This window comes from Streptomyces sp. NPDC047028 (assembly GCF_040644095.1).
Lineage (GTDB): Bacteria > Actinomycetota > Actinomycetes > Streptomycetales > Streptomycetaceae > Streptomyces.
This window is the reverse complement of record NZ_JBEYVS010000037.1, coordinates 1-57,671: the sequence shown is the minus strand read 5'-3', so window position 1 is coordinate 57,671 and position 57,671 is coordinate 1. Positions and strand designations below refer to the sequence as shown.

45 protein-coding genes, 1 other RNA gene and 1 pseudogene (1 of these 47 running past the window's edge) are annotated in these 57,671 nt (G+C 71.2%); 32 read left to right on the top strand and 15 right to left on the bottom strand.

Annotation, left to right across the window (positions count from 1 at the left end; translation table 11 throughout):
* From ABZ854_RS28275 to ABZ854_RS28265, 3 genes are all read right to left on the bottom strand, one after another.
* A protein-coding gene (locus ABZ854_RS28275; RefSeq protein ID WP_361215951.1) for a sugar ABC transporter permease crosses the window boundary here: on the bottom strand, window positions 1–1,240 show its 5' portion. 104 nt of this gene lie to the left of the window's left edge; only the first 1,240 of its 1,344 coding nucleotides appear in the window; the start codon lies at window positions 1,238–1,240; its stop codon lies off the left edge, out of view.
* Between the two features lie 7 nt (window positions 1,241–1,247).
* The gene (locus ABZ854_RS28270; protein WP_361215948.1) at window positions 1,248–2,630 is read right to left on the bottom strand and encodes an ABC transporter substrate-binding protein; all 1,383 of its coding nucleotides are present in this window, start codon (window positions 2,628–2,630) and stop codon (window positions 1,248–1,250) included.
* 215 nt (window positions 2,631–2,845) lie between these two features.
* A complete protein-coding gene (locus tag ABZ854_RS28265; protein ID WP_361215945.1) occupies window positions 2,846–7,225 on the bottom strand; it encodes an FtsK/SpoIIIE domain-containing protein in 4,380 nt (1,459 codons plus the stop codon).
* A 432-nt stretch (window positions 7,226–7,657) separates the two neighbouring features.
* On the opposite strand from ABZ854_RS28265, the gene ABZ854_RS28260 reads away from it, so the two are divergent.
* The 4 genes from ABZ854_RS28260 to ABZ854_RS28245 all read left to right on the top strand — a co-directional run bounded on the left by ABZ854_RS28260 (window position 7,658) and on the right by ABZ854_RS28245 (window position 13,227).
* On the top strand, window positions 7,658–9,370 hold the full coding sequence (locus ABZ854_RS28260) for a protein kinase (RefSeq protein ID WP_361215942.1): 1,713 nt from the start codon (window positions 7,658–7,660) through the stop codon (window positions 9,368–9,370).
* A gap of 196 nt (window positions 9,371–9,566) precedes the next feature.
* Window positions 9,567–10,808, top strand: coding sequence for a serine/threonine-protein kinase (locus tag ABZ854_RS28255; RefSeq protein ID WP_361215940.1), 1,242 nt, complete (start codon window positions 9,567–9,569; stop codon window positions 10,806–10,808).
* Window positions 10,809–10,896: 88 nt separating this feature from the next.
* Entirely contained in the window at window positions 10,897–12,003 is a 1,107-nt protein-coding gene (gene prfB / locus ABZ854_RS28250) for a peptide chain release factor 2 (protein WP_129308853.1), read from the top strand.
* A gap of 318 nt (window positions 12,004–12,321) precedes the next feature.
* Complete coding sequence (locus ABZ854_RS28245) at window positions 12,322–13,227, top strand: hypothetical protein (protein ID WP_361215936.1); 906 nt, start codon at window positions 12,322–12,324, stop codon at window positions 13,225–13,227.
* Between the two features lie 96 nt (window positions 13,228–13,323).
* Here the strand turns inward: ABZ854_RS28245 and ABZ854_RS28240 are convergent, their stop codons facing one another.
* Window positions 13,324–13,515: a hypothetical protein gene (locus ABZ854_RS28240; RefSeq protein ID WP_129308855.1), complete on the bottom strand. Its 192-nt coding sequence runs from the start codon at window positions 13,513–13,515 to the stop codon at window positions 13,324–13,326.
* A gap of 238 nt (window positions 13,516–13,753) precedes the next feature.
* On the opposite strand from ABZ854_RS28240, the gene ftsE reads away from it, so the two are divergent.
* The 5 genes from ftsE (at window position 13,754) to ssrA (ending at window position 17,801) form a co-directional block, all read left to right on the top strand.
* On the top strand, window positions 13,754–14,443 hold the full coding sequence (gene ftsE / locus ABZ854_RS28235) for a cell division ATP-binding protein FtsE (protein WP_129308856.1): 690 nt from the start codon (window positions 13,754–13,756) through the stop codon (window positions 14,441–14,443).
* 59 nt (window positions 14,444–14,502) lie between these two features.
* On the top strand, window positions 14,503–15,420 hold the full coding sequence (gene ftsX / locus ABZ854_RS28230) for a permease-like cell division protein FtsX (protein WP_129308857.1): 918 nt from the start codon (window positions 14,503–14,505) through the stop codon (window positions 15,418–15,420).
* A 67-nt stretch (window positions 15,421–15,487) separates the two neighbouring features.
* Window positions 15,488–16,702 (top strand): S41 family peptidase, encoded by a 1,215-nt coding sequence (locus ABZ854_RS28225; RefSeq protein WP_361215932.1) that lies wholly within the window; start codon window positions 15,488–15,490, stop codon window positions 16,700–16,702.
* 104 nt (window positions 16,703–16,806) lie between these two features.
* On the top strand, window positions 16,807–17,286 hold the full coding sequence (gene smpB, locus ABZ854_RS28220; RefSeq protein WP_129308859.1) for an SsrA-binding protein SmpB: 480 nt from the start codon (window positions 16,807–16,809) through the stop codon (window positions 17,284–17,286).
* A gap of 127 nt (window positions 17,287–17,413) precedes the next feature.
* Window positions 17,414–17,801, top strand: a transfer-messenger RNA (tmRNA) gene (gene ssrA / locus ABZ854_RS28215).
* A gap of 77 nt (window positions 17,802–17,878) precedes the next feature.
* On the opposite strand, the gene ABZ854_RS28210 is transcribed toward ssrA, so the two are convergent.
* Window positions 17,879–19,138 carry an MFS transporter gene (locus ABZ854_RS28210; RefSeq protein ID WP_361215928.1) on the bottom strand — a complete coding sequence of 420 codons (1,260 nt, stop codon included), beginning with the start codon at window positions 19,136–19,138 and terminating at the stop codon, window positions 17,879–17,881.
* A gap of 83 nt (window positions 19,139–19,221) precedes the next feature.
* Between ABZ854_RS28210 and ABZ854_RS28205 the strand changes: the two genes are divergently transcribed.
* The 6 genes from ABZ854_RS28205 to ABZ854_RS28180 all read left to right on the top strand — a co-directional run bounded on the left by ABZ854_RS28205 (window position 19,222) and on the right by ABZ854_RS28180 (window position 25,448).
* Complete coding sequence (locus ABZ854_RS28205) at window positions 19,222–20,202, top strand: LysR family transcriptional regulator (RefSeq protein WP_361215925.1); 981 nt, start codon at window positions 19,222–19,224, stop codon at window positions 20,200–20,202.
* A 195-nt stretch (window positions 20,203–20,397) separates the two neighbouring features.
* Entirely contained in the window at window positions 20,398–21,057 is a 660-nt protein-coding gene (locus tag ABZ854_RS28200; RefSeq protein ID WP_361215922.1) for a hypothetical protein, read from the top strand.
* An 83-nt stretch (window positions 21,058–21,140) separates the two neighbouring features.
* The gene (locus ABZ854_RS28195; RefSeq protein WP_361216001.1) at window positions 21,141–22,091 is read left to right on the top strand and encodes a hypothetical protein; all 951 of its coding nucleotides are present in this window, start codon (window positions 21,141–21,143) and stop codon (window positions 22,089–22,091) included.
* 341 nt (window positions 22,092–22,432) lie between these two features.
* Window positions 22,433–22,933: a hypothetical protein gene (locus tag ABZ854_RS28190; RefSeq protein ID WP_361215998.1), complete on the top strand. Its 501-nt coding sequence runs from the start codon at window positions 22,433–22,435 to the stop codon at window positions 22,931–22,933.
* A 92-nt stretch (window positions 22,934–23,025) separates the two neighbouring features.
* On the top strand, window positions 23,026–24,537 hold the full coding sequence (locus ABZ854_RS28185) for a DUF4246 domain-containing protein (RefSeq protein WP_361215919.1): 1,512 nt from the start codon (window positions 23,026–23,028) through the stop codon (window positions 24,535–24,537).
* 440 nt (window positions 24,538–24,977) lie between these two features.
* Window positions 24,978–25,448, top strand: coding sequence for a hypothetical protein (locus ABZ854_RS28180; protein WP_361215916.1), 471 nt, complete (start codon window positions 24,978–24,980; stop codon window positions 25,446–25,448).
* A gap of 46 nt (window positions 25,449–25,494) precedes the next feature.
* Here ABZ854_RS28180 and ABZ854_RS28175 read toward each other — a convergent pair whose 3' ends face one another.
* Both ABZ854_RS28175 and ABZ854_RS28170 read right to left on the bottom strand, forming a co-directional pair.
* Window positions 25,495–26,151, bottom strand: a complete 657-nt coding sequence (locus ABZ854_RS28175; protein WP_361215913.1) for an HAD family hydrolase — start codon at window positions 26,149–26,151, stop codon at window positions 25,495–25,497.
* A 9-nt stretch (window positions 26,152–26,160) separates the two neighbouring features.
* Complete coding sequence (locus ABZ854_RS28170; protein ID WP_361215910.1) at window positions 26,161–26,340, bottom strand: DUF397 domain-containing protein; 180 nt, start codon at window positions 26,338–26,340, stop codon at window positions 26,161–26,163.
* Here ABZ854_RS28170 and ABZ854_RS28165 point away from each other — a divergent pair.
* Window positions 26,261–26,536 (top strand): ATP-binding protein, encoded by a 276-nt coding sequence (locus tag ABZ854_RS28165; RefSeq protein WP_361215907.1) that lies wholly within the window; start codon window positions 26,261–26,263, stop codon window positions 26,534–26,536. The genes ABZ854_RS28170 and ABZ854_RS28165 overlap by 80 nt on opposite strands.
* Before the next feature lie 114 nt (window positions 26,537–26,650).
* Window positions 26,651–27,007, top strand: coding sequence for a VOC family protein (locus ABZ854_RS28160; RefSeq protein ID WP_361215904.1), 357 nt, complete (start codon window positions 26,651–26,653; stop codon window positions 27,005–27,007).
* Window positions 27,008–27,020: 13 nt separating this feature from the next.
* On the opposite strand, the gene ABZ854_RS28155 is transcribed toward ABZ854_RS28160, so the two are convergent.
* Complete coding sequence (locus ABZ854_RS28155) at window positions 27,021–28,208, bottom strand: uroporphyrinogen-III synthase (protein WP_361215901.1); 1,188 nt, start codon at window positions 28,206–28,208, stop codon at window positions 27,021–27,023.
* An 88-nt stretch (window positions 28,209–28,296) separates the two neighbouring features.
* Entirely contained in the window at window positions 28,297–29,649 is a 1,353-nt protein-coding gene (locus tag ABZ854_RS28150) for a nitrate/nitrite transporter (protein WP_361215898.1), read from the bottom strand.
* 590 nt (window positions 29,650–30,239) lie between these two features.
* Here ABZ854_RS28150 and ABZ854_RS28145 point away from each other — a divergent pair.
* Window positions 30,240–31,133 carry a DUF1963 domain-containing protein gene (locus ABZ854_RS28145; RefSeq protein ID WP_361215896.1) on the top strand — a complete coding sequence of 298 codons (894 nt, stop codon included), beginning with the start codon at window positions 30,240–30,242 and terminating at the stop codon, window positions 31,131–31,133.
* Window positions 31,134–31,581: 448 nt separating this feature from the next.
* Here the strand turns inward: ABZ854_RS28145 and ABZ854_RS28140 are convergent, their stop codons facing one another.
* The 5 genes and pseudogenes from ABZ854_RS28140 to ABZ854_RS28120 form a co-directional block, all read right to left on the bottom strand.
* Window positions 31,582–32,073: a hypothetical protein gene (locus tag ABZ854_RS28140; RefSeq protein WP_361215893.1), complete on the bottom strand. Its 492-nt coding sequence runs from the start codon at window positions 32,071–32,073 to the stop codon at window positions 31,582–31,584.
* Window positions 32,074–32,080: 7 nt separating this feature from the next.
* Window positions 32,081–36,532 (bottom strand): DUF6531 domain-containing protein, encoded by a 4,452-nt coding sequence (locus ABZ854_RS28135; RefSeq protein WP_361215890.1) that lies wholly within the window; start codon window positions 36,530–36,532, stop codon window positions 32,081–32,083.
* Between the two features lie 248 nt (window positions 36,533–36,780).
* Complete coding sequence (locus ABZ854_RS28130; RefSeq protein WP_361216009.1) at window positions 36,781–37,275, bottom strand: hypothetical protein; 495 nt, start codon at window positions 37,273–37,275, stop codon at window positions 36,781–36,783.
* Window positions 37,276–37,545: 270 nt separating this feature from the next.
* Window positions 37,546–37,791, bottom strand: a pseudogene (locus ABZ854_RS28125) (SUKH-3 domain-containing protein); the annotation flags it as partial.
* A 5-nt stretch (window positions 37,792–37,796) separates the two neighbouring features.
* On the bottom strand, window positions 37,797–38,444 hold the full coding sequence (locus ABZ854_RS28120; protein ID WP_361215995.1) for a hypothetical protein: 648 nt from the start codon (window positions 38,442–38,444) through the stop codon (window positions 37,797–37,799).
* Between the two features lie 96 nt (window positions 38,445–38,540).
* Here ABZ854_RS28120 and ABZ854_RS28115 point away from each other — a divergent pair, with 96 nt between their 5' ends.
* The 7 genes from ABZ854_RS28115 to ABZ854_RS28085 all read left to right on the top strand — a co-directional run bounded on the left by ABZ854_RS28115 (window position 38,541) and on the right by ABZ854_RS28085 (window position 46,351).
* The gene (locus tag ABZ854_RS28115) at window positions 38,541–38,897 is read left to right on the top strand and encodes a hypothetical protein (protein ID WP_361215886.1); all 357 of its coding nucleotides are present in this window, start codon (window positions 38,541–38,543) and stop codon (window positions 38,895–38,897) included.
* A gap of 113 nt (window positions 38,898–39,010) precedes the next feature.
* Window positions 39,011–39,607, top strand: a complete 597-nt coding sequence (locus ABZ854_RS28110) for an ABATE domain-containing protein (RefSeq protein WP_361215883.1) — start codon at window positions 39,011–39,013, stop codon at window positions 39,605–39,607.
* 304 nt (window positions 39,608–39,911) lie between these two features.
* Window positions 39,912–40,496 (top strand): sigma-70 family RNA polymerase sigma factor, encoded by a 585-nt coding sequence (locus ABZ854_RS28105; RefSeq protein ID WP_030167252.1) that lies wholly within the window; start codon window positions 39,912–39,914, stop codon window positions 40,494–40,496.
* Window positions 40,497–40,573: 77 nt separating this feature from the next.
* The gene (locus tag ABZ854_RS28100; protein WP_361215880.1) at window positions 40,574–41,347 is read left to right on the top strand and encodes a zf-HC2 domain-containing protein; all 774 of its coding nucleotides are present in this window, start codon (window positions 40,574–40,576) and stop codon (window positions 41,345–41,347) included.
* Window positions 41,348–41,527: 180 nt separating this feature from the next.
* Window positions 41,528–43,783, top strand: coding sequence for a UvrD-helicase domain-containing protein (locus tag ABZ854_RS28095; protein ID WP_361215992.1), 2,256 nt, complete (start codon window positions 41,528–41,530; stop codon window positions 43,781–43,783).
* 550 nt (window positions 43,784–44,333) lie between these two features.
* Window positions 44,334–45,752 (top strand): NAD-dependent malic enzyme, encoded by a 1,419-nt coding sequence (locus ABZ854_RS28090; RefSeq protein ID WP_361215877.1) that lies wholly within the window; start codon window positions 44,334–44,336, stop codon window positions 45,750–45,752.
* Between the two features lie 317 nt (window positions 45,753–46,069).
* Window positions 46,070–46,351: an HU family DNA-binding protein gene (locus tag ABZ854_RS28085; RefSeq protein ID WP_361215874.1), complete on the top strand. Its 282-nt coding sequence runs from the start codon at window positions 46,070–46,072 to the stop codon at window positions 46,349–46,351.
* 161 nt (window positions 46,352–46,512) lie between these two features.
* Here the strand turns inward: ABZ854_RS28085 and murA are convergent, their stop codons facing one another.
* Entirely contained in the window at window positions 46,513–47,853 is a 1,341-nt protein-coding gene (gene murA, locus ABZ854_RS28080) for a UDP-N-acetylglucosamine 1-carboxyvinyltransferase (RefSeq protein WP_129308881.1), read from the bottom strand.
* Window positions 47,854–48,119: 266 nt separating this feature from the next.
* On the opposite strand from murA, the gene ABZ854_RS28075 reads away from it, so the two are divergent.
* The 7 genes from ABZ854_RS28075 (at window position 48,120) to ABZ854_RS28045 (ending at window position 57,608) form a co-directional block, all read left to right on the top strand.
* Window positions 48,120–48,692: a YqgE/AlgH family protein gene (locus ABZ854_RS28075; RefSeq protein ID WP_361215990.1), complete on the top strand. Its 573-nt coding sequence runs from the start codon at window positions 48,120–48,122 to the stop codon at window positions 48,690–48,692.
* 29 nt (window positions 48,693–48,721) lie between these two features.
* Entirely contained in the window at window positions 48,722–49,003 is a 282-nt protein-coding gene (locus tag ABZ854_RS28070) for a DUF3039 domain-containing protein (RefSeq protein WP_030651613.1), read from the top strand.
* A gap of 133 nt (window positions 49,004–49,136) precedes the next feature.
* Complete coding sequence (locus tag ABZ854_RS28065) at window positions 49,137–50,747, top strand: beta-N-acetylhexosaminidase (RefSeq protein WP_361215870.1); 1,611 nt, start codon at window positions 49,137–49,139, stop codon at window positions 50,745–50,747.
* 237 nt (window positions 50,748–50,984) lie between these two features.
* Window positions 50,985–51,878, top strand: a complete 894-nt coding sequence (locus ABZ854_RS28060; RefSeq protein ID WP_361215867.1) for an FAD binding domain-containing protein — start codon at window positions 50,985–50,987, stop codon at window positions 51,876–51,878.
* A complete protein-coding gene (locus ABZ854_RS28055; RefSeq protein WP_361215864.1) occupies window positions 51,875–53,869 on the top strand; it encodes a 2Fe-2S iron-sulfur cluster-binding protein in 1,995 nt (664 codons plus the stop codon). The genes ABZ854_RS28060 and ABZ854_RS28055 overlap by 4 nt, the downstream gene beginning before the upstream one ends.
* Window positions 53,866–56,187 (top strand): molybdopterin cofactor-binding domain-containing protein, encoded by a 2,322-nt coding sequence (locus ABZ854_RS28050; protein WP_361215861.1) that lies wholly within the window; start codon window positions 53,866–53,868, stop codon window positions 56,185–56,187. The genes ABZ854_RS28055 and ABZ854_RS28050 overlap by 4 nt, the downstream gene beginning before the upstream one ends.
* 263 nt (window positions 56,188–56,450) lie before the next feature.
* Window positions 56,451–57,608: an SUKH-4 family immunity protein gene (locus ABZ854_RS28045; RefSeq protein ID WP_361215858.1), complete on the top strand. Its 1,158-nt coding sequence runs from the start codon at window positions 56,451–56,453 to the stop codon at window positions 57,606–57,608.
* Window positions 57,609–57,671 lie beyond the last annotated feature (63 nt).

Here is a 57,671-nt window from a genome sequence, read left to right as displayed (position 1 = left end):
CCTCCGAGAAGCCCTTGCGGTACAGCTCCAGCGCGAGCACGTTCGCGTCGTCCTGGGAGGAGCCCGGCGCGATGATGTAGACGAGGTCGAACACCTTCAGCACGTTGATCATCAGCGTGACCACGACCACCGCCAGCACCGGTGCCAGCAGCGGCACCGTGACCTTCCGGAACACCTGCCACTCGTTGGCCCCGTCCACGCGCGCCGCCTCCAGCAGCTCCCGCGGCACGCCCGCCAGCCCGGCCGCGATCAGCACCATCGCGAAGCCCGCCCACATCCACACGTACGACCCGATGATCGCCGGCGTGACCAGCGTCGGCCCCAGCCAGTCGACCCCGTTGTACGGCTCCCTGAAGTTGCTCGCCGGGAGCCTCAGGCGTGCCCCGTCCGCCGCGCCGGGCAGTGTGAACGTGCCGTCGGACGCGGCCGTCGTGGACGCCACGACCTTGCCGTCCCTCACCGCCTCGATCCGCATCCCGGCGTAGCCCAGCTCGGACGGGTCGGGCGCGCCCAGCCGGCCCACGCCCTTGCCGCGCGTGAAGTCCTGCCAGGTCGTGCCGGTGACCTTCCCCGGCTCCGCCTTCGCCGCGGCCGCCTTCTTCGCGTCGCCCGGCATCTGGTCCGGGGCGACACCGACCAGCGGCAGCCGCACCACCTGCCCGGTGTGCACCGGTGAGGAGGTGAGGAAACCGCCCGCGTCCGGCTTCAGCGGCGACTGGCGGCCCGGGTGCGCCTTGGGGAACGCCGACGACTGCGCGAACGTGTCGTGCACGCCCACCCACACCGCGTTGGCGACCCCATTGTCCGGGCTCTGGTCGTACACCAGCCGGAAGATGATCCCGGCCGCCAGCATCGAGATCGCCATCGGCATGAAGACGACCAGCTTGAACGCCGTACCCCAGCGCACCCGTTCAGTCAGCACCGCGAAGACCAGACCCAGCGCGGTGGACACCGTCGGCGCGAACACCACCCAGATGACGTTGTTCTTCAGCGCCGTACGGATGCCGTCGTCCGTGAAGATCGCCTTGTAGTTGTCGAAGCCCGCGAACCCGCCGCCGGAGTCGGCGGAGAAGCTGCGGACGAGCGAGTACCCGATCGGGTAGACCACGAGCGCGCCCAGCAGCACCAGCGCGGGCAGCAAAAACAGCGCTGCCACCGTCTTGCGGGTGCCGGTCACGCTCTTGCGACCGCGGGGCGCGGCGGGGCCCGGTGGGGCCCCGGCCGCCGCTGCCGACGCCATGGCCGGACTACCGCCCGGTCCCGTACGCGGCCGCCGCGTCCTTCTCCAGCTTCGCCTGCGTCCCCGCCACGTCCTTCGGGTTCTTCAGGAAGTCCTGAAGGTCCTTCCACTCACCCTTGCCCGGGGTGCCGCCGAACGCCTGCGGGGCCTGGTCGGACATGTCGAACCGGAAGTCGTCGCCGGACGCGATCAGCGCCTTCGCGATCGTCTGCTGGACCGTGTTCGGGTACGCCGAGACCGGCACGTTCTTGTTCGGCGAGAGATAGCCGCCGAGCTTCGCCTGGATCGTCGCCGCGTCCGGGGAGGCCAGGAACGTGGCCAGCGCCTGCGCCGCCTTGGAGTCCTTCAGGATGACGGCCGCGTCACCACCGGAGACCACCGGCGCGGTCGAACCGACCGCCGGGAACGGGAACACCTTCGCGTCCGTGCCCACCTTCGCCTTGGTGTCACCGATGTTGACCTGCGCGAAGTCACCCTCGTAGACCATCGCCGCCTTCGGCTGGTCGCCACCGGTGAACGTCTGCGTGACCGAAGCGGGGAACTCCGTCTGCAGCGCGCCGTCCGCGCCGCCCGCCACATAGTCCTTCTTGCCCCAGACCTGGGCGAGCGTCGTCAGGGCCTGCTTCACCGACGGATCGGTCCACTTGATCTTGTGCTGGGCGAGCTGGTCGTACTTCTCCGGACCCGCCTGGGACAGATAGACGTTCTCGAACCAGTCCGTCAGCGTCCAGCCGTCGGCGCCGCCCACCGAGAATGGCGTCACCCCGGAGTCGTACACGGCCTGCGCCGTCTTCATCAGGTCCTGCCAGGTCTTGGGCTCCTTGGCGCCCGCGTTCCCGAAGACCTTGGCGTTGTACCAGATCAGCGACTTGTTGGCCGCCTTGTAGTACACGCCGTACTGCTTGCCGCCGACCTTGCCGATGTCCTGCCAGCCCTGCGAGTAGTTCTTCCGCAGCTCCTTCAGGGCCGCCGGGCCGAGCGGCTTGGCCCAGTTCTTCTGCACCGCCTGCTTGATGGCGCCCGGCTGCGGCAGCATCGCCACGTCCGGCGGCTGACCGCCGGCGATCTTCGAGCCGAGGAAGTTGATGATCGGGTCCTGCGCCGGCACGAAGGTCACCTTCGCCCCGGTGCGTTTCTCGAACTCCGTTAGGACCTTCTTGAAGTTGGCCTGCTCGGTGCCGGTCCAGACGGCGGCGACCTCCAGGTGCGCGCCGTCCAGCTTCGGCAGCGAGACCGTCGAACCGCCGCCGCCCGGCCCGCTGCTCTTCCCGCCGTCGTCCTTCTTGTCACTGCTGCCCGAGCAGGCGGTGAGCGCGAGGGCTCCCGCGAGGAGGGCGGCGAGTGCCGTGGCGGCCCTGTGTGTCCGGATGGTGTCGCTCTTGCTGCGCATCACTGCCCCGTTCTTCGTTCGCCGTTGAACGTCCGAGCGCTTCCGTGCGGTCCGGTCTACGCCGGGCCCCTTAAGGGCGGCAAGAGCGCCTGCGGCACCGACCGGGTGATCGTGACCGGCTCGTGACCGGGGGCGCATGCGCGCTGTTTCGGACGCGTCCGACGGCGGTCGGCGCGGGGGCTCTCCGTGTACGGCAGCGGGCCCGCGCCTCCCGGTCAGAGGAGCGAGGCCGCTGTCGTCGCCGAGACCTCGCGGGCCGCCCGTTCCACGGCGCTGGCCAGCAGGGCCAGGTCGGTGGGGCCGTTGCCCAGTTCCCGCACCGGCCGGCGGGTCGGCGGGTCGCCCATGCGCTGCCACTCCAGCGGGACCACCGTGGGCCGTTGGGTCGCGGTGCGTGGGATACGGCCCGTCACCCGGCCGGACTGGAACCCGCTCTGCCGTCCGTCGGCGTGGGCGAGCCGGCCCCGCCCGGGCGCGGGCTCGTCCGGCCCGGAGGCCGGCGCGTCCAGGACGACGCGCAGGGTGGCCCTCCGCGCCGGCTCCGTCTCGGCCGTACGACCGCCCACACCGGCCGCCGCCACCAGGTGCACGCCCAGTCGCGCGCCGTCCCGGGCCACCGCTTCCAGCGCCCGCAGCACCGATCCGGCGGCGGGCCGGCCCGGCGAGCCGAGCGCGGGGGAGACCAGCGCGTCCAGGTCGTCGGCGACCACCACGAGCCGGGGCAGCGGCGGCACCACGGCCGCGCTCCGCCGGGCCGCGGCGCCGGGCCGCAGCCGCATCGTGGAACTGGGCGCCGCCTCAAGGTCACCGGCCCCGGCCACGCCACCGTCCAGCGCGCCGGTCCCGTCCGCCCCACCCACAGCCCCGGCGCCGTCACCGGCCGCCGTGCCCGGGCGTCCCACCGGCCGGCGCTGGGCGACGATCCGGCCCGACACCTCGCGCCCCGCATGCCACTGGGCGAAGTCGGAACGGCCCAGCAGCTCCGCGCGCCGCTTCAGCTCCGCGCTCAGCGACTGCGCGAACTCTCGCATCCGCACGGGGTCGTTGGCGATCAGATGGGTCGTCACATGCGGTATGTCCGTACAGACCCGCAGCCCCTCGCCGCCGCGTCCGGCACCGGCACCGATGCCGTCCCGGCCGTCTATGAGCACCATGCCCAGCCGGTCCGGCCGCTCGGCGGCGGCCAGCGAGGCCACCACGGCCCGCAGCAGCTCCGTACGGCCGCTGCCGGGCGGCCCCTCGATCAGCAGGTGCGGTCCCTCGGCCACCAGGTCGGCGACCAGCGGACCGTGCGCCCCGGCGCCGAGCACCGCCCAGGCCCGGCCGCCCAGCGACTCCGTGTCGTCGCCCGCGTCCGCCCAACGGGCCATCAGCGAGGCCGGGGTGGCCCGCGCGAGCCCCAACTCGTCCAGCAGCCGCGCCGACTGCGGCAACGGCGCCGCCACGCGCGCGTGCCGCTCCCCGGGGGCGCCGTCCGGCCGCAGCGGCGCCAGCGCCCGCGCGACCCGCTCGGCCCAGGCACCGGACACGGCGTCCACGGAGGCGAGCGTCCCCGGACCCAAAAGACCGCTCGGGGCGACGCGCATCAGATGCAGCGCGGTGGCGACGTCGCCGCCCAGCAGCGCGACGGCACCGCAGTGCCGGAACGTGGGCACGACGGCGCAGGCCGCCTCGTACGTCTGCGCCACCGGCGAGTCGGGGGACGAGGGCGCCGTCTCGGCGAGACACAGCACGTGCACCCCGGCCCGGGGCCCGGCCACGGCCAGCCGCCCGAGGACGTCCCGCAGCGCGCCCCCACCGGGATCCCCGTCCACGACGACCACCGTGTACGGCCCCGAAAACCCGCCACCCCCGTCCACCCCGGCATCGGCACGCGCCCACGAAGGCCGACGGCCGCCGTCGTCCGGCACCGCGAACCCGGCACCACCGCGTCCCGCCGGCCCCGCGCCGGGGCCCGGAGCCGCCCAGGCGTCCCCGCCCGCCTGATCCGGCACGGCGGACGCACCAGCACCGGTGGCGCTACGGGCATGCTCGACCGAGCCACCGGACGGCGAGCCACCCGGGGCGGAAGCGCCCGCCCTCGAAGGGCCCTCAGCACCCCCTGCCACGCCCGTGGGCCCGGCCCAGTCCACCGCCGCGCCACCGGGGCCGCCCGGCACCGAGGGCCCGCCCCGGTCGGCGGCGCTATGGCCGGCGGCGCCGTGGCCGGTGGTCCCGCGAGGCGGTGCGCCGCCCTCGGCGCCCATGTGGCCGGACCGCCCGGCCCCGCCCGGCTCGCCGGTCCCCGGCCCGGTCCGCCGGACCGACTCGGCGCCCCGGCCCGGCCGGGCCGTGTCCTCCGCTCCCGGTGCGCCCTCCGCACCGGCATGGTCCTCGCGCCCGGCGTAGCCCTCGTGCCCCGGGCCGGCCCAAGGTCCGGGAACACCCGGAGCCGGCGGGGCAGCGTCAGCGGTTCGGCCGGCGCTGGGGTTGCCGCGTCCGCCCGGCGGCGTCGAGTGGTCCGCGGGGCCGTGGTCCTGGTGGCGAAGGCCGGCCGGGGCGCCGGTGGCCGGGGAGGCAGGGCCCGTGGACCATGCCGCGCCGGTGCGGCCGTCCTGCGGTGCGGAGCCCTCCGCGGCGCCGTGGCCCGGCCGGCCGGTGCCGGAGAGGGTATGCGGCGGAGGGGTGGGGTGGACGCTTCGCGGAGCGGCGTCCGCCGGTGTGATGTGGCCCGCCGGACTCTGCCCGTCGTCGGAGGGCCGGCCGCCGGACCGGCCCGCCGGGCTCGACGGCGCGGGGAGCCGGGAGGGGCCCGGGTGGGCCGCGGTCCGGCCCGTCGCCGCGTGGGCCTCGACCCGGCGCAGCAGTTCCTCCGCGCGGGCCGCCGCCTGTTCGCGGTCGTAGGCCAGCAGCAGCCGACAGTCCTGGCCGTGGGCCGGACGGACGTGCGGCAGCCAGCCCAGCCACGACCACTCGGCCGTGCGCTCCGCCACCGGCCGCGCCCGGTCCGCGCTGATCAGCACGATCTCCAGCTGGTCGGGGGAGTGCAGCGCGGCCAGCTGGGCCAGCACCGCGCGGGCCAGCCCGGACAGCCGGGGACGCGGACCGGCCAGACCTAGCGCGCCCGCCTCACGGAGGCCGGCGGTGACCGGCACGGCCGGCAGCAGCCCCGACCCGTCCGGCGCGCTCCGGTCCGCCGTACCGAGCCGCACGGTCAGCGTCTCCGGATGACCCGGCGTCCGCTCCCACAGCCGGGGACCGGGACCCAGCGCCGTCAGCAGCACCGCGGCCGGGTCGGGCCAGGCCTCCGGCTGCTGCGGTACGCCCGCGACTGGGGCGCCGGCCGCACCGCCGCCCTCCTCGCCGAATGCCTCCGGAACGGCCGCCGGCTGCTCCCCTCGACCGCCGGCCAGCCGCCGCGCCCACGCTCCGAGTCCGCCCCTGCGCCGCACTCCGGGCGGCACGTCGGTTCCCCTGAGCGGGGTGCCCTTGCGGCCGTCCGGCGCGCGTCCGCCTTCCTCCGCCGCCGTACGGGCCGGGCCACCCGCCACTCCGAACCGGCCGCCGTGCGTGTCCCCGCCCTCGGGATCCACGCCTTCCGCCGCCCCCCGGGGCCCCCGGTTCTCGATCCCCGGCGCCCCGGCCTGCTCCGGCACCACCGGCCGCGCCGTACGCCGGTGCTCCTGGCCGCCCGATGCGGCGGCCGCCTCCCGGCCCCCACGGCCCCCGTCACCGCCGTACGCGTGGTGCCCGCCGCCGGCACCGGCCGCCCCGGAACCCTCACGGTCGTATCCGTACGGCACGCCACCGGCACCGGCCGCCCCGGCACCGGCGCCCCGCTCCACGCGCGCGTGCCCGCCACCGGCACTCCCCGCCGGGCCCGGCCCGCCGATCGCCTCGGCCGCCCGCGCGTCCATGTCCCCGCCGGGAGCCTCTGCCGTCTCGGCCCCGACGCGCACGCACCCCTCTCCGTCCGGTACCCCCAGGATCCGTGCCCCCGGACCCCCGGACGGCGTAAGCCTCAAGGTCGACTCTCCGACCCTCAGGAGGGCCCCCGCGGGGAAGCGGACCGGGTGGTCGCCGACGCGCGCGCCCGCGAGGACCGTGCCGTTCGTGGAGTTCAGGTCGGCGACCGCGACACGGCCGTCGGTCGAGACGGTGACCGCGCAGTGCAGGCGGGAGACGTCGGGGTCGTCCAGCGGGACGTCGGCCTCGGCGGAGCGGCCCACCGTGACCCGGCCGCCGTGCAGCAGATGGACCCCGCCCGCGTCCGGCCCCGCGACCACGTGCAGCTGGGTCGGCGCGTCGTCCAGCTCGGGATGCGGCTCGGGGGCGGCCGGGGCGCCCAGGGCCAGCACGGCCCCGTCGACCAGCGGCGGCTCGCCCAGCACACACCGGCGGGCGTCCAGCCGCTCCGCGCCCGCGTACAGCACGACCGCCGCGCCCGAGGACTCCCGGCCCGCGCCCGCGTCCCCGGTGACCGCCGAGGCCAGCGCCGACGCCACCGCGGCCAGGTCCGTGCCCGTGGGCGCCGTGACCAGCACGTCGCGGCTCGCGGCACGCCCCCGCTGCGGAGACGGGCCCAGCGGGTCTACGACGGTCAGCCGGATCTGCATCGCCGTCAGCGGTCCCTTCTGCGCGAACCCGCCCCGCGGGGACGAAGCCGCCCAGCGGTCCCCGCCGCAGGCTTCCCCCACCGCCGCACGAGCACGTCGGCCAGTACTCCCCGCATCCTCGCACCTGTCACTGACAACACGCCCGCGCCCCCGGAACAAGTGATCTTGTTTGGTCAGCTCTGCCCCCAAAAATGCCTGACGAGGACCGTCCCGGCGATCACTTGAGATCGGTCACGTCCACTCCTCGGCAACCACGGGACCGGGGTACGCGTCTTTCCTTCGAAACTTTCCTTCGTCCCGCCCCCGATCGTTCGGCCGGACTTCGGTCGAACGGGGACCGGAACGCTTACGTAGTGCCTTTTGTAGCGGCACTACAGTGGGGCGGAACACCCGGGAACACTCGGAACACCAGCAAGCGAGCAGGGAGCGCACGTGCGGCCGGTAGGCAGCAAGTACCTCCTGGAGGAGCCGCTCGGACGCGGCGCCACCGGGACCGTCTGGCGAGCCCGCCAGCGAGAGACCGCGGGCGCCGAGGCGGCCGTGGCCGGCCAGCCCGGCGAGACGGTCGCGATCAAGGTCCTCAAAGAGGAGCTGGCGAGCGACCCCGACATCGTGATGCGCTTCCTGCGGGAGCGCTCCGTCCTGCTGCGCCTCACCCACCCGAACGTCGTCCGGGTCCGCGACCTGGTCGTCGAGGGTGACCTGCTCGCCCTCGTCATGGACCTGGTCGACGGCCCCGACCTGCACCGCTACCTGCGCGAGAACGGCCCCTTCACCCCGGTCGCCGCCGCCCTGCTGACCGCCCAGATCGCCGACGCCCTCGCCGCGAGCCACGCCGACGGCGTCGTCCACCGCGACCTGAAGCCCGCGAACGTCCTGCTCAACCAGGACAGCGGCCAGATGCACCCGATGCTGACCGACTTCGGCATCGCCCGCCTCGCCGACTCCCCGGGCCTGACCCGCACCCACGAGTTCGTCGGCACGCCCGCGTACGTCGCCCCGGAGTCCGCCGAGGGCCGCCCGCAGACCTCGGCCGTCGACATCTACGGTGCCGGCATCCTGATGTACGAGCTGGTCACCGGCCGCCCCCCGTTCTCCGGCGGCAGCGCGCTCGAAGTCCTGCACCAGCACCTCAGCGCCGAGCCGCGCCGCCCCTCCACCGTCCCCGACCCGCTGTGGACGGTCATAGAACGCTGCCTGCGCAAGAACCCGGAGGAACGGCCCAGCGCCGAGAACCTCGCGCGCGGGTTGCGCGTCGTCGCCGAGGGCGTCGGCGTGCACGCCAACCCCGCGCAGATCGCCGCCGCCGAGGGCGTGGGCGCCCTGCTCGCCCCCGACCCGGCCCCCGCCGCCGTCCCGGGAGTGCCCGGCGCCGCCGACCCCACCCAGGTGCTGCCCACCGGCGCGCCCCAGGGGTCGTACGACCCGAACGCCGCCACCAGCTTCCTGCCGCACACCGGCGGCCCGGCCGGCGCCGCCGACCCCACCGCCGTCCTGCCGAACACCGGCGCCGCCGACCCGACGGCCGTCATGCCGCCGATGCCGCAGGGCGCCCCCGGACAGCAGGGTCAGCACGATCCGTACGGCCAGCCGGGGCAGCCCGAGCAGCCGCACCCGTGGCAGACCCAGCTGCGCGCCGCCCGCGACCGCAACGAGCAGACCCAGATCCAGTACCTCGACCCGGACGAGGACCCGCTGCGCCGCCGCCCCCAGCGGCAGGTCGCCCGCCCCCAGCAGCAGCCCCGCCAGGCCCCGCAGGGACGCGCCCAGCAGCCGCAGCCGCGCGGCGCCCACCAGCGCCCGCCGGCCGGGTACGGCTACCCGCAGCAGCAGCCCCAGCCGTACGCCCCGCAGCAGCAGCCCCAGCGGTACGCGCCCCCCGCCCCGGAGCCCCAGCGTCCCGTGCGCGAGCCCCGGGCGCCGCGGCAGCGCAGCGCCAACCCGATGAAGATCCCGGGCCTCGGCTGCCTCAAGGGCTGCCTGTTCACGATCGTCATCCTGATCGTCGCCAGCTGGCTGATCTGGGAACTGACCCCGCTGCACACCTGGGTCGGCGAGGGCAGGGGCTACTGGCACGAGGTGCGCAACCTCGTCCACACCGTGTCCGGCTGGGTCAAGGACATCGGCAGCGCCACCGGCAACTGACCGCAGGGTTGGGGATTTGTCGACATCCAGCGGGTGATTTCCGTCTCCGCGGTGAAGGTTGGCTCTTTCGGCGCGTAGTTTTGTCGACCGGGGTTCCCGGTCCGTCGGCCGGGGCCCGGGGGCACGCGGTGTCAGCGGTTGACGCCGGCGCCCCGGAATGACGCAGCAACGACAACACGCGTCTGTGGGAGCAGCCTTGGCACGGAAGATCGGCAGCCGGTACACCGCGAACCAGATCCTGGGGCGGGGCAGCGCCGGCACGGTGTGGCTGGGCGAGGGACCGGACGGCCCCGTCGCCGTCAAGCTGCTGCGCGAGGACCTCGCCTCCGACCAGGAACTCGTCGGGCGCTTCGTCCAGGAGCGCACCGCCCTGCTCGGCCTGGAGCACCCGCGCATCGTCTCCGTGCGCGACCTGGTCGTCGACGGCAACGACCTGGCCCTCGTCATGGACCTGGTCCGCGGCACCGACCTGCGCACCCGCCTGGAGCGCGAGCGGCGCCTCGCCCCCGAGGCCGCCGTCGCCGTCGTCGCCGACATCGCCGACGCCCTCGCCGCGGCCCACGCGGCCGGCGTCGTCCACCGGGACGTCAAGCCGGAGAACGTGCTCCTCGACATGCAGGGCCCCCTCGGCCCCGGCGGCGCCCACCCCGCGCTGCTCACCGACTTCGGCGTGGCCAAACTGATCGACTCCCCGAAGCGCACCCGCGCCACGAAGATCATCGGCACGCCGGACTACCTGGCCCCCGAGATCGTCGAGGGCCTGCCGCCCCGCGCCGCCGTCGACATCTACGCCCTCGCCACGGTCCTCTACGAACTCCTCGCCGGCTTCACCCCCTTCGGCGGCGGCCACCCCGGAGCCGTTCTGCGCCGGCACGTCACCGAGACCGTCGCGCCCCTGCCCGGCATCCCCGACGAGCTGTGGCAGCTGATCGTGCAGTGCCTCGCCAAGGCCCCGGCCTCCCGGCTGCGCGCCTCGGAACTCGGCGCCCGGCTGCGCGAGCAGCTCCCCACGCTCGCCGGCATGCCCCCGCTCGACGTGGACGAGCCGGACCCGGAACTCGCCGAGGACGGCACCGACGAGGCCACGGCGCCCGCCGCTTCCGCCGAGCAGGTACGACGCCGGGGCGCGGTCTCCCTCGTCCCGGGCGCCAAGCCGGACTCCAACCGCGACACCCACACCTCGATGCGGGTGCCCGCCCCCGACGAGCTGGCCGGCGGCGCGCGCGGCACCGCCCGCGTCCCCCGCCCCGCCGGCGCCCCCCGACCCGGCTCGGCCCGGCACCGCGCCCAGGCCCGGCGCCGCCGGATCACCCTGGGCGTGGCCGGAGTGGTCCTCGCGGCGGCCATCGGAGCCGGGACCTGGGCGGCCCTGTCCGGCGACGACGGCGGCTCGCCCCCCGACGGCACGAACTCCTCGTCCTCCTCGTCGACCCCCTGAGCCGGGCGGTGCGGGCGGCGTACGGCCTCCGCCGGTCTCGCCGGGCGGCCCTGCCCTCGCCGCCCGGCGGAGCCGTTACGCTGGAGGCGTGGCAGTCGTCGATGTATCCGAAGAGCTGAAGTCCCTCTCCTCGACCATGGAGTCGATCGAGGCCGTCCTGGACCTCGATGGGCTGAGGGCCCAAATCGCCGTGCTCGAGGAGCAGGCCGCGGTGCCCTCCCTGTGGGACAACCCGGACGAGGCACAGAAGATCACCAGCAGGCTCTCCCACCTCCAGGCCGAGGTCAGGAAGGCGGAGGCGCTGCGCGGCCGGATCGACGATCTCGCCGTGCTCTTCGAGATGGCCGAGGAGGAGGACGACCCGGACACCCGCGCCGAGGCCGAGTCCGAGCTGGCCGCCGTGCGCAAGGCGCTGGACGAGATGGAGGTCCGCACCCTGCTCAGCGGCGAGTACGACGCCCGCGAGGCCCTCGTCAACATCCGCGCCGAGGCCGGTGGCGTCGACGCCGCCGACTTCGCCGAGAAGCTCCAGCGCATGTACCTGCGCTGGGCGGAGCAGCGCGGCTACAAGACCGAGGTGTACGAGACGTCGTACGCGGAGGAGGCGGGCATCAAGTCCACCACCTTCGCCGTCCAGGCGCCCTACGCCTACGGCACCCTCTCCGTCGAGCAGGGCACGCACCGCCTGGTCCGCATCTCGCCCTTCGACAACCAGGGCCGCCGCCAGACGTCCTTCGCGGGCGTCGAGGTGCTGCCGGTCGTCGAGCAGACCGACCACATCGAGATCGACGAGTCCGAGCTGCGGGTCGACGTGTACCGCTCCTCCGGCCCCGGCGGCCAGGGCGTCAACACCACCGACTCCGCGGTGCGCCTGACCCACCTCCCCACCGGCATCGTCGTCTCCTGCCAGAACGAGCGGTCGCAGATCCAGAACAAGGCGACCGCGATGAACGTCCTCCAGGCCAAGCTGCTGGAGCGGCGCCGCCAGGAGGAGCAGGCCAAGATGGACGCCCTCAAGGGCGACGGCGGCAACTCCTGGGGCAACCAGATGCGTTCGTACGTCCTGCACCCGTACCAGATGGTCAAGGACCTGCGCACCGAGCACGAAGTCGGCAACCCGGAGGCCGTGTTCAACGGTGAGATCGACGGGTTCCTGGAAGCCGGAATTCGCTGGCGCAAGCAGCAGGAGAAGTAACCGGTCGAATATCTTTGTCGACATGACAACTGCCGCCCCTGAGGCGGCAGTTGTCATTTGTCTGGGTTTTACATCACACTCACAGGCTGTAAGTCCCGGCAAACGCCACTCCATTGGACATTGCACTCGGAACGGCCTTGACGTGCCTTTGACCCATGGGCAAGGGTGAGCGTGGCATGCGCATTTCCGGGGTGCATGTGAACCGGGGGAGAGGAACGGCTCGGACGTCGACGTCCGAATCCGTCAGCTGCCTCCGTCGATCACGGCACACCCTGCGCGCGGCCTCATTGACGACCAGCTACTGGGGGTAGCAACCATATGACGAAGAAGACGCGCGTCCGGGTCGCGCGCATAGCCGCCGGCGCGGTCATCGCGGCCGGCGCCTCGCTGACGGCGGCGGGTGCGGCCTCGGCGATGGACGCGAATGTCCAGCTGGGCCCGATCACGGTGGACGCGAAGACCGGGCCGAACGACCCCGGTGATCCTTGCCCGGTCGGCATCTGCACCACTACGGGTGGCGACCCGTCCACCACGGGTGGGGACCCCTCGACGACCGGTGGGGACCCGTCCACCACGGGTGGCGACCCGTCCACGACCGGCGGGGACCCGTCCACCACGGGTGGCGACCCGTCCACGACCGGTGGCGACCCGTCCACCACGGGTGGGGACCCCTCGACGACCGGCGGGGACCCGTCCACCACGGGTGGCGACCCGTCCACGACCGGCGGGGACCCGTCCACCACGGGTGGCGACCCGTCCACGACCGGTGGCGACCCCTCGACCACGGGTGGGGACCCCTCCACGACCGGTGGGGACCCGTCCACCACGGGTGGCGACCCCTCCACGACCGGTGGGAACGGCTCGTCCGGTGGTAATTCCGGCGGTAACGGTGCGGGCGGCGACCACGGCAACTCCGGTGGCAACGGCACCGGCGGCGACCACGGCACGGCCGGTGGGAACTCCACCGGCGGCGGTTCCAGCACCAACGGCGGTACCACTCCCGACGGCGGCGGCAACAACACCGTCCCGCAGGAGCAGGGCTCCTCGGCCCTCACCGACACCGGCTCCGACACCACGGCCAAGGGCGGTGACAAGCAGCTCGCCGAGACCGGTGCCGGTCAGACCGCGTTCCTGCTCATCGGCGCGGCCACGATGATCGCCGGCGGCATCGGCTTCCGCGTGCTGCCGCGTCTCGCGGCCGGCCGGGGCGGCGCTGCGGCCTGACCGTAGCCCCACGGGTACGGAACGTACTCACCAGGCACGACGAAGGGCCCGGAGCCTCACGCTCCGGGCCCTTCGGCCTGTCTGTGGGGACCCTCGTCAGACGGTCTGGTGCGCCAGCAGCACCACCGCGGCGATCAGCACCGCGAGCAGCGCGATCAGCGCAGCGGGGTTCAGCCCGGCGAAGAAGCCCTCCTGCTGCAGCCGCTCGCGGTTGGCACGGCACACCGGGCACCGGCCCTCACTCACGGGCGCCGCGCAGTTCGCGCACACCAACCGGTCGTACGTCATGCGCTCGCCCTCCTCGCACCGGCCATCACACACAACAACGTCTGCGGGAACGAGAACGTTCCCCTTACCACTGTGCCAGGTTCCCCCGGAGCGTGCGCGGGGCCCCGTCAAAGGGCCGGTACCACAAGCCGCTGCACAAAAGCGCACAAGCCACCCGGAACCCGGTAGGGCCCTGCGCTTGCGCGCCCGGGTCGCGTATGGTCACGCTCATCTACCCCCGGCGACCCGTGGTGCATCCGTGATCCGATTCGACAACGTCTCCAAGGTCTACCCCAAACAGACCCGCCCAGCCCTCAGGGATGTCTCCCTGGAGGTGGAGAAGGGCGAGTTCGTGTTCCTGGTGGGGTCCTCCGGCTCCGGAAAGTCCACCTTCCTGCGGCTCGTCCTCCGTGAGGAGCGGTGCAGCCACGGCCAGGTGCACGTGCTCGGCAAGGACCTCGCGCGCCTGTCCAACTGGAAGGTGCCGCAGATGCGCCGCCAGCTCGGGACGGTGTTCCAGGACTTCCGGCTGCTGCCCAACAAGACGGTCGCCGAGAACGTCGCCTTCGCCCAGGAGGTCATCGGCAAGTCCAAGGGCGAGATCCGCAAGTCCGTGCCGCAGGTCCTCGACCTCGTCGGACTCGGCGGCAAGGAGGACCGCAGGCCGGGCGAGCTGTCCGGCGGCGAGCAGCAGCGCGTCGCCATCGCGCGGGCCTTCGTCAACCGGCCCAAGCTGCTGATCGCCGACGAGCCCACCGGCAACCTCGACCCGCAGACCTCCGTCGGCATCATGAAGCTGCTCGACCGCATCAACCGGACGGGCACCACCGTCATCATGGCGACGCACGACCAGAACATCGTGGACCAGATGCGCAAGCGCGTCATCGAGCTGGAGAAGGGCCGCCTCGTCCGCGACCAGGCCCGCGGCGTCTACGGCTACCAGCACTGAAGAACGCACTGAAGCACGCAGTGAAGCACGTTCACGACGGAAAGGCTTGACCAGACGCCATGCGCGCCCAGTTCGTCCTGTCGGAGATCGGAGTCGGTCTCCGCCGCAATCTGACGATGACCTTCGCGGTCATCGTCTCCGTCGCCCTGTCCCTGGCCCTGTTCGGCGGCTCCCTGCTGATGAGCGACCAGGTGAGCACCATGAAGGGCTACTGGTACGACAAGGTCAACGTCTCGATCTTCCTGTGCAACAAGCACGACGCCCAGTCGGACGCCAACTGCGCCAAGGGCGCGGTCACCGAGGACCAGAAGAAGCAGATCCTCTCCGACCTGCACAAGATGAGCATCGTCGAGAAGGTGTCGTACGAATCGCAGGACCAGGCGTACAAGCACTACAAGGAGCAGTTCGGCAACTCCCCGCTGGCCAGCTCCCTCACGCCGGACCAGATGCAGGAGTCGTACCGGATCAAGCTCAAGGACCCGCAGAAGTACCAGGTGATCGCCACCGCCTTCAACGGGCGTGACGGCGTGCAGTCCGTGCAGGACCAGAAGGGCATCCTGGACAACCTCTTCGGGCTGCTCAACCTCATGAACCGGGCGGCGCTCGGCGTGATGGCGCTGATGCTCGTCGTCGCGCTGCTGCTGATCGTCAACACCGTGCGCGTGTCCGCGTTCAGCCGGCGGCGCGAAACCGGGATCATGCGCCTGGTCGGTGCCTCGGGCTTCTACATCCAGGCGCCGTTCATCGCCGAGGCCGCGGTCGCCGGGCTCATCGGCGGCGGCCTCGCCTGCGTTTTCCTCGTCGTCGGCCGGTACTTCACGATCGACCACGGCATGGCCCTGTCCAGCAAGCTGACGCTGATCAACTTCGTAGGCTGGGAAGCGGTGTTGACCAAGCTCCCGCTGATCCTCGCGACGAGCGTGCTGATGCCCGCGCTGGCAGCGTTCTTCGCGTTGCGCAAGTACCTGAAGGTGTGACGCACGCCAAGAGGGCCGTACGGTCAACCGTGCGTACGGCCCTCCGCGTTGTCCTAGACTCACCGCCATGTCAGGCCGTGACCCCCTCTGTCCGCCCCGCCGTGCCCACCGCGGGGCAGCCCTGACCCTGGTCTTCGTCGGCGTCCTCGTCGCCGGGGCCGCCACCGGCTCCTTCCCGGACACCGCCGCGGAGGGCCGGACGGGCGCCGCCGGACACACGTCCGCCACCGGATCGGCCCGCACGGCCTCCGGACCCGTCCGTACGACCGCCCGGCACGAGGCCGTCCAGAAAGCCGCCGCCGAGGCCATGGCCGACGGCAAGTCCCCCATGGAAGCCGCCGAACGGGCCGTCAGCCGCAGCGGCGACCGCTGGGGCGCCGTGTACTCCCAGGGCGAGTACCAGGAGTTCCAGGAGGCCCTCGACGGCGAGTACACCGGCGTCGGCCTGTGGGCGCGGCGCGGGCGGGACGGCCGTATCGAGGTCAGCAAGGTGCAGTCCGGCTCGCCCGCCGCGGACGCCGGCATCCGCGCGGGCGACCGGCTGCGCAGCGTCGACGGCACCCGGGTCGAGGGCCGGCCCGTCACCGAGACTGTCGCCCTGCTCCGCGGCGACGCCGACGACGCCGCGGCCGGGACCACCGTCACCGTCGGCCTTCAGCGCGGCACGCGCGCGTGGAGCGAGACGCTGCGCCGGGCCCGCCTGTCGACCGACTCCGTGACCGTCCGCAGGCTGTCGGGCCAGGTCACCGTGATCAAGGTGTCCGCCTTCACCAAGGGCGTCGGCGACACCGTCCGCGCCGCCGTCCGCCGGGCCCCGGCCGGCGCCGGGATCATCCTGGACCTGCGCGGCAACTCCGGCGGCCTGGTCACCGAGGCGACCGCCGCCGCCTCCGCCTTCCTCGACGGCGGCCTCGTCGCCACGTACGACATCGACGGCACCCAGCGCTCCCTGCACGCCGACCCCGGCGGCGACACCGCCCGGCCCCTGGTCGCCCTCGTCGACGGCGGCACGATGAGCGCGGCCGAGATGCTCACCGGCGCCCTCCAGGACCGGGGGCGCGCCGTCGTCATCGGTTCCCGCACCTTCGGCAAGGGCTCCATCCAGATGCCGACCGACCTGCCCGACGGATCGGTCGCCGAGCTGACCGTCGGCCACTACCGCACCCCGTCCGGCCACGCCGTCGACGGCCGGGGCATCACCCCGGACCTGGAGGTCGCACCGGGCCCCGAGGCGCTGGAGCGGGCGGAACGGGTCCTCACGGGGCTGGGCGACCCGTCGTAGCGCGGGCCTGGGCGACCGTCGTAGCGCATCCGGTGGCCCACGGCGGCCCCACCCTTAATGCGCTTCCCTCCCACCCCCCTGGTGGTGCGAAAATGGGCGGCACTATGGCTAAGGAAAAAGGGCGCAAGCTGATCGCGCAGAACAAGAAGGCGCGGCACGACTACCACATCCTCGACACCTACGAGGCCGGTCTGGTGCTCATGGGGACCGAGGTGAAGTCGCTGCGCCAGGGGCGGGCCTCACTGGTCGACGGCTTCGTGCAACTGGACGGTCACGAAGCGTGGCTGCACAACGTGCACGTGCCCGAGTACAGCCAGGGCACCTGGACCAACCACAGCGCCCGCCGCAAGCGGAAGCTGCTGCTGCACCGCGACGAGATCGACAAGCTGGAGTCGAAGTCCCAGGAGACGGGTCACACCATCGTGCCCCTCGCCCTGTACTTCAAGGACGGCCGCGCGAAGGTCGAGATCGCGCTGGCGAAGGGCAAGAAGGAGTACGACAAGCGGCAGACCCTGCGGGAGAAGCAGGACCGCCGTGAGGCCGACCGGGCGATGTCGGCGGTACGGCGCAAGCAGCGGGCCTGAGCGGCAGCCGGGTCCGTCGGCTACCCGGGGGAATACGCTGGCACCGACCCGCGTTGGTCACGTACGATGGCACTGCACCTCACCGAGGGTGCGCGCCCCCTCTCCGGAGGGATTGAAAAAACAACATGGGGATGATCGGTTTCGACAGCGGATGTCGAAGCAGGGGAAGCGTGTCGAGGAAGCGGCCATGATCTCGTAAACCACAGGCCGAAAAAAATAATCGCCAATACCAAGCGCGATTCCTCCCACTTCGCCCTCGCTGCCTAATCAGCAGCTAAGCGAAGCTCTCACGGGAGTGTCAGCCCGGGGCTGTTCCCGACCCGGATCCTGGCATCAGCTAGGGGACTAAACCTTGATCCCGGTCACGGGGTGAAGAGGGAAACCAAACAGTGACTGGGCCCGTCGGCGACTTGTTCGCGTGATCGCCGGGGCCGAGAAAAGCGAAGCGAACTGCACACGGAGAAGCCCTGGTTCTGCACCGTTGGACGCGGGTTCGATTCCCGCCATCTCCACAACGCCCCTCCGGGGGCACCCCATGTGGGCAACGGCCCCGTCGCTTATGCGGCGGGGCCGTTGCCGTGGGGGTGGCCCACTACGGGGCGCTCTCGACTGCGGGCAGTCGTGTCGCTGGGGCGGCACGGGTGGGCGCAGGCGGCACCCTGCCAGCGCCGGTGAGCGTAGCCACCCCCAGCGCAAGCAGAGCCGCGCCCGTCGGTACGGCGTACCCGACCGTGGGCGACAGGTGCTCCACCACCCACCCCCCCACCGCCGACCCGCACGCGATGCCCCCCAGCAGCCCGGTCACCACGAGACTCATCCCCTCGTTGACCCGGTCCGCCGGCGTCCGGCGCTGGACCACCGTCATCGCCGTCACCATCGTCGGCGCCGTCGCCATCCCCGCCACCAGCAGCGCCCCCGCCAGCACCCACAGCGACCCGCTGAGACCGGCCGCCGCCCACGGCAGCGTCATCAGCACCGCCATCCCGGCCAGACAGCGCCGCAGCCCCAGCCGCACACCCGCCGGTTTCGCCGCGCCGTAGACCAGACCCGCCGCACATGACCCGGTGGCCTGCAACGCAAGCACGACACCGGCGGCCGAGAGATGCCCGTGCGCGTCGGCGAAGGCGATCGTCACGACCTCCATCGACCCGAACACCGCCCCGGTCGCGGCGAAGCACGCGAGCAGGGGCGGAATCCCGGGACTGCGCAGCGGCGAGGGCGCGGCCGACCGCCCCCGCACCGGCGGCTCGGTACCTCGCTGCGCGGCGAACACCAGCATCCCGCCGAGCAGCAGCACCGCCCCCGCGAGCGTGCCCGCCTCCGGAAAGAACGTGCCGGTCAGGAAGGACGCCAGCACCGGCCCGAGCATGAAGCACAGCTCGTCGGCGGCCTGCTCGAAGGAGTTGGCGGTGTGCAGCGCGTCCGGGTCGTCCCGGAGCAGATGGGCCCAGCGCGCGCGGGACAACCCGCCGATGTTGGGGGTGCAGGCGGTGGCACCATACGCGACGAACAGCGCCCAACTCGGCGCCCCGCACCGCACGCACACCACCATCCCCACACTCCCCAGCACCGCCACCACCGTGGCCGGTACGGCGACCCGGGCCTGCCCGAACCGGTCGACGAGCCGGGCGACCCACGGCCCGAGGACGCCGGTCGCCGCGAGCCCGGTGGCGGTGACCGCACCGGCGAGGGCGTACGACCCCCGGGCCCCGGCGATCATCACGACGGCACTCACACTGAACATGCCCATGGGCAGTCGGGCGAGCAGGTTGCCGACGGTGAAGGCGAGGGTGCCGGGCCGGGCGAAGAGCCGCCGGTAGGCACGGTCGCGGGACACGGTGATCTCTGGCATGCCTTCACCGTCACCCGGAGTGGATCACCGCGTCCAACACCTACTACGACCGTATTGACACACCGGCGTTGTAAATTCGGCACATGCCCGCCGCCCCGACAGACCCCCGCCTCCTCCGCGCCTTCGTCACGGTGGCCGAGGAGTTGCACTTCACCCGGGCGGCGGCCCGCCTGTACGTCGCCCAGCAGGCACTCAGCCGGGACGTACGGCGCCTCGAACGCGACCTGGGCACGGAGCTGTTCCTCCGTACGACCCGCCAGGTGACCCTGACCCCGGACGGCGAACGCCTCCTCCCGCACGCCCGCAAGGTCCTCGCCGCCCACGACGACCTGCTCGCCGCCTTTGGCCAGGCCCGCCCCCTCCTGGTCGACCTCAACTCACCCGGCCCGACCACCGCCCGCCGCGTCCTGCACCGCGCCCGCGAACTCGCCCCCGACCACGAGCTGATGGCCCGCTACGAAAGCGGCCTGACGGGCGCTGCCACCGAGATCCTGGCCGGCCGCCTGGACGCCTCCTTCGGCCGCTACGCCGGCCTGGACCCCGCCCTCCGCGCCGGCCTCGACCACCACCCGGTCCGCTACGAACAGATGGCGATCCTCCTGCCTGAGGCCCACCCCCTGTCCTCCCGTGGGTCCATCCCCCTCCCCTCCCTCTCCGGCGAAACGGTCTACGCGGGCGCCGGCAACCCCCGCACCCCGGAATGGACGGCCCTCGCCGAGAACCTCTTCTCCGCCCACTCCATCCACCTGGCCCCGCCCCTCCCCCTGGCCGTGGGGGACGAGGAGTTCGAGCGCATCATGTCCAAGACGGGCCACCCGGTCCTCGCGGTCCAGAACTTCCCCACCCTCCCCGGCACCGTCCTCCGCCCCCTGACTTCCCCCATCCCCCTCTCCCCCCTCTCCCTGGTCTGGCGCAAGGGCCTGACCCACCCGGCCCTGACAGCCCTCCACCGAGCGGCAACGGAACTGGGGGATGCGGAGGGCTGGCTGCGGAGGCCGCCGGGGAGCTGGATTCCCTCGGCGGACGAGGAGGCGATGACGTCGGGCCCCACACTGTCTTTGTGAGGGCCAACGCCCCGCTGACCATCGGTCATGGCGGCGTCACGGAACAGCAACCGAACGCCGACTTCCGCGCCCACTTGTCCCCATGTGCGGACTTTGCGCCATCGGGGCGACCGGGCCGCCCTTTTGCCCCCGCAGCCGACCTCGATACCGTAACGGCTGCTCAGCAAATGCCAACCGCCCCCACAGGAGCCAGCCGTGACCCGCCCCTCCCGCCTGTTCCCCACAGCGACCGCCGGCGCCATGGCCGCACTCCTGCTCACCGGCTGCGGGGGAGGGGGCGGCAGCGACACGAACTCGAACGGCAAGATCAAGGGGGCGGAAACGGGGGGTGCGACTTCGACTTCGCCGAGCGCGTCAGCGTCCACGGCTCCGGGCCGTCCGAACCTCGACATGCCAGCTGATCTGTCGTACACCTTTGACTGGCCCAAGACGGGTGACAAGGACAAGGACACCGTCCTCTCCGACAGCGAACAGTCGATCAAGGCGGTCGACCTCGCGATCGTGCACCAGGACCCGCTCGACAAGGCGTACCGCTTCTACTACGACGGTGAAGCCGCAGCTCAGACGCAGCAGTTCATCAAGGCCTATGTGAAGGCCAAGGCGCGAACGACCGGCAGTTACCGCTACTACAACCCTGTGGTGAATCTCAGCGGATCGAACGAGGCGTCTTTGGTGTACTGCGAGGATCAGGGCAAGGCCTACGACTTGTACTTGAAGACGAAGAAGGTCGACAAGACACCCGTCACCAAGAACAGCTATGTCCTGTACAGCTCGCAGATGCACAAGAACGACAAGGGCGTGTGGGTCATCCAGAAGCTCATGTCTGTGAGGGGGAGTTCGAAGTGTCAGCCCTGAGCACCGGTTCGCGGTCGCTGGTGGTGCTTCCGCTGATCGGGGTGATCCTCGTGGGAGCGTCACCTGCGGTGGCGGACAACAAGATCGGCGGCGGCGCCCAGACCCCTCCGACACCTGGAGAGAAGACGTCGGGCTCGGCATCCGATGACGGCACCCTGTCCTCCACAGCCGGCGTCATCGTCTACGACCGCTCGAAGAACGGCTCCGGCCCCACCACGGGCCCCGTCACCCCCAGCACCTCCTGGACCCCGCCCGCCTGCTGGTACGCCCCGAAGTACACCCCCGCGCAGCTGAAGGCCTACCTGGAGCCGATCTGGGAGGCCGAGTCGACCGGCTCGGAGTGGGACCTCCAACAACGCAACCGTTACGTCAAGGGCCAGCCCTACAAGGACTTCAACAAGGACAAGGCCGGCAAGGGCTACTGGTGGGACTCGTACGTCAACGAGGACTTCCCGCCTGGCTGGGACAAGTGCGACAAGCCCATCTTCTGGGTCGACAAGGGTGACCCCCCACCCGCGGACATCCCGAACGCCGTAACCCCGGAGATTCTCGCCGAACTCGCCTACAACGAGATCCGCGTCCCCACCACAAAGGTGTCCCTCGCCCCCGCCGACACGACCAAGGTCAATCTCCCTACCTGGGCCTGGCTGAACGGCGTCCGCTTCAAGCCGGTGTCGGTGACCGCCTCGGTACCCGTGCTCGGTATCTCAGCGACGACCACCGCCGAACCGGTCTCCCTCAAGATCGACCCTGGCACCCCGGACGCGGAGACCTACCCCGCTTCGGGCGCCTGCGAGCTCAAGAACGGCAGCATCGGGGAGAAGTACACCCACGGCAAGGCCGACGAGACACCCCCCTGCGGAGTCAAATACCTCCGCTCCTCAGGCAACGGCTCCTTCCCCCTGAAAGCCACCATCACGTGGAAGATCCACTGGACCGGAACAGGCATCACCGGTGACAAGCCACTGCCCGACGGCACCTTCGGCAACACCCAGGACGTCGTCGTGCAGGAGATCCAGGCGGTCAACCGCTGACGACCTTGGACAACGAAGAGGTCTGGGAGGCCGCAAAGAGGAGACACCCTCTCGGGGCCACCGTGCGCGGAACGGTGAAGGCCCGTTTCCCGTTCGGGGTGTTCCTCGAACTCGATGACGCCCCGGGCGTGCACGGCTTCCTCGACCTACTGTCACACAACCCCTGCGGCACGATCGACGACCCGGACGCGGCCCCGGTGCCCTTGCCGGAAGTCGGCGAAAGGGTCGAGGGGGTCGTAGTCGTACACGGGGACCATCAGATCCGCATCCGGGTCGGCCCCCGCTTTCGGGAGCCCCGAGGGAACGCGACGCGCAGCTACCGATACGTGGGCCCCGCCGAGCTGAAGGCCGCTGTTCGGGCGGGCAGCGGCGCCTCTCCCATCGGCTCGGCCGTCGACTTCGAAGCCTGGATCACCCGGCGGCCGGTCGAGGAGCATACGGAACCCTTCACGTTCGTCGTCGGTCTGGACGGCCTGCTCCGCCTGGCCCCACGCCGAAGCGAGCATGTGGCCTGCGCCGGAGGCGACCCCGTGCTGAGCGCCGGTGAAATCGCCTTCGTACGGGACGCAGGTCGCTGGTCCGTCAGCGAGGTCACCAACCACTCCACCGGATACTGCCCCGACGTCACCTCCTGGCCGGCGGTCGCCCGGGCACTCGACAGAGCGGCACTCAGCCACCCGCTCGACTTCACGCACCAGGTGATCTTCCGTCGCTGCCCCGCCTGCCAGGAGCACAACATCGTCCGCGAGGGCGACTTCGCCTGCGCCTTCTGCCAGGCCGACCTGCCGACGTACTGGAACGTCGCCCCGAGCACCCAGGAACGCGTCGCCACAGACCGCTGATCCAGCGAGGACGAGGACCACGGCCGCGGTGTCAGTCCCCTGAAGTACTCTTCCCGCCGATGCACACCCACCGACCGTGAGGACCAGAAGAGTTGACCGGCTTGGCTGCCTTCCCGCTGCCGTTTCAAGCGTCCCGTTCCATATCGTTCGCGAAGCCCCGAACCCTCCGGGAACTCGAGATGATGCAGTGCAGCGCGCTCATCCGGTCGAAGCCGCGGTGGTTCGACAAGATGAATGACGCCGAGACCGTCGCCAGGTGGACGCGAGAGGCGGTGGCCCAGGGCCTCACCGAGGCACAGGTCCGCTACGTGCTTGCCGAACTCCACCACTACGCCGCGTTGCGGGACGCGGGAACCGGCATCGAGGTCTCCGCCGTCGACGGGGTGTGGCAGTCGGACACACTGATCGACGACCAGCTCCGATCCCGGCTGCGCGAAGCGGTCCGGGTGCTGGAGCAGGTTCCCGAAGCGGAACAGGACTGGCATCCCGGATCCGACGGCCAGGTGCTGGACTTGGTCCACCCTTCACTGTTCTGCCTGGTGAGGGAGGCCAGCGGCGCACCCGAGACGGCGTGGCAGAACCCCACGAACCGCCACTCGAAGCACGAGTTCTCGGAGAAGTTCCAGTGGCTGCCCACGGACGTCGACGTCAGTGACGACTGTGACGTCGCCTTTCGCTCGTACGTCAACAACGTCCACCCCGAGACACATCACGAACTCGCCACCGTCCTACCGGACCTGCTCGGCCGCCTGCGCCCGCTCCTGGAGAACGTCCTCACCGACCTGCGCCACCCGCGCCCTCTCCGGATCGAGGCCGATCCCTGGGGGTGGTACGGCGACTCGGAGCCGGAGTATCCGCAAAAGGCTTCCTTCAGTGACGACCAGGCCTACAAGGACGCCCTCGAAGCATGGGAAGAGGCCCACGACGACTGGTGGGAGAACCGCCGCCCGGCCGTGCCGGACGCCCCCGCCTTCACCTCGCCCGAGCTGCCCGACGAAGCCGCCCGGGTCGACCTGCGCGGCCGCGGCCTCCAGGTCATCGTCAAGCTCGCCACCATTCACCTCACCCCGGACAAGCCCGAGTACGCCGGCGGTTCCTGGCACGTCGAGGGCATGCTGAACGAGCGGATCGTCTCGACCGGCATCTACTACTGGGACAGCGAGAACATCACCGAGAGCCGGCTCAGCTTCAGAGCGGCCCTGGACGACCCGGACTACGAGCAGAACGACGACAGCGGCATGCGGGACGTCTACGGCCTGGAGGACGAAGACGCACTGAACCAGGTGCTGGGATCGGCATCCACCCCGGCCGGCCGCTGCCTGGCCTTCCCGAACATCCTGCAACACCGCGTCGGCTCGTTCCGCCTCGCGGACCCCACCCGCCCGGGCCACCGCAAAATACTCGCGTTCTTCCTGGTCGACCCGTCGGAAAAGATCGTCTCGACCTCCGACGTACCCCCGCAGCAGCCCTGGTCCGACACCTCCACCATGACCCTCGACCAGGCCAAGAGCTACCGCGAACAGCTCATGCAAGAACGCAAGTTCTTCGTCGACGAACACAATGAGCAGCTCTACGAACGAGAGTTCTCGCTCTGTGAGCACTGAACCCCAGCACCCTTACTGCCGCGACCTCGACGAAATCGAAGAACTGTGCGCTGCCGCCACGCCAGGTCCATGGTTCGTCCGCTACCTCGACGACGACTCCGCCATGAACCTGGTGGCGATCAGCACCGTGGCGGAAGCGGGCCGGCAACACAGGTGGCCCGCCTTCGATCCTCGCGAGATGATCGCGGCCACACTCGTACAGCACCCGCGCTACGTGGACAGCGCCGACAGTCGCTGGGACGAGAACGCAGCGTTCATCGCCATGGCCCAGGGAAGCGGTGCCCAAGCTGGTGGCGGAGGTCAAGTACCTGCGGGAACTCCTGTCCGAGGGACACGACCTCCGAAAGAAGCCCGGACGGAGGCCCCCGCATCAACCACCTTCGTGAGAAAGCCCTGCTGCCCTGGACGACCTGCGCGCAGCGACGGAATGAGCCAGTTTCATGTCTTCTCGACCCGCGCCCGACTGGGAGACCGGCGAAGGTGTGTTCGGGATCAGCGATCCGGCTGAGGTGGACGCCGCGTTCGCGCGCGGCGAGAGTCATCTCGGCACTGCCGTGATCTCCTTGGCGCTCACCTGTTCGCTGGAGGAGGCATCGCCCCGGATCGTCAGGGCCATGCAATTGCCTGACCTCCACCAGCGGATCTACGCGTTCACGGCAGCGGGCGACGCCGCGCGACTCAACCAGGGACTGACGCCCGAGCTGTACGCCGCCCTTCGCACGGAGGGGATCAAGGGCCTCGCCGAGGACGCCATCCGGGACACACTGACGTTCGTACCACACCGGGACCTGCCGCCGTGGCTCAAGCGGCTACGCGTCTACCTGCGGGTGCGGGACAAACTCGAATACTGGTGGATGCTGTGCACGGACGCGGTGGAGGACGCTCGGCGCGTCCTACGGCGGCGTCGCTGAGGCGCCGGAGAGGCAGCGGCAGCACCAGCCGAGCCAACCGGAATTCCTATCCGACCAGCTCGGCGAGGAGCACTGGCAGCTTGCGCATGTCGTCGAAGACCCTCGTGCCGGGGCCTTCGAGGCGGGCCGCCGGAGTCAGACCGCCGGCGTAGCCCAGGGCCCGCATGCCGGCCGCGCGAGCCGCCCGTACGCCGGGCTGGCTGTCCTCGACCACCACGCAGGCGGCGGGGGCCACGCCCATCTGCCGGGCCGCGTGCAGGAACAGGTCGGGGGCGGGCTTGCCGTGGGCGACTTCGGTGGAGCTGTAGATGCGGCCGGCGAAGTGGTCGTAGAGGCCGGTACGGCCCAGGGTGTGCCGCATCTTCTCGTGTGAGCCGCTTGAGGCCACGCACGTCGGCAGGGTGATCGAGTCGAGTGCCTCGGGCAGTCCCTCGACGGGTGCGAGGTCCGCGTCCACCGCCTCCCGGTGCAGCTGCTCGAACCGCTCCGCCCACACTCCGGCGGTCTCCTCACCGAGCCGGGCCGCTATCTGCTCCCGGATCGCGGCGTGCGAGCGTCCGATGAACCGCTCGACGACCTCCGCCTCGGTCAGCGGCCAGCCGAGCTGTGCGCCCAGGGCCACCTGGACCCGGGCGGCGATGCGTTCGCTGTCGACGAGGACGCCGTCACAGTCGAAGATGACGAGTTCAATCGGCTTGATCACCCGGGCAGTTTAAGTCGCGGACGTGGCGACGGCGGCGTGGGAGAGGAAGTCCGTCCAGGTGGCGGGCGTGACGGTGAGGTGAGGGGCGGTCGGCCTCTTGGAGTCACGGATGTGGATCGCGGTGGCGGTGGTGGCGCCTTCAACGCAGTTGGAGGCGTCGGAGCTGGTGACGAACGCGTACCGGCACACCAACGGCCCCGCCTCCCTCCGCCTGACGGCGCTCGCCGACGGCCGGTTGCGGGTCGGGGTCTGGGACAGTCACCCCCGCATCCCCGCCCCCTTCGGGGAGCCGCCCCGGGACCACGTATCCACCACTCCCGTGGACGCCGAACGAGGTCGCGGACTGCACCTCGTCCAGCAGTGCGCCGACAGGTGCGGAGGCTGAACCCTCAGCGAGGGCCGGCTGGAACGTGGCGCGGGCAAAATGCTCTGGTTCGAGGTGGGCCGGACCAGGGACACTCATACCCCGACCTGAAAGCACAGCCCAGCAGGAGGTCCCATGTCGATTCGCCGGGTCATGCCCGACATCCGCTCGGAGGCCATGGAGGAGAGCCGGGACTTCTACGGCCTCCTGGGCTTCGAGGAGGTCATGAACCACGGCTGGGTCATGACGCTCGCCTCTCCCGCCAACCCCACCGCCCAGGTGACCTTCATGAGCCAGGACGAGACAGCCCCCGTCGTACCCGACATGAGCGTCGAGGTGGACGACGTGGACGCGGTCTACGCGGCGGTGCGTGCGAGCGGCGCCGAGATCGTGCACCCCTTGCGGGACGAGGAGTGGGGCGTACGGCGGTTCTTCGTCCGGGACCCGAACGGCCGCGTGATCAACGTGCTGAGCCACCGCCGACCGGAGTAGACGACCTCGCGGCTCAGTCGCTCGCCGGCTGCCCGTCCCCCTCCTCCACCGGATCCAGCGCCAGCCGGTACCCCCGCTTGACCACCGTCTGGATCAGCTTCGGCGCCCCCAGTGCCGTACGCAGCCGGGCCATCGCCGTCTCCACGGCGTGCTCGTCCCGGCCCGCGCCCGGCAGCGCGCGCAACAGCTCAGCCCGGCCGACCACCCACCCCGGGCGCCGAGCGAGAGCCCGCAGCAGCGCCATGCCCGCCGGCGGTACGGGCTTCAGGTCATCGTCCACCAGCACCGCGTGCCCACGGATCTCCACCCAATGTCCGGACAGGGACAGCGCGGGCGATCGACCCGGCAGTTCGGTGCACAGCAACTGCACCAGCGGGCCGAGCCGGAACCGTTCCGGCTGTACGGTCTCCACCCCGCGCTCCCGCAACGGCAGCGCGGTGACCGAGCCGACGCACGCGGGGAGTACGTCGGGGCCGAGGACGGCGAGCAGGTCGTCGAGCACTCCCCGTTCCTCCGCCCGTGACAGGAGGGACATCGCCGCGGGCGCGCTGGTGAAGGTGATGGCGTCCAGGCCGCGTGACACCGCAGCGTCGAGAAGGCGGTCCAGGGGGCCGATGTCCTCGGGCGGCATCCACCGGTACACCGGCACCGGTACGACCTCCGCGCCCCCGTCCCGCAGCGTCTCCAGGAAGCCGGGCATCAGTTCCCCGTGCAGCTGTACGGCGATGCGGCGACCCTTTACCCCCTCCGCCAGCAGCCGGTCCAGCACCTCCGCCAGCGACTCGCTCTCCGGCGACCACTCCTCCGTCAGCCCCGCGGCCCGTACGGCCCCCTTCACCTTCGGCCCACGGGCCAGCAGCTCGACTCCCCGCATCCGCCCGAGCAGCGCCTCGCCCAGCCCCCATCCCTCAGCGGCCTCCACCCACCCCCGGAACCCGATGGCGGTCGTGGCGACCACGACGTCCGGGGCGTGGTCGATGATCTCCTTGGTGGCGGCGAGGAGTTCGGCGTCGTCGGCGAGCGGCACGATGCGCAGGGCGGGCGCGTACACGACCGAGGCACCGCGCCGCTGGAGCAGCGCGCCCAGCTCCTCGGCCCGGCGCGCGGCGGTCACCCCGACGGTGAACCCGGCGAGGGGCCCGTACTGCCGCTGTTCCGGCCGAGCCTGTCCGTGTCGTACATGCTGCTGTTCGTCGTCCATGGTTCTCCTAGCTCACCACCCGCATGCCGAACGAGCCTGTCAACGCCGCATGACAGGCTCGGTTCGCCTTGATGTCGCCGGTGTTACGTCACACCTTGGCATAGCTGAGCTGCGGCTTTGACTGCGTTACCGGTCGACGGAGGTACACGGTCCAGGTCACGGTGAAGCAGGCGCCGTAGAAGACGAGGAACGCGACGAAGGCGCCGGTTCCGGAGCCGTACGACAGGAAGGACTGCCGGAAGGCCAGGTTGATCCCGACCCCGCCGAGCGCGCCGACGGCCCCGATGAGGCCCATGGCGGCTCCCGACAGCCGCCGTCCGTCGGCAGCGGCTTCCTCGCCGCGCAGCCCCTTCTCCAGGGCCTTGGCCTGGAAGATCCCGGGGATCATCTTGTACGTCGATCCGTTCCCGAGCCCGCTCAACACGAACAGGACGACGAAGACGGACACGAAGAGCGGCAGCGACCTGAGCATGCTGGCGGCGAGGAGGACCGCGGTGGCCGCGGCCATGCCGACGTAGTTCCAGAGGGTGATGCGGGCGCCGCCGTACCGGTCGGCGAGCCGGCCGCCGAGGGGGCGTACGAGGGAGCCGAGCAGCGGGCCGAGAAAGGTGAGGTAGGCCGCCTGGAGGGGCGTACGGCCGAACTGGTTCGTCAGCACCTGGCCGAAGGCGAAGCTGTAGCCGATGAACGAGCCGAACGTGCCGACGTAGAGGAAGGACATGATCCAGGTGTGTCCGTCCCTGGCGGCGTCCTTCGCAGCGCCGGTGTCGTTCTTGAGCGACGCCAGGTTGTCCATGAAGAGGGCGGCGAGGAGGGCGGCGAGGACGATCAGGGGGATGTAGATCCCCAGGAGCACGCGCGGGCCGCCGCCGTAGCCGATGATCGCGAGCGCGACGAGCTGGATGACGGGGACGCCGATATTCCCGCCCCCGGCGTTGAGCCCGAGGGCCCACCCCTTCTTCCGCAGCGGGAAGAACGCGTTGATGTTGGTCATGCTGGAGGCGAAGTTGCCGCCGCCGATGCCGGCGAGGAGTCCGACGAGGAGGAAGGTCGAGAAGGGGGTCCCCGGCTCCATGACGACGAACGCCGTGACGGTCGGCACGAGCAGCGCGCTTGCGGAAATGATCGTCCAGTTCCGCCCGCCGAAGAGGGCCACGGCAAAGGTGTACGGCACCCGGACCACGGCACCGACGAGCGTGACCACCGAGGTCAGCAGGAACTTGTCGGCCGGGGTGAGCCCGTACTCGGGGCCCATGAACAGCACCAGCACCGACCACAGGGCCCACACCGAGAACCCGATGTGCTCGGAGAACACCGACAACCACAGGTTCCGCCGGGCTGTCCGCTCCCCGGTCTCCCTCCAGAAGACCTCGTCCTCCGGGTCCCAGCGCTCGATCCAGCGCCGGCGGGTCGGGGACGGGGTTGGGCCAGGCCCGGTCATGACGCCTCCACGGTGCTCCGTCTGCCGATGCCGGCAGTGAGTGACTGGCGCCGAAGGTAGGAACACCGGGTTTCGGCACGGGGAGGCGTCGAGTCACCGGGAGGGAACTTCGGTCTCACTTGTTGGGTCGGGTGGGGGTGAGGGGCGCTGAGGCCAGACAGGGGAGAGCACAGGGGAACCGACATCCCCGGCTGAGCCGTATGGAGCCGGCCTGGTTCGAGGAGTGAGCCGGCGACTGAGTCACGGAAGCTCAGGGATCAACGTCAGCCATGCTGACAGTTCTGCGCGCACCGAAGGCTTGAAATCTAGGGCTTCGAGCCCCTTCAGGGCGGTCAACATGTTCTTGGCCCGCCGGAGCAGCAGGATCTCGCGGGAGCGCAGTGAGACGTCCCTCAGCGCAGGGAATGACTGCCCGTTTGCCGGGTCAGTGTCGGATTGAGATCCCGACAAGCTCAAAGCGCCTCCCACGGTCCTTAGTTGCCCTACTTGGCAGGATCTCTGATCGGCCCGACGGGACGGTCAGACTACTGTGCCGGGCAGTGCGGCATCCTCGCTGCACAGCATGATCCCGCCTGTGAGGAGCACGTCCCATGGCTCGCACCACCCCGCCGCGTCCTGTCGACGTCGAGGCTCTGTTTCCCGAGGTGGCCGCGTTCCGGAAGGTTGCCGTCCGGCTGCATCCGCGCATCGGTGCCCCGAGCGCGCGGGACAGCTCGCTGGGCGGGCCCGTGCTGTGGCCGCGTTCGCATCCGTGGCCGTACTGCGAGGACGATCACCCGCGCACCGCGTACTCGCCGCCGGGGACGGGACCCATCCCGCTCGTGCCGGTCCTTCAACTCTTCGCCGGGGACGTCTCCGAGTTGGTCTTCCCGGACGGCACCGATGTGCTGCAGGTGTTGTGGTGCCCCTTTGACCACGCGCAGGGCTACGTCCCTCGACCCGAGCTCTTCTGGTGGGACAGTTCGCGGCGTGACGTCGAACGGGCGAACCCGCCCCGCCCGGCCGGCGCCCGCGACGCCTACGTCCCCAACCCGTGCGTCCTGCACCCGGAACGTGTCACCGAGTACCCGGACTGGGACCTGCCGGAAGACATCTCAGACGCGCTGGAATCCAGATTCGATCAACTCGAGGAAGACACTCCCTGGTCGTACTGGTCCCACCTCTCCGTGTCCGGCGGAATCAAGGTCGGCGGCTATCCGACCTGGACCCAGGAGCCGAACTGGCCGACGTGCCCGGCGTGCAGCCGGCGCATGGACCATCTGCTGACCATCAACAGCGCCGAGTTCGACGGCGAGAGCTGGCTGACCTGGCTGCCCGTCGAGGACACCCCGGCCACCGGCACGATCTGGGACCTGCCCTACGAAAAACGAACACAGATCCAGCGCCCGCCAGGGCTCATGCTCGGCGACATGGGCGGCATCTATTTGTTCGAGTGCGCGAGGTGCCCGGACAGACCATTCGCCTATCGTTCCGACTGCTCCTGACCCATCGCATCGCGCCCTCGGATGTCGCGGAATGCTGTGGTCATCGCTCGTCAGTGAAGGCCCCTCTGAGTACCTTCACTTGGATTGTCTCCTGACTTGAGCCAGCCGTTCCCATCCCACGGCAGCTCTCGTGCCACGTCCCATCGGACCCATGGGAGACCGCCCCGCCAGTCCTGGTGGCCGGTTGCCCATGCCAGCAGTACCGGGGCCACGAAGCCACTGCCGCCCTGGTCCGACGGGACGTCGACTTCGGTTCGGTAGTGTCTGTCGGCGGCTCCGTCCCGGTACTCGAGAACCACGGTGAAATCGTCGTTGAGGGCGACCTGCAAGTAGTGCTGACTGCAGTGCAGTCAGGGCGACACAGACCCGACGTCAGTGAGTCTGGGCGTCTTCGGAGCGGTCGCTGATCCGGCCCGCGGAGAACTCGCCATGACGTCCGGGGGAGCCCTCAGTCGTCCCACGGGATGTGCAGAGGTTTGCGGCGCCATCGGCCGGGGAGTCGCTGATGGTCCTTTGCCGGCCGTACCCACGGGCTCAGTGAACGATCCGGATCAGGCACGCTCGCGGCGTCGAAGCGGGCGTCCAGGTCGGTCAGCAATGTGCCGAGCCCGCTTTCCCTGGCCGTTGGGGACAACGTGTTCATCACCTCGTCCAAGCTGTCCCTGGAGTCAAGGTCATTGCTGTAGGCACTGATCGGATAGAAATCGTCGCTGCCCGACCATCCTGGTTCCATCCGGCATACGAGGCGTTCCCAGGACGCGAAGCGGTCCGCCACCGAGTACACAGGCTTCGTGACCCGCTCCCGCAGATGCGGTGCGATACGCGCTCGTTCCACCTCCAGGCGTTCTGCGTCGCACCGGCCGATCTCCTCCAGCACCGGCCCCGCCAGCGTTTCCCATAGTGCCCTGCTTTCCGGCGCGGACCAGAACACGTCCCTCATTGCCCACCTACTCCTTCAACTGTTTCAAAAAGTAGTCGTAGCCGTCGTCTGGCTGCATGAACGTGCCCTTGTCGCCTTCGCGGATCAGCATCGTTCCCGTGGCATCGTCCCACCAGGCGAAGCGAGGGGTCCCCGACGGGGTGCTCCGCATCCGCAGACCTGGGGAACCGGTCATCATGTCCTCCAGGTGCTCCGGCACGTCCAAGTCGTCCACGCCCGGAATACCGCGCTTCTTGATGTCCCCGTGCGCGGCGATCTTGTCGGCGATCAGCGGCAGGTTGCCCGCCTGGCTGGCGGCATCGGGCTTTCCGATCTCATAAAGCCCGTACGGATCCGCAGAGAGCAGCGGATCGAGGAAGTAGAGGAAGGGGTTGGGCGCGGGCCCGAGCCCAAGAGGATCGCGTGAAAGGTAGCTTGCCGTCTCGGGATCGTAGTAGCGGTGGAAGTTGTAGTGCAGGCCGCTCTCATGGTCGAAGTACTGCCCTGGAGAACGCAGCGCCGTGTACGCGCTGCTGCCTCGGTTCCACGCGGTTACACCCCATAGTGTGCTGCGTGCCTGCCAGGCGAGTCGCCCGTCCCCGTCGACGAGTTCCGTCGGTGCGCCCGCCAGATCGGTCACGATGGCGAGGAATCGTGCGTCTATCTCCTCGTGGGAGGCGGTGAGAATGCGTTCGAACTGGCTGAGAGCGCGCAATCCGTCGTGTTCCCAGGTGATCGCCACGGCATGTGGCTGAGACCCGTCGGTCGTGAGCTGTTCGCAGAGCGTGGTGCCGTCCCAGGTGAAGTCGGTCCGCTCCAGCACCGTGGTCTCGTCCGCACTCACCCTCTCTTTGGCTATCCGGCGCCCCATAGGGTCGTACCGGTAACGCCAGAGCGTGTTGTCGGGTGTACGCACGGACACCAGGCGGTCCTCGGCGTCCCAGGTGTATCTCCAGCTGTCCGGCTTGCGGGACAAGCGTGTGCGCTGCCGCCAGATCAGTCGTCCCTGGTCGTCGTATCGGTAGCGCGTGGCACCTGCTCGGGTCGGCCGGGAGCTCCTGTGGTCACGTGTGCCCGCGGCGGCATGGCCGGGGTGCCGACTCGGCCAGTCGGCGGTCGTCTGTGCTCCGTCGATGCCGTATGCGTACGACTCTGTCCACCCCTCCGCCTGGACACCGGTGGTGCGCCCGGCTTGGTCCAGTTCGAAGGTTCTCGCCGGCCCGTCAGGACCGTCGACTCCGATGAGGTGCCCGTCCGCGCGGTAGTGGTACGAGTGGTTGCGTACCGCATGACCGCCGCCGGTGACGACCGACTGCGCGCTGATCCGTCCGGCGTTGTCGTACAGAAAATCCAGGGACAGCACATCGTCCACTCTCACGGACAGCAGCTGTCCGGCCGCGTCGTGAGCATGCCTCAGGGTCCTGTCGGCCGTTTGTGTGCGGGCTCGATTGCCCCGCTCGTCGTACGCCCAGATGCTGGTCGCTCCGGTAGGAGTCGTGCGGCTCAACGGTCGGCCCGCGAGGTCGTAGGCGAACGTGCTCGTCCGGCCGTTGACTGTCTCGGAAATGACCCGGCCTTCGGGGTCGCGTAGCAGTGTCACTGTGGCGTCCGGGCCCTCGGCGCGAACCAGCCGGTCGTTTAGATCATAGGTGTAGCTGCTGGCCCTGCCGTTCGCGCGCTTCCCGACCATTCGACCGAACGCGTCCCGTGAGATGTGGACATCTTCGCCGAGAGCGTTGGTTCGGAGCACGACCTGGCCCCTGCCGTCATGGCCGTACGTCTGCGTACGGCCATCAAAATCCGTCTCGGCGACAAGCCGCCCAGCGATGTCGTAGGCATACGTCCAACGTCGTCCGTCCTGGCGGCTCACGCTGATCAAACGGAGAGACGGATCGTAGTCGAAGCCATAGCGGACGCCGTCGGGTGAGGTACGGGCCGAGAGCAAGTTGAAGTGGGTGTAGTCGAAACGGGTCACCCCGCCTGCGGCGTCCGTGTGGCTGGTCCGATTGCCCTCGCTGTCGTAAGTCCACTTCTCTCTCGCCCCGTCGGGGCCGGTGCGGCTCAACAGTGCACCGTCGGTGCTCCATTCCATGCACGTCGCGCGCCCAAGAGGATCCGTGATGTGCGTGACACGGCCGAAGACGTCGTGGGTGAACCGTGTGACACCACCCATGGGATCGATGACGCATTCCGCCAGCCCGGCTGCGTCGCACTGGACCCGTGTCACCAGCCCCGTCGCGTCGGTGACCGACGAGAGGTGGCCTGCGTCGTCATAGGTGTAACGAGTTGCGGCACCGCCAGGCTTGATGATGGTGATGCAGTTCCCCCGGGAGTCATACTCGCGACGCACCACTTGTTCGTCGGGGCGAACCAATTCGACTGGTCCACCCATATCGCCGTACACGACGCGGACCGTCGTCCCGTCTGGGCGTCCGGCGCTCAGGAGACGGCCGAGGTCGTCGTAAGCGCAATGGGTGGTCATTCCCAACTGATCGGTCATCGAGGTGGGTCGATGGTGATCGTCCCAGGTGGTGCGAGTCGTTCCACCGAGCGGATCGATCTCCGCGACGATCCGGCAGCCGTCGTCGGCCACGTACTTGGTGACGGCGCCCTCGTGCGTGGTTACGGAGGTGATCCGCCTGCCCGGCCATGCCCGATCGGTGCCGTCGTAATCGAGGGTCAAAGTGAGGTGGCCTGCCTCGCCCCCTTCCGCCACGCAGCGGTCGGCGGCGTCATACGTGTACGAGTAGCCACGGCCGTTGCGGTCGGTCCAAGAGGTGATGCGGTGCCGGTCGTCGTAGGTCAGCAGCATCGGCCGGCCCGCGGCGTTGGCGATCGCACTGAGGCAAGCGTCTGTGTAGGAATACGTGCGCAGGGTTACTTGTTCGCCGTCCTGGCCCGCGTCGACGAGGCACAAGGCTGTGACGCGCCCGTCATCGACCGTGAGACGGAGGTGATAGCCACCGGAATGCCTCAGGGCGAGCGGGGTCCCGTCGTCGGCATGGTCGAAGTCGATGGTGGCGCCGTTGCGATCGGAGATCCGTTCCAGCAGGGCGATACCGTCCCTGGGCAGGCCGAAGCGGTGGACGATGCCAGTTTGCGGATCCTCGACACGGTAGCCGCCGTTGTCCAGGCGGGTCAGCTCGAGGCGGGGGCCCGTCAAGGGGAGTACTGGACGCTGCAAGTCCCTGGGGTGAGGGAATTCAAGGAGCAGACCGTCTTCGGTGACGAACACGAGGCCCGTTTCGTCTACTTCGAGCCGTTGGTCGATGGTGGAAGCCCAGGTGGGACCGAACCACCAACCGCACCGGTAGTCCGAAGCAGCCCGGCGGGTGAAGGCGAGGGGCAGACTGCCGGGAAGGGTGACATCGGTCTCTGGCAGGAACATCGTGCCGGTGGCTATGTCGATCGGGTCGGTGCCCTTGGACCGAACGGCGCTCTTCAGACGGTTGTACGCGCCCTTCGCGCCGTCTTTCAGCATGGCGCGCGCGTTCTTGCCCAGCCCCCGAGTGGCGAGGCTCATGCCCTTCATGCCGCCCTTGAGGTTCCTGAGTTCCTTCGCCCCCTTGGCCAGCTTGCCCAGGCTGGTGATTCCCTTGCCGCCCGGTATGCAGTCCATCGCGGCGAAGGCGACGTCCCAGAGGGACGCTTGGCCTTTTCTGTATTTGTTGAGGGTGTCGGCGAGGACGACGAGGGCGGCGACGAGGACGATGGCACCGAGGACGGGGCCGCCGATGATCATGGCGACGATGCCGACGACCGTGACGACGACCTTGCAGACCGCGACGATCGTGTCCCAGTGGTCCTCGATCCAGTGGCCGACGTCCTGCCACCAGTGACGGTTCTGGATGCCGGCGTCGGAGGCGTCGTCGATCTTGCGTTTGGCCTCGCCCGCCGCGTCGTCGCGCATCTTGCGGGCGTCCTCGGCCATCTTCTTCGCCGCTGCGAGGGCGTTCTGGGCGGTGGTGACGTCCGTCTGGGCCTTGGTGTGGGCGGACTTGGCGTGCTGGGCGTCCTTCGTGGCGGCCCGGACCTTGGACTCGTCCGGCTTGTCGGCGTCCGACTTGCTGCCGGTCGGGTCGTCCTTGTACTTGTCGGCCTCCTTGGTGGCCCGCGTGACCCACGAGTCGGCGGACGTCAGGCGGGACTTGGCCGAGGACAGGTCGGACTGGGCCTCCTTGGCCTTGGTCAGCGCCTTGTCCGCCAGGTGCTGGGCGCGCTCCAGCTTGGGCCAGAAGTCGGCGAGGGCATCCCCGCACATCTCGTACGACTTCTTCAGCTTCTTCAGGTTCTTCGGTACGTCCTTGAACTGGTCCTTGAAGACCTCCGCCGACTTGCCCGCCCACTGCAGCATCGTGTCGTCGCCCGCCATCGCGTGGACCATGCGCAGCGCGTCCGAGACGTCGTCGGCGAAGTCGTGCAGCTGCTTGGCCAGAGTGCGGACCCGTTGCGGGTCGCCCGGTGTGGGGTCCTTGTCCAAGTCCAGTGGATGCCAGTCCGCCGGCCTGTGTCCCGCCATCTGCCTGCAACCCCCGTCGCCTGCGCAGTGTCCTTCGCGTGTGCGGCGTCGACCGTGTACGGCGTCGTACGCGTCAACCGCCCTGTGCACACGCGAACTTACCTGGAACGCCCGTTCGGCGTGAAGTTCGGCCTGGAGCGGAGGGAAGGAAGCCGCCGGCGGAGTGTGGAGTCTCCGGCGGCGGCGCGGTCATGCCGGGCTGGGGCCGGTCAGGAGATCCAGTCCCAGCGGGTGTTGCTGCCGCTGTTCACGTAGCAGGACGCCCATGAGTCGCTCGCCGCGTAGTGGCCCACGTAGCACGGCTCGGGGGAGCCGATGGGGTAGTTGGACGCCACGCCGAAGGAGAACACCTGGTTGTACGCGGTGTTGCCGCAGACCGTCGTGTCGACGTCGTGCGGGAAGTCGCCCTTGGGGCTCTTGGGGATGCTGAGGCAGATCTGGCTGTTGTACTTTCCGCCGCGCACCATCTCGATCTTGCCCGCGCTCGCACCCCACCAGATGGAGCTGTTGGAGCGGTTGCAGGGCACCATTTTGACGGCGTGGGCGTACGTGGTGCCGTTGTCCGTCCCCTGGAGGCACTTCCCGGTCGCGTGGTTCCTGATCATGTGGCCGACGGCGGCGGAGGAGGGTTGCGCGGTGAGGACGACTTGCGTGCCGGCGGCCAGGGCGCATGCCGTCAGCACCACTGCGAGCCTGTGCTTCATGGAGGGCTCCGATCGGACCTTCGTGAGACCCCGGCCAGGGGCCTCGTCTCGCGCGCGGTCGGCCGACCGCGGCGTCCGAACCGAAACTACGAGCGCCCCGACCGCGTTGCGTCGGCCCTGTGGCCGAGCCGCCTCCCCCGGACGGGCGAGGGGGTCTACATCCGGAGCGGGAGGTCGGACGGGCGCGGGTACCCCCCACCCCATTGGCAGAGGTGGGAGGCGCTCCGTGTCGAAGATCTCGTCATCCCACTCCGCGACGGTCGGGTCCAGGATGAATCCCATACGCGCCCCTGGTCTTGCCCGGCCCCGCTCATCATTCTCCAAGCCTCCGAACTCCGCGAGGAAATGCCGAGCCGCGTCGTGCATCTGGAAACCGCCACGTTCCCCCAGCAGGATCTCCCAGCGCTGCGTGGGCACGAGCCGCCCCGGGTACCAGCCCGCCATCCTCAGGACCCGGTCTGTCTCCGCGGACCAACGCCGCCCACGGGTCCGGTCACTGGACCGCGCGTTCGGCATCACGTTCAGCTCGTGAAGCCGAACGTCGACGTCACCGCGTCGAAGATGTCGAAGAACGCGTCGGCGAGGTCCAGGACCTGGCTGCTGCCCGATACCAGCGCGACCTTGCCCTCCTGGCCCGGGACGGGGATGTACGTCTGCATCAGGACGGCGCGGATCGTGCGGTCGAGGGCGTCGTCGGGGACCGGGATGTCCTCGATGCCGTACGTGCGGGCCGCCGGGCCCACGCCGGGGATGTCGACCGTCGTCACCTTGCGCCAGGAGTCGCCCTCGTCGCGGGCTTCCTTCACCGCGAGTTGGGCGGCGATCGCGGCCGGGTCGGTGGAGAGGGGTGCGCCCTCGCGGGTGCGGCCGCCCACCAGGGAGACGGTGACCGAGCCGGTGACCGTCGTGTCGCCGCCGAAGCTCTCCGCCATGCAACCGCAGTACATCGCGCCCGACTTCCACGCGTCCGCCGCCGACTTCCGCAAGAAGGCGGTGAACGTCTCGCGGTACGGCGCCAGTTCCGGGTGCTGTTCGATCCGCTCGCGCACCATGCGGTGGATCGAGTCGTCCCGCGACTCCGGGCGGATGTCGAACTCCCACCACGACTCCGGCACCTTGATCCGGAAGCCGCCGCGCTCGACGGTGAGGGGTTCCGTGTAGCGGGCCATGGCGTGGGTCGTCCCCGTTCCTTCGATCTCGGTCACTCGTGCGCACTGATGTACGGTGCCGCCAGGGTACGAGACCGGGAGACGGGGGAGTCACTCGTGGGCAAGGGCAAGCCTGATCTCGCGCTTCCGCTCAGTGAGCTGGAGGGCTACGGCAAGCAGATCCGGTCGATCAAAAGCCGGCTCAACCACACCAAGAACCTGTTCGAGTCCTACGCGGACGACATCGCCGACGGCACGGTCAACGACGCCCTCGACGACTTCGAGTCCAACTGGAAGGACGGCCGCGGCGACATCTCCAAGCAGCTCGACTCGCTCGCCGGGATGGCGGACACCGTGGTGCGCGAGTTCAAGAAGCTGGACGTCGACCTGGAGCAGAAGGCCAAGGACACGGTGAAGAGCGAGGGTGCGCCGGGCTCCGGTCACGGTCAGGGGCCGGCGCCGAAGAAGGAGTGAAGACGGAGTAGGGCACAGGCCCGGGCGGTACGGGGGGTTCCGGGCGGCCCCCGGGGCGGGCACTGTGAAGAGGAGCGACGGAACGCTTCCCCTGCCTAGGCGGTGACAGGCACATGGCACTGGGTACGGCCACGCCCCCTCACGAGCCGCGGTTCGACGCCGGTCGGATCTGCCTCGACCTCCTCGCGACCGCGCATCCGAACGAACGGCTGCATGCCGTCGAGCCGCTGTGCGGCTGGATCGTCGGCGCCGGGCTCGTGCCGCCCGGGACCCTGCTGGCGCACGCCGACGGCTCCTGGCCGGACCGGTTCCGGGAACTGCGGGGGTGCGTGGGGCGATTGGTGCGGAACGCGCTTTCCGCGGACCCGGTGTCGTACGACCTCGCGCTCCGCCGGCTCAACGAACTCGCCCGGCCCGCGCCCCCCGCCCCCCGCGCCGCCCGTGGCCAGGACGGGACCCTCGTGCGGGAGCTGGCCGGCCCGCCCGAGTGCGCCGCACTGCTCGCGGTCGTCGCACGGGACGCCGTGGAGTTGCTCACCGATCCCGTGGCCCGGGCGGCCGTACGCGAATGCGAGGGGGACAACTGCTCCCTCGTGTATCTGGACACCTCCCGAGGGCGCCGCCGGCGCTGGTGCTCCAGCGAGGTCTGCGGAAACCGGGAGCGGGTCGCCCGGCACCGGCGCCGGGCGGCGGCTCTCGCCCGTGCCTGAGGTCCGGTACGTGCTGTAAGCGCCGGGAAAGACATAGAAACGCCCAAGGTGGTGGCGGAGCCGCCGTCCTCCGTGATTTCCGTAACACCAGGTTTGGTCCCGGCCCGGCGTGGGCAACCCGGTGAGACTGCGGCCCGACTCGGCAGTGTGTCGGAAATGTGAAAACCATACGGTGGGAATGTGTCCGCATGTCCCGCTCGTCACGTCAGCCCACAGAAAACCGTCGCCTCACGTTGAACATCTCCCCGCTTCCGTCCGTACGGGTGGACGAGCGACCGACTGGGGGAACCCCCGGACACCGGAGGTGGGCGTGCGCAAGGATGCGGCCGTGGCCAATGAACGTGGATCGAGGGCCCGACATCGCATGTCCTCACAGCCCTCGGAACCCGATGAGGAGCTGATGCGTGCCCTGTACCGCGAGCACGCCGGACCTCTGCTCGCGTACGTCCTCAGGCTGGTCGCCGGAGACCGGCAGCGCGCCGAGGACGTCGTACAGGAAACGCTCATCCGTGCCTGGAAGAACGCCGGTCAGCTCAACAGGGCGACCGGATCGGTACGCCCCTGGCTGGTGACGGTCGCGCGCCGCATCGTCATCGACGGCCACCGCAGCCGGCAGGCCCGGCCGCAGGAGGTCGATCCGTCGCCGCTGGAGGTCATCCCCGCGGAGGACGAGATCGACAAGGCGCTGTGGCTGATGACGCTGTCGGACGCGCTCGACGACCTGACCCCGGCCCACCGGGAGGTGCTCGTCGAGACGTACTTCAAGGGACGTACCGTCAATGAGGCGGCCGAGACGCTGGGCATCCCGAGCGGCACCGTCCGCTCCCGGGTGTTCTACGCCCTGCGGTCGATGAAGCTGGCACTGGAGGAGCGGGGGGTGACGGCGTGATGAGCGGATACGGGGGACACAGCGGATTCAGCACGGGTGGTCCGGGTATGTCTGGACCCATGGGACCGATGGGACCGATGAGCCCGAGCAGCGAGGGATCATCCCTGCCCAATGAGCACGAGACAGTCGGCGCGTACGCCCTCGGGATTCTCGACGACGCCGAGGCAACCGCTTTCGAGGCGCACCTCGCGGGCTGCGAATGGTGCGCCCAGCAGCTCGACGAACTGGCCGGCATGGAACCGATGCTCGCCGCGCTCGCCGACCTGCCCGGCTCGGGCAGCACTCCCTCGATCGGCGAATCGCTCTCGGCCCGGCCCAGCCCGCGGCTGGCGGAGAAGCTGGTCGTCGAGGTCGGTGACCAGCGGGCCCGCAAGCGCCGCCGCAGTATGTACATGATCGCGGCGGCGGCCGTGCTGATCGTCGGCAGCCCGCTGGCGGTCCTCGCCGCGACCGGCGGTTCCGACGGCGGTACGAGCCAGCAGGCGCTCACCCCGGCGCAGACCACCTTCCAGGCGATGCCCGAGAAGAAGTCGGCCACCGACCCGACGAGCCACGTCAGCGCCACCGTCGGCATGGAGCAGAAGGACTGGGGCACCCAGGCCGTCCTGGAGCTCAAGAACGTCAAGGGCCCCCTGAAGTGCTCCCTGATCCTCGTCGCCAAGAACGGCGAGCGGGTGACCATGTCCTCCTGGTCCGTCCCGAACTGGGGCTACGGCGTGCCGAACGCCCAGACGGAGGAGGCGAAGAAGCCGCTCTACATCGGCGGGGCCGCGGCCTTCAAGCCGAACGAGATCGACCACTTCGAGGTCTCCACGTTCGACGGCAAGAAGCTCGTGCAGGTGCAGGCGTAGCCGCCGTAGCTTTGCCGGGTCTCCTTCGCGTACGGTTGACGGCTGCCCAGCACGTCAGAAGGGGGCCCGGTGGCCGCTCAGGTTCAGCAGTCCGCGGTCGGATCGGTGCGCGACGCCCACGGGGCGCGTGATGCCCAAGAGGCGCGTGTCGCCCACGAGGCGTCCAACGCACGCGACTCCGTGCGCGACCGGGAGATCCGTGTCGAGCAGGAACACCTGGACCGGGTGTACCGGCGGCTCGAGGAGAAGATCCACGAGGCCGAGTTCCTGATGAACGACGCCGCCCAGCGCGGCCAGGTCGGTACGCCCGGCGCGCTCGCCGAGCGGGACGCGCAGGTCTTCCGGGCCGGTATCCACCTCAACCGGCTCAACAACGAGTTCGAGGACTTCCTCTTCGGCCGGATCGACCTGCTGCTCGGCAAGGACGGCAAGAAGGGGCCGGACGGGGCGTACACCGCCGTCGAGCCCGCCGAGGGCGCGGTCCGCGACGACAACACCGCCGACATCGCCGAGACCCTGCACATCGGCCGTATCGGCGTGCTCGACGCCGAGTACGCGCCGCTGGTCATCGACTGGCGCGCCCCGGCCGCCGCTCCCTTCTACCGCTCCACCCCGGTCGATCCCGGACGGGTCGTACGACGCCGGGTCATCCGCTCCAAGGGGCGCCGGGTGCTCGGCGTCGAGGACGACCTGATGCGCCCCGAGCTGACGGCCCGGCTCGACGGCCGTGAGCTGCCCGTCATCGGCGACGGCGCGCTGATGGCCGCGCTCGGCCAGGCCCGCGGCCACACCATGCGGGACATCGTGGCCTCCATCCAGGCCGAGCAGGACCTGGTGATCCGCGCCCCCGCCGCCTCCGTGACGTACGTCGAGGGCGGTCCGGGCACCGGCAAGACCGCCGTCGCCCTGCACCGCGCCGCCTACCTGCTCTACCAGGACCGCAGACGGTACGCGGGCGGCATCCTGATCGTCTCGCCCACCCCGCTGCTGGTGGCCTACACCGAGGGCGTGCTGCCCTCCCTCGGGGAGGAGGGGCAGGTCGCCATCCGCGCGATCGGCTCGCTCGCCGTGGACGCCGTCGGCGCCGAGGCCACGCTGTACGACTCCCCGTCCGCGGCCCGCGCCAAGGGCTCCGCCCGGATGCTGCGCGTGCTGCGGAAGGCCGCGCGCGGAGCACTGGAGCTGAACGATTCGCCGGACCGGCTCCGGGTGGTCGCCTTCGGGCGCCGACTGGAGCTGGAGGGGGAGGAGCTGGAGCGGATCCGCCGCACCGCACTCGGCGGCACCGCGCCCGTCAACCTGCTGCGCCCGCGCGCCCGCAAGCTGCTCCTGGACGCCCTGTGGGAGAAGTCCGGTGCCGGTGCCCGCCACACCGACCCGGAGCTGGCGGCCGAGCTGCGTTCCTCCTTCGACGAGGACATCACCTCCGAGGATCCCTTCATCGCGTTCCTCGACGCCTGGTGGCCCGAGCTGACCCCGAAGGGCGTGCTCGCCGCCATGGCCGACGAGCGGCGGCTGGGCCGCTGGGCCCGCCGGGTGCTCAACCCCGGTGAGGTCCGCAAGGTGGCCCGGTCCCTGAAGCGGGACGGGTACTCCGTGCACGACATCGCCCTGCTAGACGAACTCCACGCCGTGCTCGGCGCCCCGGCCCGGCCCCGCAAGAAGCGCGAGCTGGACCCGCTGGACCAGCTCACCGGCCTTGAGGAGCTGATGCCGGTGCGCGAGGAGACGCAGTGGGAGCGGGCCGAGCGGCTGGCGCAGGAGCGCGTGGAGTACGCGCACGTCATCGTGGACGAGGCGCAGGACCTGACGCCGATGCAGTGGCGCATGGTCGGCCGGCGGGGCCGGCACGCCACGTGGACGGTGGTCGGGGACCCGGCCCAGTCCTCCTGGTCCGACCCGGACGAGGCCGCCGAGGCCCGTGACGAGGCCCTCGGCAGCCGGCCCCGGCGCCGGTTCCGGCTCACCGTCAACTACCGAAACCCGGCGGAGATCGCCGAGCTGGCCGCCAAGGTGCTCGCCCTCGCCATGCCCGGCTCCGAGTCGCCGTCCGCCGTACGGTCCACCGGTGTCCAGCCGCGGTTCGAGGTGGCCGGGGAAGCGCTGGGGGACACGGTGCGGGCGGAGGCCGAGCGGCTGCTGGGGCTGGTCGACGGCACGGTCGGCGTCGTCGTCGCCATGAACCGGCGGGGCGAGGCGCGGCGGTGGCTGGCGGGGCTGGGGGACCGGGTGGTCGCGCTGGGCAGTCTGGAGGCCAAGGGTCTTGAGTACGACGCGACGGTCGTCGTGTCGCCGGCGGAGATCGCCGATGAGTCGCCCGCGGGGCTGCGGGTGCTGTACGTCGCGTTGACGCGGGCGACTCAGCAGTTGACGGTGGTGTCGGGGGAGCGGGACGAACCGGACGCGGGCGGGGTGCCGGACCTGCTGCGGGACTGAGGCGAGCCGCCGCCGGCCGGGGGTGGGTTGCACTCGCTCGCGCTTGCGGGGTGCCGCTGCGCCCACCCGTGCCGCCCTGGGGGTCCCCCCAGGCCCTTGAGGCACTGGGGGAGGCACGCATGCCCGCAGCTGCGTCTACGGGCGGTGCTGCGGGTTGCTCGGTAAAGAAGGCGTCGTGGGGGAATGGGCTTGTGGGATCTGTTTGTTAGCCTTGGTGTGGCACCGGCCCGATCCAAGCCCCCGGGCCCAACCTTCGTCCCTTCGAGGGACCACTTGCCGCGAGGCGAGCATGGCGGGTCGGTGTCATGAACGTGCGGGAGGCCCACGTCACGGATGTGACGTGGGCCTCCTTCTTTGCCCCGACGGCGCCCCTTCCCCTCGGCAGATCATTTCTCGTATGGTGGAAGTCGTTTTCCGAAAAGACCGTCGTCGTCAGTGGCCCCCTGTGAACACAACGTCCGCAATCCGGGGCGACTACCACGTACTCAGGGGTAGGTGCGACGATCGGACGGCACAACTCGCGACACGGTGAAAGCAGAGGAAGTCGGCCATGGCAACGGCGCCCAGCGTCTCCTACTCGATGACGGTCCGGCTGGAGGTGCCCGCGAGCGGAACCGCCGTCTCGCAGCTCACCAACGCCGTGGAGTCCTCCGGAGGCTCCGTGACCGGCCTCGACGTCACCGCCTCCGGCCACGAGAAGCTCCGTATCGACGTGACCATCGCGGCCACCTCCACGGCCCACGCCGAGGAGATCGTCGAGAAGCTCCGCGGCATCGAGGGCGTCACGCTCGGCAAGGTCTCCGACCGTACGTTCCTGATGCACCTCGGCGGCAAGATCGAGATGGCGTCGAAACACCCCATCCGCAACCGTGACGACCTGTCCATGGTCTACACGCCCGGCGTGGCCCGTGTCTGCATGGCCATCGCCGAGAACCCCGAGGACGCCCGCCGCCTCACCATCAAGCGCAACTCCGTTGCGGTCGTGACGGACGGCTCCGCCGTGCTCGGCCTCGGCAACATCGGCCCCAAGGCCGCCCTGCCGGTCATGGAGGGCAAGGCGGCCCTCTTCAAGCGGTTCGCCGGCATCGACGCCTGGCCGATCTGCCTCGACACCCAGGACTCCGACGCCATCGTCGAGATCGTCAAAGCCATCGCCCCCGGGTTCGCCGGCATCAACCTGGAGGACATCTCCGCGCCCCGCTGCTTCGAGATCGAGGCCCGGCTGCGCGAGGCCCTCGACATCCCCGTCTTCCACGACGACCAGCACGGCACCGCGATCGTCGTCCTCGCCTCCCTCACCAACGCCCTGCGCGTCACGGGCAAGGCCATCGAGAACATCCGCGTGGTCATGTCCGGCGCCGGCGCGGCCGGCACCGCCATCCTCAAGCTGCTCATCGCCGCGGGCGTGAAGAACGCGGTCGTCGCCGACATCCACGGCGTCGTGCACGCCGGCCGCGAGGACCTGGTGGGCGCCTCCGCCGACTCGCCGCTGCGCTGGATCGCCGACAACACCAACCCCGAGGGCCTGACGGGCACGCTGAAGGAGGCCGTGCGCGGCGCCGACGTCTTCATCGGCGTCTCCGCCCCGAACGTCCTCGACGGCGACGACGTGGCCGCCATGGCGGACGGCGCGATCGTGTTCGCGCTCGCGAATCCCGACCCCGAGGTCGACCCCGCGATCGCCCGCCAGACCGCGGCCGTCGTGGCCACCGGCCGCTCCGACTTCCCGAACCAGATCAACAACGTGCTGGTCTTCCCGGGTGTCTTCCGCGGTCTGCTGGACGCGCAGTCCCGCACCGTCAACACGGAGATGATGCTCGCCGCCGCGCAGGCCCTCGCCGACGTGGTGACCGAGGACGAGCTGAACCCGAACTACATCATCCCCAGCGTCTTCAACGACAAGGTGGCCGGCGCGGTGGCCGGCGCGGTCCGCGAGGCCGCGAAGACGGCTGCCCCGGCCGAGCAGTAGACGTCAGCGGCGCGCGGGGGAGTGAACAGTGTCCCGCGCGCCGTCACCAAGCTGTGAGGATCACCACGGCGACGCGCCTCACCGGCGCGTCGCGGAACCTCCGGATGCCGGGCGCGCTCTAGGGTGACGGCCGGGCAGCGCTATTCGTGTGACTCCCCAGGGTGCTCTCACGACTCCTACGGGTGCCGGATTGGCTTTCCCGCAGCAGGTAGGGGCAGGATGCGTCCCTGGGCGCGAGCGCATCGGCATCGCAGTGCCTCACATGCGGCTCCGCCGCGTGGCACACCCCAACGGCAAGAAAACACGGGAGTAACAACATGAACCGCAGTGAGCTGGTGGCCGCGCTGGCCGACCGTGCCGAGGTGACCCGCAAGGACGCCGACGCCGTGCTGGCCGCTTTCGCCGAGGTCGTCGGCGACGTCGTCTCCAAGGGCGACGAGAAGGTCACCGTCCCTGGCTTCCTGACCTTCGAGCGCACCCACCGTGCCGCTCGTACCGCGCGCAACCCGCAGACCGGTGAGCCGATCAACATCCCGGCCGGGTTCAGCGTGAAGGTGTCCGCGGGCTCCAAGCTGAAGGAAGCCGCCAAGGGCAAGTAGTTCAGTTCGCCTCGGCGCCGGTCGGCTGAGCGTGGGCGGCTGTCGGCCCGTTGTGGCTGGTCGCGCAGTTCCCCGCGCCCCTTACGGGGCGCTTCGGTGGACGAAGTCGAAATGGGCGGCCCCCCTGTCGAAGGGGGGCCGCCCATTCGTGTTGGCGGCGGCTAGCCGAGTGCCTTGCCCGGGAGTTCTACCTTTGCTCCGAGTTCCACGAGCTTCTCCATGAAGTTCTCGTAGCCGCGGTTGATGAGGTCGATGCCGTGCACGCGGGACGTGCCCTGGGCGGCGAGGGCGGCGATGAGGTAGGAGAAGCCGCCGCGCAGGTCGGGGATGACCAGGTCGGCGCCCTGGAGGCGGGTGGGGCCGGAGACGACCGCCGAGTGCAGGAAGTTGCGCTGGCCGAAGCGGCAGTCGGAGCCGCCCAGGCACTCGCGGTACAGCTGGATGTGGGCGCCCATCTGGTTCAGCGCGGAGGTGAAGCCCAGCCGGGACTCGTAGACCGTCTCGTGGATGATGGAGAGGCCGGTGGCCTGGGTCAGGGCGACCACCAGGGGCTGCTGCCAGTCGGTCTGGAAGCCCGGGTGGACGTCGGTCTCCAGGGCGATGGACTTCAGCTGGCCGCCGGGGTGCCAGAAGCGGATGCCCTCGTCGTCGATCTCGAAGGCGCCGCCCACCTTCCGGAAGGTGTTCAGGAACGTCATCATCGAGCGCTGCTGGGCGCCGTGGACGTAGATGTTGCCCTCGGTCGCCAGCGCCGCGGACGCCCACGAGGCGGCCTCCAGGCGGTCCGCGAGGGCGCGGTGGGTGTAGCCGCCGAGCTTGTCCACACCGGTGATGCGGATGGTGCGGTCGGTATCCATCGCGATGATCGCGCCCATCTTCTGCAGCACGCAGATGAGGTCCTCGATCTCCGGCTCCACGGCGGCGTTGGACAACTCGGTGACGCCCTCGGCGAGTACGGCCGTCAGCAACACCTGCTCGGTCGCGCCGACCGACGGGTACGGCAGCCGGATCTTCGTACCGCGCAGCCGCTGGGGCGCCTCCAGGTACTGCCCGTCGGCGCGCTTCTCGATGGTCGCGCCGAACTGGCGCAGCACGTCGAAGTGGAAGTCGATGGGCCGGCCGCCGATGTCGCAGCCGCCCAGGCCCGGGATGAACGCGTGGCCGAGGCGGTGCAGCAGCGGGCCGCAGAACAGGATCGGGATCCGGCTCGACCCGGCGTGGGCATCGATGTCGGCGACGTTCGCGCTCTCCACGTGCGTCGGGTCCAGCACCAGCTCGCCGGGCTCCTCGCCCGGACGGACCGTCACCCCGTGCAGCTGCAGCAGGCCGCGCACGACACGCACGTCACGGATGTCCGGAACATTGCGCAGCCGGCTCGGCTCGCTGCCCAGCAGGGCGGCGACCATGGCCTTCGGCACGAGGTTCTTCGCACCGCGGACACGGATCTCGCCCTCCAGCGGGGTTCCGCCGTGGACAAGCAGGACATCGTCGTTGACGGTCATGAATCTCGCGTTCCGATGAAGTGGGACAGGGGCCGGCCGATCACGTGGACAGGGGCCGAGAGAGACAGGGTAATCGCGGATCACCCCCCTCCCGTAAGCCCGCGGACGGCTCAGTCACGTCATAGCTGTGTCACAACACGAACCGTTGGCCGGCGGGCACGTGCGGTCACCGGCGCCCGGGACGCGTTCCGGCCCGCTGAGCTGCGTTCACCCGCGTCGGCCGATTGGCTCCCCACGCCGGGGCAAGATGCGGGATCATGTCTGGCATGACCGAGGTGTCCTCGCTCACAGGGCGACTGCTCGTGGCCACGCCCGCCCTGGCGGACCCGAACTTCGACCGTGCCGTCGTGCTCCTTCTCGACCACGACGAGGAGGGCTCCCTCGGCGTCGTCCTCAACCGGCCCACCCCCGTGGACGTCGGCGACATCCTGGAGGGCTGGGCCGACCTCGCCGACGCGCCGGGTGTGGTGTTCCAGGGCGGGCCCGTCTCGCTCGACTCCGCGCTGGGCGTCGCGGTCATCCCGGGCGGCGCGAGCGGCGACCGGGTGCCGCTCGGCTGGCGCCGGGTGCACGGCGCGATCGGCCTCGTCGACCTGGAGGCCCCGCCGGAGCTCCTCGCCTCGGCCCTCGGCTCCCTGCGGATCTTCGCCGGGTACGCCGGCTGGGGACCCGGTCAGCTGGAGGACGAGCTGACGGAGGGCGCCTGGTACGTCGTGGAGTCCGAGCCCGGCGACGTCTCCTACCCGGAGCCGGAGCGGCTGTGGCGCGAGGTCCTGCGCCGCCAGCGCGGGGAGCTGGCGATGGTGGCCACGTACCCGGACGACCCTTCGCTCAACTGAAGGGTGTGAGCTTCAGTACCCTGGGGCTTATGAGCACTCTTGAGCCCGAGCGCGGGACTGGTACCGGGACCCTCGTCGAGCCGACGCCGCAGGTGTCCCACGGCGACGGTGACCACGAGCGCTTCGCCCACTACGTCCAGAAGGACAAGATCATGGCGAGCGCCCTCGACGGCACGCCCGTCGTGGCGCTGTGCGGCAAGGTGTGGGTGCCCGGCCGCGACCCGAAGAAGTATCCCGTCTGCCCCATGTGCAAGGAGATCTACGAGTCCATGGGCAGCGGAGGCGACGAGGGCAAGGGCGGCGACAAGTAGCGCCGCCGCCGGTACGGGCTCACCAGGTCCCCGGAGCACCCCGGCGGGCGCCCTGGGGACCTGTGCCGCTTTCCGGCCGGTGACTGGTCCAGACCTCTTGTGGGGTGGCGGGGGACCTGCCTAGCCTCCTGGGGTGGATCTGATTCCCGCGCCCCAGCGCGCCGCCCGGAACGCCGACGGACATCTGAGCCTGGACAGCGGGACGGGGCTCGAGGCGGGGCCCGGCACGGAGGGGGTCGCCCGCTGGCTGCGGGCCACGCTCGGAGCGGCGACCGGGCTGCCCTTCCCCGAGGCGCGCGACCACGACCGCCGTATCGTGCTCGGCATCGAACCCGGCCTGCCCGCCGAGGGCTACCGGCTCGCCGTCACCCCCACCGGCGCCGAACTGGCCGGTGGCGGCCCCGCGGGACTGTTCTGGGCGGCCCAGACGCTACGGCAACTGCTCGGACCGGACGCCTTCCGCCGCGCCCCGCTGCCCGGCCGACACTGGCGGCTGCCCCTCGTCCGGATCGAGGACGCGCCCCGCTTCCGCTGGCGCGGCCTCCTCCTCGACGTGGCCCGGCACTTCATGCCCAAGGAAGGCGTCCTGCGCTACCTCGACCTGATGGCCGCGCACAAACTGAACGTCCTCCACCTGCACCTGACGGACGACCAGGGCTGGCGCGTCGAGATCGTGCGGTACCCGCGGCTCACCGAGGTCGGCTCCTGGCGCGCGCGGACGAAATTCGGCCACCGCGCCTCACCGCTGTGGGAGGAGAAACCGCACGGCGGCTTCTACACGCAGGACGACATCCGGGAGATCGTCGCCTACGCCGCCGAGCGGCATGTCACCGTCGTCCCCGAGATCGACGTACCCGGGCATTCGCAGGCCGCCATCGCCGCGTACCCGGAACTCGGCAACACCGATGTCATCGACACCACCACCCTCTCCGTCTGGGACACCTGGGGCGTCAATCCCAACGTACTCGCCCCCACTGACACCACCCTCCGCTTCTACGAGGGCGTCCTGGAGGAGGTACTCGCCCTCTTCCCCTCGCAGTTCGTCCACATCGGCGGCGACGAGTGCCCCAAGGACCAGTGGCGGCGGTCCCCGCGCGCCCAGGCCCGGATCGCCGAACTGGGCCTCGCCGACGAGGACGAACTGCAGTCCTGGTTCGTCCGGCACTTCGACACATGGCTCTCCGCGCGCGGGCGCAGGCTCATCGGCTGGGACGAGATCCTGGAAGGCGGCCTCGCCGACGGCGCCGCCGTCTCCTCCTGGCGCGGCTACGGCGGCGGGGTCGCGGCCGCGCGCGCGGGGCACGACGTGGTCATGTGCCCGGAGCAGCAGGTGTACCTGGACCACCGTCAGGACCCGGGCGAGGACGAGCCCGTGCCGATCGGCTTCGTCCGCACCCTGGAGGACGTCTACCGGTTCGAACCCGTTCCACCCCAACTCACCGAGGACGAGGCCCGGCACGTGCTGGGCACCCAGGCCAACGTCTGGACCGAGGTGCTGGAGGACCACGCGCGCGTGGACTACCAGGCGTTCCCCCGCCTCGCCGCCTTCGCCGAGGTCGCCTGGAGCCGCCTCCCCGCCCCGGCGGAACGGGACTTCGCCGGCTTCGAGGGCCGTATGGCCGCCCACTACCGCCGGCTCGACGCCCTCGGCGTCGCCTACCGGCCACCCGCCGGCCCCCGCCCGTGGCAGCGGCGCCCAGGCGTGCTCGGCCGCCCGGTCGACGGACCGCCCCCGATCAAGTAAGGGAACAAGTAAGGGAAAACGGCATCAAGGGTCACCGAAGAGTGTCAATCGCCCCACACTGGTGATGCTGTACGAAATCGGACCATCTCCCTGGTGAGATGGGCGAATGCCTCCTAGCGGACCCCCGGGTCCGGGTCTTGCGAAGATGTGCCAGAGTTGCCACGTCCGCCCTGTGAGCACGTACCGTACGGCCACACAGGTGGGACCAGGTGGGGCAGCGGGAAGGGGCAGCCGGTTTTGACCACGCACGCACCGCGGACGGCGCAGGCCGTCACGTTGCCCACGACGCTGGACGAGGCCGTGGCGGCCCTCACGGCCATGCCCACCGCCGTCCCCGTCGCGGGCGGCACCGACCTGATGGCCGCCGTCAACTCCGGTCAGCTCAGACCCGCCGCCCTGGTCGGCCTCGGCCGGATCAGCGAGATCCGCGGCTGGCAGTACCAGGACGGCCACGCCCTGCTCGGCGCCGGCCTCACCCACGCGCGCATGGGCCGCCCCGACTTCGCGGCCCTCATCCCCGCGCTCGCCGCAGCCGCGCGCGCCGCGGGCCCGCCGCACATCCGCAACGCCGGCACCCTCGGCGGCAACATCGCCTCCGCCGCCCCCACCGGGGACGCGCTGCCGGTGCTGGCCGCCCTGGAGGCGACCCTGATCATCGCGGGGCCGGGCGGCGCCCGCCGGGAGATCCCGGTGTCGCACCTGCTGGCCGGCGTGGAGATGCTGCGCGGCGGCGAACTCATCGGCTACGTGCGCGTGCCGCTGCTGCACGCCCCGCAGGTCTTCCTGAAGGCGACCGGCCGGACCGGACCGGGCCGCGCGGTCGGCTCCGTGGCCGTCGTGCTGGACCCCGCCCGGCGCGGGGTGCGCTGCGCGGTCGGCGCCATAGCGCCCATGCCGCTACGGCCCCTGGAGGCCGAGCAGTGGGTCGCCCGGCTCATCGACTGGGACAACGACCGCGCGCTCGTCCCGGAGGCCCTGCACGCCTTCGGCGAGTACGTCGCCGCGGCCTGCATCCCCGACCCGGCCCCGGAACCCGACGGCTCGGTGCCCCCGCTGCCACCCGCCGTACTGCACCTGCGGCGCACCGTCGCCGCGCTGGCCCGACGAGCACTGGGGAGGGCGCTGTCGTGACCGACGACCCGTACGCAGAGGGCGCCGCCCCGCAGGGCGCAGGCCGCTGGGACCCGCTGCCCCAGGGCGACTACGACGACGGCGCCACCGCCTTCGTCAAGCTCCCCGAGGGCGGCATCGACGCGCTGCTGTCCGGCGACAGTCCGCTGGCCGCCCCGGGGCACGGCTACGTGCCGCCGCAAATAACGGCGGAGTCCGGCGAGTCCGCCGCGGGCGCCACGGGAGACGCCGGCCCGGAGCAGGCGTGGCCCGCACCCGGCGGACAGTGGCCCGACCCGAACGCCGTACCGCACGAGCAGGGCGCGGGTACGGACGACCGGTTCACGTACCAGCCCGCCGCGACGCAGCAGTGGACCTTCGAGGAGCCCGCCGCGCCGTCGGCCCCCGGTCACGACGTCACCGGACAGTGGTCCATCCCGGTCGCGGGCGGCGACCTCCCGGACGAATCGGGCGAGTTCACCACGTCCTCGCTGGTCGAGCAGTGGGGCGGCGGCACCCCGCCGGCCACCCTCCCCGGCGGCGCCCCCGCCCCCTGGGCCACGGAAGGCGCGGGCCGGCCGTGGAGCCCACCGCAACAGGATCAGCCGGCCGGCGAAGGCCGTCCGACCGAAACCGCCGCCCCCCACACCGGCCCGGCTCCGGACGGCGACCCGGCGCACACCGGCTCGTACCCGGCCGACGGCCGGGCGCACCCGGGGGACCCGGACGGGTCCCACCTGACCGGCGCCCAGGACCACACCGGCGCCCCAGGCCGTGTCGACGCCCACGCGGACGCCGCGCACATGACCGGTGGCACCCACGCGGGGCCCGGTGTGCCCGACGGGACCGGCACCGGGTACCCGGCGGACTCCGCGCGGCCCGCGCCCGCCTCAGGGCACTCCGCTGCCGACGACGCCGGTGATGACGTAGGCGCGGCGGGTCCGGCCGACGGTCGCGCCGGGGCGGGCGGTTACGGCCCCGCGGAGGGGTCTGGGGCGTCCGCCGACGTCCCGGCGGCCCACACCCCGGACGGGGCGAGCGGGCCCGCGTCACAGGCCGGGACGCGGGCCGCCACGGCCGCCGGCGTACCCGCCTCCGGCGAGCACATCGTGGCCACCGGTCCGGCAGGCCCGGCGGACGGCACCGGCGTGACCGACGCGACCGGAGCGGCGGACACTCCGGCCCCCGCCGGGTCCGCGGGGCCCGCCGCCGACGGCCCGGACGCGCCCGGGACTCAGGCCGACGCGGACCGCCGGGAGACGGCCGGCGAGCACAGCGCCGCCGACGGTCCGGACGCCGGGGACCTTGCGCCCGTCCCGCCGCACGACGACCACCCCCTCGCCTCCTACGTCCTGCGCGTCAACGGCGGCGAGCGGCCCGTCACCGACGCCTGGATCGGCGAGTCCCTGCTGTACGTCCTGCGGGAGCGGCTCGGTCTCGCGGGCGCCAAGGACGGCTGCTCGCAGGGCGAGTGCGGCGCGTGCAACGTGCAGGTCGACGGGCGGCTCGTGGCCTCCTGCCTGGTTCCGGCGGTCACCGCGGCCGGCAGCGAGGTCCGTACGGTCGAGGGCCTCGCCGTCGACGGGCAGTCCTCCGACGTGCAGCGGGCGCTCGCCCGGTGCGGGGCCGTGCAGTGCGGTTTCTGCGTGCCGGGCATGGCGATGACCCTGCACGACCTGCTGGAGGGCAATCCGGCGCCGACCGAACTGGAGACCCGCCAGGCGCTGTGCGGCAACCTGTGCCGCTGCACCGGCTACCGGGGCGTCCTGGAGGCCGTCAAGGAGGTCGTCGCCGAACGCGAGACGCAGGCCGGCGCGGACATCGAGTCGGACGGGGACGAGGCACGTATCCCCCATCAGGCCGGACCGGGCTCCGGAGGCGTCCACCCGTCGGCGTTCGACGCGCCGGGCGTGTTCGACCCGCCGGGCGGCTTCACCGCCCCCGGCACCATCCCCGGCCCCGCTCAGGGCCCGCACGAGCAGACGTACGGCCAGGACGGAGGCCAGGCGTGAGCAACGAAGCCGCCACCGCGACCACGACCCCGACCACCGCCGCGGACGCGGCCCCCGTCCCGGAGCCGTTGCCGCACGGCCTCGGCGCCTCCCTGCCGCACGCCGACGCCCGCGCCAAGACCGAGGGCACGTTCCCGTACGCCGCCGACCTGTGGGCCGAGGGCCTGCTGTGGGCGGCCGTCCTGCGCTCCCCCCACGCGCACGCGCGCATCGTGTCCATCGACACCTCCCACGCGCGTGAGATGCCCGGCGTCCGCGCCGTCGTCACCCACGAGGACGTCCCCGGCACCCCCCGGTACGGGCGGGGCACGCCCGACCGGCCGGTGTTCGCCTCCGAGGTCGTACGCCACCACGGCGAGCCCATCGCCGCCGTCGCCGCCGACCACCCGGACACCGCGCGGATGGCCGCCGCCGCCGTCATCGTCGAGTACGAGGTGCTCGAACCGGTCACCGACCCCGAGCAGTCCTTCGAGGCCGAGCCGCTGCACCCCGACGGCAACCTGATCCGGCACATCCCGCTGCGCCACGGCGACCCGGACGCGGTCGGCGAGGTCGTCGTCGAGGGCCAGTACCGCATCGGCCGCCAGGACCCGGCCCCGATCGGCGCCGAGGCCGGCCTCGCCGTGCCCCGGCCGGACGGCGGGGTGGAGCTGTACCTGGCCTCCACCGACCCGCACGCCGACCGCAACACGGCCGCGGCCTGCTACGGCTTGTCCCCCGATCAGGTGAAGATCGTCGTCACCGGGGTGCCGGGCGCCACCGCCGACCGCGAGGACCAGGGCTTCCAACTCCCGCTCGGCCTGCTCGCGCTGCGCACCGGCTGCCCGGTGAAGCTCACGGCGACCCGCGAGGAGTCCTTCCTCGGCCACGCCCACCGCCACCCGACCCTGCTGCGCTACCGCCACCACGCCGACGCCGACGGCAGGCTCGTCAAGGTCGAGGCGCAGATCCTGCTGGACGGGGGCGCGTACGCCGACACCTCCGCGGAGTCGCTGGCCGCAGCCGTCTCGTTCGCCTGCGGGCCGTACGTCGTCCCGAACGCGTTCATCGAGGGCTGGGCCGTCCGCACCAACAACCCGCCCTCCGGGCATGTGCGCGGCGAGGGCGCCATGCAGGTGTGCGCCGCCTACGAGGCGCAGATGGACAAGCTGGCGAAGAAGCTCGGCGTGGACCCGGCCGAACTGCGGCTGCGCAACGTCCTCGCCACCGGGGACGTCCTGCCGATCGGGCAGACCGTGACCTGTCCGGCGCCGGTGGCCGAACTGCTCCAGGCCGTCCAGGAGTTCCCGCTGCCCGCCCTGCCCAAGGACACGCCCGAGGAGGACTGGCTGCTGCCCGGCGGCCCCGAGGGCGCGGGCGAACCGGGCGCGGTGCGCCGGGGCGTCGGCTACGGGCTCGGCATGGTGCACATGCTCGGCGCGGAGGGCGCCGACGAGGTCTCCACGGCCACCGTGAAGGTGCACGACGGCATCGCCACCGTGCTGTGCGCGGCGGTCGAGACCGGCCAGGGATTCACGACGCTCGCCCGGCAGATCGTGCAGGAGACCCTCGGCATCGACGAGGTGCACGTGGCGCCCGTCGACACCGACCAGCCGCCGGCCGGCGCGGGCTGCCGCAGCCGGCACACCTGGGTGTCGGGCGGCGCGGTCGAACGGGCCGCCAAGATGGTCCGCGCGCAACTGCTGCAGCCCCTCGCGCACAAGTTCGGCATGTCCACCGAGCTGCTCCAGATCACCGACGGCAAGATCACCTCGTACGACGGCGTGCTGTCGACGACCGTCACCGAGGCTATGGAGGGCAAGGAGCTGTGGGCCACGGCCCAGTGCCGCCCGCACCCCACCGAGCCGCTGGACGGAGCCGGGCAGGGCGACGCCTTCGTGGGCCTCGCGTTCTGCGCGATCCGCGCGGTGGTCGATGTCGACATCGAACTGGGCTCGGTCCGCGTGGTGGAGCTGGCGGTCGCCCAGGACGTGGGCCGGATCCTGAACCCGACGCAGCTCGCGGCCCGGATCGAGGCGGGCGTCACCCAGGGCGTGGGCATCGCGCTCACCGAGAACCTGCGCACGCCCCGCGGTCTGGTCCGCCACCCCGACCTGACCGGCTACGCCCTGCCGACCGCCCTGGACGCCCCGGACATCCGGATCGTCCGGCTGGTCGAGGAGCGCGACGTGGTCGCGCCGTTCGGCGCCAAGTCCGTGAGCGCGGTGCCCGTGGTGACCTCCCCGGCTGCGATCGCCTCCGCGGTGCGCGCGGCGACGGGCCGCCCGGTCAACCGCCTCCCGATCCGCCCCCAGGCAGCGGTCGTCATGGACCGGTGAGCGGCCCGCCCTCGGCGTGGGTGAGCCGCGCTCTGTGGGAGGCCGCCTGGCGCGGGGGAGGGCGTTCGCAGGGTGCGGCTCCGCCGCGTGGGTGGATTCCCGGACGGGCGGAACGCGGGCGGGGCCACCGGCGTCCTTCTCCGGGGGCGTTGTCAGTGGTGCGGCGTAGTGTTCCGAGCAGTGGGGGACGGCCGCTCCCGGCACACCGCCGGGCGACGGCCGGGCGCGCCCTGACCGGACACTGTGCAGCACGCGGGGGAACCATGAGCACCACCGACGCCGGGTCCACGGCGATCACGCTGACCGAGGCCGAGCTGGCCGGTCTCGTCACGCACGCGCCGACGCGCGGCCTGCTCACCGGCCCCGGACTGCCCGCCGGCACCGACCTGCTGACGTTCTCTCCGCTGCGCACGCACGGGCTGCGCAGACTGGGTGACGCGGCGGACGGTCCGCTGCGGGTGGCGGAGGAACTGCGGGACCGCCTGGTGATCGGTGAACTCCTCAGCCCGGCGGACATGGAGCGCGAGTCCATCCTCCTCGACGGCAGCACGGGCGAGGTGACGACGGCCTACCTGTTCCACCCGTGCGACGCCCGGCCCTTCGCCCCCTCCCTGGAGACGCTCCTGCGCTTCGCCGCCGTCACGGAGGAACTGGCGGGCCTGCGCGGCCGGTTCGCCGCGCTGACCGGGCAGTACGGCCCGCAGGTGGTCGCCGACGCCTCCCGCAGCCTCTTTGCCCTGTTCGAGGAGGGTGCCGGCGGTGAGGTCCCGCCCTACTGGAAGGCGGCGGCCCTGATCCGTCCGCTCTCCCTCGTCGCCGGTCCGGGTACGGCGTCCGGGCTGACCCTGGACCTCCAGGCCCGCCTGCTGGAGCAGGAGTTCGGGCCCGGCCGGGTCACCCGCTTCGAGGAGGTCGACTTCCCCGGCACGCTCACCCACGAGCCGACCCGCCGCTTCCTGCGCGAGACGGGCCTGCCCGAGGAGGCCGTCCTCTTCCACCTCGACACGGACGTCCTCCTGCCGACCCTCACCGACTACTACGCCGCCGAGCGTCCCGACTTCCCGCTGTCCGAACTCCCCGCCCACGCCGGCCACTTGATCCGCCTCGGGGACCTGGTCGCCGACAACAGCCTGGTGGTCGACGGCAGAACGGGCGCCGTCCTGAACTTCAGCGAGCCGGAGGCCACGCTCTACCCCCTGAACACCGACCTCTCCACCCTCGCCTTCACGCTCTGGCTGCTGCACCACGAGCGCACCATCGACGAGCACCTGGGCAACGAGCTGACGACCGAGGCGTACGAGCAGCTCGCGGCGGCGATGATCCACACCCTGGGGGCCGTCGACCCCACGGGCACGTACCCGCACACCGACTGGCACTACTGGACGGAGCTGTTCCAGGACGAGGCGGGCGGGGTCCTGTGACCCTACCCGTGCCGCTGGCCCTGGAGAACATCGCCGCCCTGTTCTCCTGGCCGGGCGAGGAGC

Coding starts and splice junctions, on each gene's coding strand:
- ABZ854_RS28100 (WP_361215880.1), top strand. CDS start 40,574: ATGAGCCCGAGCAGCGAGGGATCATCCCTGCCCAATGAGCACGAGACA.
- ABZ854_RS28140 (WP_361215893.1), bottom strand. CDS start 32,073: ATGAGGGACGTGTTCTGGTCCGCGCCGGAAAGCAGGGCACTATGGGAA.
- ABZ854_RS28145 (WP_361215896.1), top strand. CDS start 30,240: ATGGCTCGCACCACCCCGCCGCGTCCTGTCGACGTCGAGGCTCTGTTT.
- ABZ854_RS28205 (WP_361215925.1), top strand. CDS start 19,222: ATGCCCGCCGCCCCGACAGACCCCCGCCTCCTCCGCGCCTTCGTCACG.
- ABZ854_RS28160 (WP_361215904.1), top strand. CDS start 26,651: ATGTCGATTCGCCGGGTCATGCCCGACATCCGCTCGGAGGCCATGGAG.
- ftsX (WP_129308857.1), top strand. CDS start 14,503: ATGCGCGCCCAGTTCGTCCTGTCGGAGATCGGAGTCGGTCTCCGCCGC.
- murA (WP_129308881.1), bottom strand. CDS start 47,853: ATGACCGTCAACGACGATGTCCTGCTTGTCCACGGCGGAACCCCGCTG.
- ABZ854_RS28070 (WP_030651613.1), top strand. CDS start 48,722: ATGAGCACTCTTGAGCCCGAGCGCGGGACTGGTACCGGGACCCTCGTC.
- ABZ854_RS28130 (WP_361216009.1), bottom strand. CDS start 37,275: ATGAAGCACAGGCTCGCAGTGGTGCTGACGGCATGCGCCCTGGCCGCC.
- ABZ854_RS28245 (WP_361215936.1), top strand. CDS start 12,322: ATGACGAAGAAGACGCGCGTCCGGGTCGCGCGCATAGCCGCCGGCGCG.
- ABZ854_RS28090 (WP_361215877.1), top strand. CDS start 44,334: ATGGCAACGGCGCCCAGCGTCTCCTACTCGATGACGGTCCGGCTGGAG.
- ABZ854_RS28085 (WP_361215874.1), top strand. CDS start 46,070: ATGAACCGCAGTGAGCTGGTGGCCGCGCTGGCCGACCGTGCCGAGGTG.
- ABZ854_RS28110 (WP_361215883.1), top strand. CDS start 39,011: ATGGCACTGGGTACGGCCACGCCCCCTCACGAGCCGCGGTTCGACGCC.
- ABZ854_RS28075 (WP_361215990.1), top strand. CDS start 48,120: ATGACCGAGGTGTCCTCGCTCACAGGGCGACTGCTCGTGGCCACGCCC.
- ABZ854_RS28240 (WP_129308855.1), bottom strand. CDS start 13,515: ATGACGTACGACCGGTTGGTGTGCGCGAACTGCGCGGCGCCCGTGAGT.
- ABZ854_RS28270 (WP_361215948.1), bottom strand. CDS start 2,630: ATGCGCAGCAAGAGCGACACCATCCGGACACACAGGGCCGCCACGGCA.
- smpB (WP_129308859.1), top strand. CDS start 16,807: ATGGCTAAGGAAAAAGGGCGCAAGCTGATCGCGCAGAACAAGAAGGCG.
- ABZ854_RS28150 (WP_361215898.1), bottom strand. CDS start 29,649: ATGACCGGGCCTGGCCCAACCCCGTCCCCGACCCGCCGGCGCTGGATC.
- ABZ854_RS28180 (WP_361215916.1), top strand. CDS start 24,978: ATGTCTTCTCGACCCGCGCCCGACTGGGAGACCGGCGAAGGTGTGTTC.
- ABZ854_RS28120 (WP_361215995.1), bottom strand. CDS start 38,444: ATGGCCCGCTACACGGAACCCCTCACCGTCGAGCGCGGCGGCTTCCGG.
- ABZ854_RS28210 (WP_361215928.1), bottom strand. CDS start 19,138: ATGCCAGAGATCACCGTGTCCCGCGACCGTGCCTACCGGCGGCTCTTC.
- ABZ854_RS28265 (WP_361215945.1), bottom strand. CDS start 7,225: ATGCAGATCCGGCTGACCGTCGTAGACCCGCTGGGCCCGTCTCCGCAG.
- ABZ854_RS28165 (WP_361215907.1), top strand. CDS start 26,261: ATGTGGATCGCGGTGGCGGTGGTGGCGCCTTCAACGCAGTTGGAGGCG.
- ABZ854_RS28045 (WP_361215858.1), top strand. CDS start 56,451: ATGAGCACCACCGACGCCGGGTCCACGGCGATCACGCTGACCGAGGCC.
- ABZ854_RS28225 (WP_361215932.1), top strand. CDS start 15,488: ATGTCAGGCCGTGACCCCCTCTGTCCGCCCCGCCGTGCCCACCGCGGG.
- ABZ854_RS28155 (WP_361215901.1), bottom strand. CDS start 28,208: ATGGACGACGAACAGCAGCATGTACGACACGGACAGGCTCGGCCGGAA.